A 55,966-nucleotide genomic window follows, 5' to 3' on the forward strand; every position below is an offset into this window, starting at 1 on the left:
TGGAACGGTAAGCAGCACTGGAAATAGACGGCTACGACCCCGCCTCGGAACAGGCCTGGAGCGTAGTGGTGCGCGGCGAAACGGAGATCATCGAGGACCAGGGTGTGAAGGATGCAGTGGATGCACTCGGCCTGGAACCGTGGCAGCCGGGCGAAAAAGCCCACTACGTCCGGCTGAACGCCAAAGCCCTGACCGGACGCCGGTTCCGCGTAAACCGGCCGGACATCTGGAACACCCGCCTGCAGGACCGGCGCCGGGCATCCTTCGAATAGCGCCGCCCGGGTAATCCGGCCTCCACAAGGCCACGGAGCGTCAGGCGGCGGGGCCTGCAGCCTGCCGTGACAGCTGTGCTTCCAGCCCGGACAGCAGGATGCCAAGTCCCTGGTCAAGCTCCGCCTCGCCGTCGTACTCAGACAGGGCGGGAGCAAGGGCACGCAGCCTGGGGAACTCCTTGGTAAGCAGGCGGTGGAGCCCCAGGCGCAACAGCACCTCGTTCTCTTCCGGATCCACCACATACTCCTGCAATTCGTTCAGGATGTGCCCGTAGAGGAAGCCGTAGTAGGCGCGGTAGACGTGGAGCGCATCGGCCGGCGAGAATCCCGCCGCGCCCAGCAGGGACAGGATCTGTTCCAGGGGCCGCAGCGTGCCCAGGGGGCGAAGGCCCAGAGGCGTGGAAAGGGGCCGCGTCACCAACAGGGGAACCACATTGGGATGCTGCAGGGCAAGCGTCCGCAGGCTGTGGGCGATCTTCCGCAGCTGGGCTTTCCAGTCCGGGTCCTCCGGATGGATGCTGAGCTGGTTGAGTACCAGCTCCGTTATCCCGTCCAGCAAGGCGGCGCGGTTTTCGGCGTACCGGTAGAGGCTCATGGGATCCCGGCCGAGCTCCTGCCCCAAGCGGCGCATGGTCAGCGCCTCCAGGCTTTCGGCGTCCACCAGCTCCAGGGCCTTGGCCAGCACAATGTCCCTGCTCAGCCTCGTTTTGGCCTGCCCTGGCTGGGAACTGTTGGCGGAAGTCATCAAAAAGTCCTCACTGGCGGCCCTCGTCCCGAAGTAACTGGGACGGTTGCCTCATATCTGGTCTACAGGTAAAGTCTACATCGTAGACAAGATGAACTCTTGAGCTTTTCTGGACCTCTCAAGGAAAGCGACTACATAATCCTTTGCCACCTTGTGCAGGGCATCGAGGTTCGCCGCTGGAGCCTACCGGCGGCACCACGGCACCGAGCGAAGGGACGCCTCATGGCCAATTCGCAGTTTGATCTTTTCCTCCACGAAGCCACCTACGCAGACCACGCCTCCGACACCAACCTGGACCCCGACCGCCTCTACGGCCTGTACACCAGCTGGTGCTTCGTTAACGAACAGCCCACCGGCACCGAGTCCAGTTTCTGGGCTGCCATGAAACACAAAGTCTCGGCCCGCCACAACGGCCTGCGCATGAGAGGGCCTGCTGCTGCGGACTACATCCTCAGCAGCTACCCGCGACTCGTCTAGGCTGTTTCCGGGCCTCCAACGGACCCCAGGACAACCAGCGGCGAACGATGACATGCTGCGGCACTTTTGTGCCGCAGCATTTTCATGTCCGGACGCCCCACCCGCAACCGGAGTCCGCGCCTGGGAGATCCCTAGGTGGGGATGATCCGGAAAAGGAACCTGGTGCGGACCATCACCCACAGCAGGCCCAGGACCACGGCGTAGGCCGCGGTGTTGAGGAAAATGCTCTGCTGCTGGAGCGCCGGGATGTTTGTGACGACGGCGATCAGCACCACATGCATGATGAACACATAGAGCGTGGCGCGGCCCAGCGGAATCAGGAACCAGCCCAGGGCCCGCTCCACCGGTTTCCAGTAAGCGCTGAGGAACGCGTAGGCGGCCACCACCAGGACCAGGACGTTGAACAGGCGGCCGGGCGCCAGGTAGGTCCGGCCGAAGAGTGCGTCATACATGGCCCGGTAGGAGGCGTCCGGCATGAGCGCCAGGCGGACGTCGTAGTTGTTGGCCAGGTAAGGATTCCCCCAGGACAGGAAGGCCAGGGCAAACGCTGCCACAGTGCAGGCCGCCACCACCCAGGTGTGGGCCGACAGCCAGGCAACGATGCTGCGGCGGTAGTAGCCAACCACCAGCCCGAGCACAAAAAGCACCTGCCAGACCAGCAGGGGGAACGAGTCCTCAAACTGGGACGGCAGGATCCTGAACCGGGTCACCGCGCCCACGGCGTACACGGCGAGCGTCGCCAGCAAGACCCAGACGGCCTTGCCGCGGTTCAGCGCCGCAAGGATCAGCGGGCTGGCCAGCAGGAGCACCACGTACAGGCCCATGACGTTGAACTGCCAAGGCCCGAACTGCAGCAGCACGATAGTAAGCAGCACCTGCGGCGGCACGGGGAACTGGAACAGCGATGACATGCCGGCATAGAGGTCGTAGGTCCGGTAAGCACCACCGTGTCCCGCCCCGCCGGTCCCCTGGTCCACGAACGTGGTCAGGGCCTCGGTGTGGAAGAACGGGAGCAGGGAAAGAAGGAAGACGCCGATCAGCACGGCCAGCGCAGTCACGTACAGCTTCCCGGCACGGCGGGATGTCAGGTCCACCACCCGGCCGAAGTCCTGCTTGGCTTTGGGCCCGTACACCATGCCGACCACCAGGCCGGAGAACAGCACGAAGAGCTCCGCGCCTGACACGAAGCCCACCGCCTCCTGGGTGAGCAACTGGAACAGTGAGGCCATGCCCAGGTGGTTGACCACAACGAAGACTATGGCCAGACCGCGCAGCAGATCCACCCTCGAATCCCTGGTGGAAGGGTCCTGGTAGCTCCAGGACGTGGCGGTGTTGATCCGGCGGGGAATCTGCCACAGGGCCACCAGGAGGATGACCATGGCGGCAGCAAGGGTCCACGGGACGGCACCGGAGAGCGTATTGGCCCGCACGTAGGTGCCTGTGGACGCCACATCCGTGACAGGGCCGGTGACCATCGGTGATGCCTTCAGCCTGTCGAGCGCGGACTTGGCAACATCCGGGCTTCCCGTGAGCAGCCAGCTGATGCTTGCCACGCCGGTGTCCCGCGTGCTGGTCCGCTCGTCCCACACCACGGCGGCCGTCCCGCCGAAAGCGGGCGATGTGGCAGTGGCCACCACCTGGTCCCACCAGCCCGTCTTGATGTCCGCCTCGGGTGCCCCACCGGACGCAGGGCTGTAGAAGGCCGAGGTCTGCAGGAGGAATGGCTTTTTGCGTCCCTCGGCGTAGGTGCCGTAGAAGTTTTCGCTGCCGGATGCCGTCAGCATCTCCTGGAGTTCACCGGGACGCGGCGTGGTGTTGACGGCGGCCCCGCCGGAAGTGTCGTCGTGATAGGCGGTCAGGCCCACCCAGTCCACGGCGTCATCGCCGGGGTAATAGGGAGCATAGGCGCTGTCGCTTCCGTTCCAGGCCCCGTCCCCATTCGTATCCAGGAGGGAGAACCCCTCGCTTCCCGGCTCCGGGGCATTCCGGTTCCGTTCAAAGGGGTAGTCCTTGCCCAGGTAGGGCGCCCACACCATGGCGGCCCGGCCGCCGTCGTACTTCTTGAAGGCTGCCGCCACGGCCTGGAAGGTTTGCCGGTACGTGGCCGGCTGCTGGCCCCATGCCACCCAGCCGGTATTCATATCGGGGGCGAACCGGACCAGCAGTTGGCCTTTGAACCCCGACGCCAGGTCGCGCACTTGTGCTGCGAACGCTTCCGCCTCGGCCGTGCCGAGCTGGTCCAGGGGCACCGACGGCTTCACCGTGAGCAGGGCGTGGGCGCCTTTGGCAGCAGTCTGCTGCAGGAAGCCGTCCATGTCGTTCCGCTCCGATTCGCGGTAGGGAATGGTGATGTCATGGCCGAAGACGGCAGGGCTGGCGCCCAGCCGGTCACTGAAGCCCGCAGCCGTATCCTCACCCCACTCGAGGACCGCCCCCAGCCAGGGCTTGCCCTTGTCCGGTGCAGCAGGCGCGGCGTGCGCCGGTCCGGCCGGGACCACCAGGGCCAGGAGGGCGATGATGGCCGCGGCGAAAAAGGCTGCGATGGAACGCGGACGGTTCCGCCGGATGGCGGCGTGGTGGTGCGATACGTGTGCCCGCATGCTGACAAGGACCCCCCGGTACTCATTGCTCTGGATACGGGGCGGCGCCCCCCGGTAAGAACTTTATCGGCCCGCGGGCATTACCCGTGCCGTGTCGCGGACGGCTCAATTACGGAACATGACGACGGCGGCGATGCGGCGGGGCGCGGCAGGTGTTACGTTTTTGGGGAGTAATGAGTACCGGTGCAAAGCCCTGACTTGCCGGTCGGCAACCCTCCCTTTCGCGGCGGGGTGCCTCAGGTGAATACTCGGCATATCGACCGATTCGAGCTGCAAGCGTGAAAGAAGGAGATCCGTCGTGTCCGACGCACCCGCCCCTGACGAAAAACTGTCCTACCGCCTGATTACCGGCGCGGACAACCGTGAATTCTGTGAGCGGATCTCCGCTGCACTCGCCGACGGCTATGTCCTGCACGGCAGCCCGGCGGCAACCTTCAACGGCACCACCGTCATCGTTGCGCAGGCAATCGTCCTTCCGGCCGCCATCGCCTCAGCCGATGCCGCCGTGGCGACCGCCGTGGACCAGCTCGATGCCGAATTTGAGGGCGAGTTCGACGGCGAGGGTCACGCATGAGCTACGCCGGAGACCTGACGCCGCAGGAAGCCTGGGCCAAGCTGGAGCAGGGCGCCATCCTGGTGGACGTCCGCACCGAGGGCGAATGGGCCCACATCGGCATCCCGGACACCAAAGCCACGGACAACGATCCCCTGTTCATCCAGTGGACCTTTCCCGGCGGTATCCCCAACCCCGACTTCGTCAAGGACCTGCAGGAGCAGGCGCCGGAGGATCCCCACGCGGAACTGCTGTTCCTGTGCCGTTCCGGCCAGCGGTCCATCGCGGCCGCAACTGCCGCCACCCAGGCCGGCTTCACCGCGTACAGCGTGCTGGAGGGCTTCGAAGGCGAGCCCGACCGCTACGGCGAGCGGACCGTCAATGGCTGGAAGAACCGCGGCCTCCCCACCAACCTCGGAAAGAACTAAGTGGCCTTCAACCCAGACGCCCCCGGCTGGAACCCCGACACCCAGGCAGTCCGCGGAGGCCTGGACCGCTCCAACTTCCAGGAAACATCCGAGGCCATCTTCCTGAACTCCGGGTTCGTCTACGAATCAGCCGCGGCAGCTGAACGCGCCTTCACCGGCGAGGACGAGCGCTTTGTCTACTCCCGCTACGGCAACCCGTCCGTGGCCACCTTCCAGGAACGGCTCAGGCTGCTGGAAGGCGCCGAAGCATGCTTCGCGACGGCGTCGGGCATGTCCGCCGTGTTCACCGCGCTGGGTGCCCTGCTGGCTGCCGGTGACCGGGTGGTGGCCGCCCGGTCACTGTTCGGTTCGTGCTTTGTGATCCTGAATGAGATCCTGCCCCGTTGGGGCGTGGAAACGGTCTTCGTGGACGGGCCGGACCTGGACCAGTGGCGCGAAGCCCTGTCCAAGCCCACCACCGCCGTCTTCTTCGAGTCCCCGTCGAACCCCATGCAGGAGATCGTGGACATCGCAGCCGTCAGTGAACTGGCGCATGCGGCCGGGGCCACCGTGGTGGCGGACAACGTCTTTGCCACTCCCCTGCTGCAGCGCTGCGGGGACCTCGGCGCCGACGTGATCGTCTACTCCGGCACCAAGCACATCGACGGGCAGGGCAGGGTGATGGGTGGTGCCATCCTGGGCACCAAGGAATTCATCGACGGACCGGTGAAGCAGCTGATGCGGCACACCGGCCCCGCGCTTTCCGCTTTCAACGCCTGGGTTCTGACCAAGGGCCTGGAGACCATGGGCCTGCGCGTCAACCACTCCTCGGCGACCGCCCTTCGGCTCGCAGAATGGCTGGAGGAACAGCCGGCGGTGGGCTGGGTGAAGTACCCGCTCCTGAAGTCGCACCCGCAGTACGGGCTGGCGGCAAAGCAGATGAGTGCCGGTGGCACGGTCCTTACCTTCGAGCTCGCTCCTTCCGGCGGACGCACGGGCAAGGAAGCGGCGTTTGCGCTGCTGGACGGGCTGCGGATCATCGATATCTCCAACAACCTCGGTGATGCAAAGTCCCTGATCACGCACCCCGCCACCACTACCCACCGGGCGATGGGCCCGGAGGGGCGGGCCGCCATCGGCCTGAGTGACGGCGTGGTCCGGCTCTCGGTGGGGCTCGAGGACCCGGAGGACCTCCTCCGCGACCTGGAGCAGGCGCTGAAGCAGATCTAGCGGCGGCTGGTCCTGCCTGAGTTTCCAGCAGTATGTGGACCCTCTGGCCGGGGGAAATGCGGTATCAAAGTTCAGCTTCGAAGGCGTACGACGGCGTCACGCGCCGGAGTGTGTCACGGTCGCCCCACAGTTGCATGGGTTCCTTGCACCTGAAGTTCCCGAGCTTACCGCAGGAGGCTCATGCCACCAATACCGTAATCCGTGGCGGCCAAATACGATGTCAGTGCCTCGTTGGATGATGTCGGTATGGGAATCAGCGGTGGTGTCGGGGTGGTGCTGGCGTCAATCGATGCCTCTGTTGCCGCCCTCGATTCGCTGAACAGTGAGGACTCTTTCCTTGCTGCCGGGGCCGGTGCTTGTGCCGGTGTGGATGTGTTGCAGCGGCGGTATGAGATCCGTCTGGAACGACTGGAGCTTTTGGCTCGGCTGGAGGCGCAGCTCGCTGCGGTGAAGGCACGGGACGTCGCTGAGGGAGTGGAGTTCCAGCAAGCCGTGACCCCGCCGGACGCCTCCGTGCAGGACCGCACGTACGCGGACATGTCGGTGGTCGAGGAGATCGCCGGAGTCCTGACCATCAGCTCCGGCGCAGCAGGGGCATTGGTGGAGCAGTCACGGCGGATCTGCTCCCTGCCGCCCGTCATGAACGCCTTGGCCGCGGGCGCGATGTCGTGGCAGCACGCCCGCATCATTGCTGACGAAACCGAAGGCCTCACCTCCGGGGGCGCGGCGTCCCTGGTGACGCACTTCTTCGACCCGGCTGCGCCGAACCCGGCCCGGGGTGCCGCCCCCGGCGAACTCGTCCCGTCACGGTTCCGGGCCAAGGTCCGCGGGTGGCGGGAACGCCACCATCCGGAATCGATCGAGAAGCGCCATGCAAAGGGTGTGGCGGGTCGGCGGATGGAATACACCCCCGACCGGGATGGCATGGCCTGGATCTCCCTCTACATGCCCGGGGACACCGCGCGCACCATCTGGAACCGGACCACCGCCACCGCCCGCGGACTCCAAGGCCCCGACGAAGAGCGCACCCTCACCCAGCTCCGCCCCGACATCGCAGCATCCCTGCTGCTGGGGGCTGGAACTGCCACTGAACTCAGCGAAGTCCCTACCCCGCGGGCCGACGTCCTGGTCACCGTGCCCGTGTTCGCCCTCCTCGGAGTGACCGACGAACCCGCCGTACTGGACGGCTTCGGACCAATCCCGGCGTCCATGGCCCGCAAACTCGTCGCCGGTGGGGCGGACTCCTTCTACCGGGTCCTCGTCGACCCCCGCGACGGGGCACCACTGGAAATCGGCCGCAAAAACTACCGGCTCACCGCAGCCATCAAACGCTGGATCAGGATGCGCGACACCAAATGCACCTTCCCCGGCTGCACCAACCGCACCCCCGACAACGACACCGACCACCTGCAAGCGTGGGAACACAGCGGCACCACTGGAACCAGTAACTTGGCACAGCTCTGCCCTAAGCACCACCGGCTCAAACACCACAGCAGATGGACACCGGACCGGGCCAACAAGAATGAACCACCCGGCTGGACCTCACCCACGGGACGGCACTACAACGCCGAACACCAGGACTCAGAACCAACCCACTGGCCCCCGGGCATCCTGCCGGCACAACGAAGCCCGCTGGAACAGGTCCTTCTACAGCGCCTCGCTACCTAGCACCCGCTTCGCTGCGGCGTCTCTACGCCTGCCGTTCTACAAGTCTGCGCGCCTGGCGGCTCTTGACCCGTCAGGCCTGCCGCACGCGCAGCAGCTCAGGCGTGGCCTCAACGTCCGCAAGGTCCAGGGCATCACGCATGGTCAGGTGGACGGCCTGCCGTACCACGGCGCCGAACCCCATATCCTCCGGCGGCTGGCCCGCCATGGCCTTGTCGCGGGCGCGGCGCTGTTCAGCGGACCCTGTCCCGCGGGCGATGATGTCCTCCACCCCCTGGCGGGCCAATGCGAGCTCGCCCTGTTCGTCAAGGACGGGGGCCAGGTAATCCACCAGGGAACGCACCACATCCGCAGCCGGCGCGGGCCGGAAGTTGCCAAAGTCCAGCAGTTCGCCGCTCAACCCGGCACTGCTGGCCTGCCAGGACGCCATGCGCAGCAGGACAGTGGGGACCGGCGCAGGGTCCACATCGTCCCGCCACTCCCGGCTGGCGGATTCCACGAGTGCCCGGACCAGCACGGCGATGAGTGCGGCGTCCCCGGCACGGAGGCATACGTCCGCAACCCGCACCTCCACCGTGGGGTGGTTGCGGGAGAGCCGGGCGTCGAAATAGAGCATGCCCTCGTCGAGCATGACGCCGCTGTCCAGCAGCCGGGTTACCACCCGGCGGTAGGCAGGGTACGTTCCGTAGATGCCGGCCGGGCCGGCTGTAGGCCAGCGGTTCCAGGCCTGGGTCCGGTAGCTTTCGAAGCCGGTGGGGACGCCGTTCCAGAACGGCGAGTTCGCGCTCAGCGCCGTGAGTACCGCCAGTTTGTCGCGGATACGGTCAAGGACCGCCACCCCTTCCTCCGGCGATTCGATGAAGGTGTGGACGTGGAAACCGCAGGTGAGCTGTTCCTGGGCAGTGAGGCCAAAGCGCTCCAGCATCCTGGCATAGCGCGGGTCAGGCGTGGTGTGGCTGGGCGATGCCACCGGTGAGGTGGCCAGCGCCGCCACCCTGGCACCGTGCTTCCGGGCTGCCTGGTCGGCCAGCGCCCGGCCCGCACGGATCTGTTCCAGCAGGCCGCCGTACTCCCGGCACGGCCGGGTCTGCGTCTCGATCTGCTCAAGCTTGAGCTCGGCACTCAAGCCCATCTCGTCGTCGTAATCCGCCTGGTTGCCGGCATGGCGGCCATCCAGGCCGACGGGAAGGTCGTCTGCTGCCACGCGGTGGCTGGCGAGGAGGGCGTCGGCGAGGGCAAGCGGCTCCCCGGACTCCGGATCAACGATCAGGAGTTCTTCCTCTACGCCGAATGTACGCATACGAATATTCTGCGACAGCAGACGGGCATTGGAACCGTGGCCCGCCGTTCATGACGAAGCGTGAATGGGTCAGTCCTGGAAGTACTCCACCTTGGCGCCGATGGTGTTCAGCCGCTCCGCCAGGTCCTCGTAACCACGCTCGATCACATAGATGTTCCGCAGCTCGGACACACCCCGCGCTGCGAGCATGGCCAGCAGGAGGCAGGCGGCAGGCCGGAGCGCGGGCGGGCAGCCCACCTCCGCGGCACGCCACTTGGTGGGCCCGTTGACGTAGATCCGGTGCGGGTCCAGCAGCTGCACCTGCGCGCCGAGCCGGTTCAGCTCCGTCAGGTAGATGGCGCGGTTCTCGTACACCCAGTCGTGGATCATGGTCTGGCCGTGGGCATTCGCAGCGATGACGGCGAAGAACGGCAGGTTGTCGATGTTCAGCCCGGGGAACGGCATGGGATGGATCTTGTCCTCGGGGGCGCGCAGCTCGGACGGCTTGGTGGTCACGTCCACCAGGCGGGTGCGGCCGTTGCGCGCCATGTACTCGCCCGAAACCTCCAGCTTCTGTCCCATCTGGCCCAGCGTGGCCAGTTCGATCTCCATGAATTCGATGGGCACCCGCCGCACGGTGACCTCGGAGTTGGTCACGATGCCGGCCGTGATGAGGCTCATGGCCTCGATGGGGTCCTCGGAGGGGAAGTATTCAATCTCGGCGTCAATTTCCGGCTGCCCGGTGATCTTCAACGTGGTGGTGCCCACGCCCTCAATGGTGACGCCCAGCATCTGCAGGTAGAAGCACAGGTCCTGCACCATGTAGTTGGGGCTGGCGTTGCGGATCACGGTCGTTCCGGCGCGGTGCGCGGCGGCCATGATCGCATTTTCGGTGACGGTGTCCCCGCGTTCGGTGAGGACGAAGGAGCGGTCCCGGGTATCGGCAGGCGGCGCCTGCACGGTGTAGAACCCTGCCGTGGCCTCCACTGACAGGTCGAACTCGCGCAGTGCCTGCATGTGCGGCTCCACGGTCCGGGTGCCCAGGTCGCAGCCGCCGGCGTAGGGAAGCCGGTACTCCCGGGACTCATCCAGCAGGGGGCCCAGCAGCATGATGACGCTGCGGGTCCGGCGTGCCGCGTCCACGTCCATGGCATCCAGGTCCAGGACGGCAGGGCGGCGCAGGCGGAGATCCGTGTCATTGAGCCAGGTGCACTCGACGCCAATGCTGGTCAGCACCTCGACGATGCGGTTGACTTCCTCGATCCGGGCCAGGCGGCGCAGCACGGTGGTGCCCCTGTTGATCAGGCTGGCGCACAGCAGGGCCACGCCGGCGTTTTTGCTGCTGTTGACGTCGACGGCCCCTGACAGGGTGCGGCCGCCTTCCACCCGCAGGTGCGTCATCTGCGGCTTGGCCACGTTCACGATGCTGCGGTCAAAGATGTTTTCCAGCCGCTGGATCATTTTCAGGCTCAAGTTCTGCTTGCCCTGTTCCATCCGGGCCACGGCGCTCTGGCTGGTGCCGAGTTCGGCGGCCAGTTGCCCCTGGGTCCACCCCTTCTCGCTCCGGGCGTCCCTCAGCATGGCGGCAACGTGTTCAGCGGTTTCCTGGGTCATACGGCGAATATATCATAAATGAGTTATCCGGGATCCATCGCAGCTACCTACCGGCCCGGAAGGGGATCCCAGGAGGGCGGTACCCATTCGGTGCGATAGGGAGCCCTGCCTGGCCCCCGACCGCATGGCTTAACTCCCCAGCCACACCATATTCCAGGTACCGGCGGTAACAGCTGCGAAAAGGGCGAGCCCGGCCACCAGGACGCCGCCTGCCACCACCCAAAGGTCCAGCGGGCTGAAGGTGGACACCCGGGCCCAGGTCCGCGGGCCGCCGCCAAAACCCCTCGCCTCCATGGTCACCGCGAGCCTCGATGCACGGCGGATGGCCTGGACCAGCAGCCCGAAACTTTGCCCCAGCGTGGCCTTCACCCGCTGGCCCAGGCTGCCGCGGGCACCCACGCCGCGGGCACGCCGCGCCATCCCGATGGTCTGCCATTCCTCGGCCATGAGCCCCACCAAACGCATCGCTGCGAGGGTTCCCAGGACGAACCGGTGCGGCAGGCGTGCCTTCTGCGCGAGCGCGTCGGCGAGGTCGGTCGGATCGGTGCAGCTCATCAGGAGCACTGCCGGGAGGGCGATCGCAAAACCGCGCAACAGGAATCCGATGCCCAGCTGGAGGGACCCCTCGCTCATGGTCCAGATGCCGGCATCGAGCAGGATCCTGCCGCTGTCCGGCGCCAGGATGGAGGTGCTCCAGCCTCCCACGGCAGCGGCGAGGATCAGCGGCCAGCCGCGCTGCCACAGCAGGGACAAGGTGAGTCCGGCCAGGGGAAACAGCAGAAGTTCGAACACCAGGGCAACGGACGCCGACACCCAGTCGATGGACAGCGCCAGGACGGCCGTGATGAGCAGGACCGCCGCGAACTTGCTCAAAGGGTTAGCGCGGGCAAGGAGGGCGTGGTTGCCGCTCAAGGTGAGTTGCTGCCTCATGGCGCCACCACTTCGGCCGCGGCCATCCGCAGTTCCGCACCGCCCAGCGCCTCCGTGAATTCGGCATCATGGGTCACGGCAACCACTGCAGTGCCCGCATCAAGGAGCTCGGACAGGAACGATGCCAGTTCGGCCCAGGTATTGGCATCCTGGCCGAACGTGGGCTCGTCCAGGATCAGCACCTGGGGGCTGGCGGCCAGGACGGTGGCAACGGACAAGCGCCGCTTCTCACCGCCGGAGAGCGTATAGGGGTTGGCATCCACCAGCTGGGTAAGCCGCAGCCGCTCCAGCAGTTCCTCAACCCGGTCCTCGCCGTGCCCCAGGTGCCGGGGGCCGAAGAGCAGCTCGTCGAGCACCTTTCCGGTGACGAACTGGTGCTCCGGCTCCTGGAATACCGTGCCCACCCGCGAAATCAGCTGCTCGGCCTTCCACTTGTAGGGATCGATGCCGGCACCGCGGCTGAGGTCCAGCGTCGCGGACACTTTTCCGGACACCGGCTCAAGCAGCCCGCCGAGGGTCAGCGCGAACGTGGACTTGCCGGCGCCGTTGGCGCCGGTGATGGCAAGGGCCTGCCCGGCGCGGACCTGCGCGGCCACGCCTTCCTGGACCGGGACAGGCAGGATCTTCCGGAAGCCTTTGCGGCGGGGGCGTTCGCGGGAGACGCCCAGCTGCTCTGCGGCCAGCAGGAGGCTGCCTGCGCCGGGAGCCGGGACGGCGGCGCGGGCACGTGTGGCCGGCACGTACCCGGGTACCCAGACGCCCGCTGCGGCGAGCATGCTCCGCGCCTCCGTAAGTACTCGGTCCGGCGGCCCGTCCAGGAGCACTGCAGGATCGGCGGCGGAGCCCGGCTGCAGGACCACGATCCGGTCCACCAGGTCCTTCCAGACGGACACCCGGTGCTCCACCACCACCAGCGTCGCCCCGGTTTTGTCCAGGGAGCGGGCCACGGCGTCGCGGACCTCCAGCACGCCGTCCGGGTCCAGGTTGGCGGTGGGCTCGTCCAGCAGGATCAGTCCGGGACGCATCGCCAGGATGCCCGCCAGCGCCAGGCGCTGCTTTTGGCCGCCGGACAGGGCCGACGTCGGGTGGTCCAGCGGGAGGTGGGCGAGCCCGACGTCGGCAAGTGCCTCGTGAACGCGCGGCCAGATGGCGTCGCGGGGCACCGCAAGGTTTTCGGCGCCGAAGGCGACGTCGTCCCCCACCCGCGACAGGACCACCTGGGTCTCCGGGTCCTGCTGCATGAGACCGGCACGGCCGCGCCGTGCCCGGGGCGGGGCTCCGTCCACCAGCAGCGAACCGGACTCGTCGGCGTCGCCTGCCTCGCCGTCGTCGTTGATGTCTCCCAGGACGCCGGCCAGGGCGTGCAGCAGGGTGGACTTCCCGGCGCCGGAAGGCCCCAGCAGGAGCACCCGCTCCCCGGGGGCGATGTCCAGGTCAAGGCCGTGGACGGCGGGCTTGGCCCTTCCGGCGTGCCGCCAGCCCCATCCGCGGGCGGCGATGGCGGCAGGCCGGACCGTGCCGGAGGCGTCCTGGGAGGATGCCATCAGGAGAAGACGGGCTCCGTGGCAGCCTTGCGGGACGCGAAGGAGCCCAGCACGCCGGTGCGGGCCAGGCCGCGGGTGGCAAGCCAGGACAAAGCGCCAGCCAGGATGGCCCCGGAAAGGGTGGTCAGCACGATGTAGGCGAGCTTGTCCGCGCCGGAGTAGGCAATGTTCCAGCCCCACGGCGCAAACGAGTCATTCAGTCCGCAGAAGAACCCTGCCGCGGCGCTTACCAGCAGCGATACGGGCAGGTTGAACTTGCGGTAGACGAAGATCGCGAAAATGATTTCCGCGCCCAGGCCCTGGATGAAACCCGAGAACAGGACCGAGGCGCCGTACTGGGAACCCATCAGCAGTTCGCCGGTTGCGGCTACAGTCTCGCAGAACAGGGCGGCTCCGGGCTTGCGGATGATGAGCATGCCCAGCACCCCGGGAATCATCCAGCCGCCGGCGAGCAGTCCGGTCAGGGGCGGGTAGGCGGCGTTCATGGGGGCGGACAGTGCGGCGGCACCCTGGTCCCATGCCCAGAAGATGACGCCGCCCGCGATGGCCACCAGCGCGGCGACGACGATGTCCACGACGCGCCAGGACTTACTGGTGGTCTTCTTGATTGCTGCAGTGCTCATGTGATCCTCCTGGGAAACAGGAGGGGAAAGTGGACCCGGGTGCAGGCCTGTGGCCGTGCATCCGCGACACTTTGAGAACTCGACTCCCTTGCGCCGGTACTAACCGGATCAGGTTCGAGGGTCTGCGGCTGTCCGCACTCTCAGCGCCCACCTGCGGTGCCCGGCCTGTGCCAGGATGCCCGACGGCGGCGCTCCCCTGTCGTTTTTAGTGTTGCTTGTGGTTGGGTAACGCTGTCTATTTTGCCCAGTTGGGCGTGGTCAAGTTTACACCTGGCAGGAGTAGATTGAGGGCCATGACCGCCAATCCACCGGATGTAACCGGGTTCGATCCTGATTCCAGCGACGCCCAGCCGGAGGGCTCACTGGAGGCGCAGATTGCCCGCATCGAGGCAGAGGTCCGTGAGCTCCAGTTCCCCGGCTTCTCGCTGGATGATTCGTTGAACCTGGGCCTGCTCCTCGTTGAACTGGGCAAGGAGCGGTCATTGCCCATCGCCATCGACATCGCCAAGGGTGACCAGGTGCTGTTCCATGTCGCACTTCCGGGCGCCACGCCCGACAACGGCCACTGGATCCGGGCCAAGCAGCGCACTGCCCTGCGGTACGAGGTGCCCTCCCTCCTGGTGGGACTGCGCGGCCGGCTGGGCGGCGGCCGGATCGAGGACAACGCCTGGTTCGACCAGTCCCGCTATGCGGCACACGGGGGCGCGTTTCCGATCCAGGTCACGGGCGTTGGTGTGGTGGCTTCCGTGGCGGTGTCCGGCTTGCCGCAGCTTCAGGACCACGAACTGGCGGTGGAGGCACTGCGCGACATCCTGGGTTCGGCTCTGGACGAGTAGCGCCGGTTGACCCGGCGCAGCGGGACACGCACCGGTACTTGCCAAGCGGCCCCGGGCTGCTTAGCTTTTATTAGTAATCATGCTTACTATGTTGTCCCCCGGGGTACGACCACCACAGGGAATGGGAGCACCATCGGCGGCCGTTCCCCGAACCGGCGCGGCAACCAAGGAGCACCATGAGAATCCCGGACACCAGAGGTCCCATCAGCAGCGCCCTCTTTGCGGCCCTGTCCAAGGCCCCTGATGCTGCCACTCCGGAGCTGGACGGGCTGTACCGGCTGGTGGCGGCGCAGGTGGCGGGTACCGGTGACATCATTGCCGACGAAGACATCCAGCTGTCACTCTTTTGCCTGTACGAACTGCACTACTCGGGCCTGGACGGGGTCAGCGACGCTTGGGAGTGGGAACCGGCCCTGATCAGGGTCCGGCGACTGATCGAAGAACCCTTTGAAGCCGCCCTTCGCGCCGCCGCACGCCAAACCGCCGGTAATGTCGAACTGCCCGCCGGGATTGCCATGACCAGCGATGCCGTGGCCGACGTCCTTTTCGGCCTCGCCGCTATGGACACCGGCCCGAGCGTTTCCCGCTTCGTGGCACGGAAGGCAAGCCTGGAGCAGCTCAAAGAGTTCCTGATCCACAAATCCGTGTACCAGTTGAAGGAAGCGGATCCGCACACCTGGGCCATTCCGCGGCTATCCGGCCGGGCCAAGGCTGCCCTCGTGGAAATCCAGGCCGACGAATACGGCGGCGGCAGGCCGGAGCGGATGCACAGTGCGCTGTTTGCCCGGACCATGCGCGGGCTGGGCCTGGACGACAGGTACGGCGCCTACATCGATACCATCCCCGCCGTCTCCCTCGCGTCCGTGAACCTCATGTCGCTGTGCGGCCTGAACCGGCGGCTGCGCGGGGCCATCACCGGCCACCTGGCCATGTACGAAATGACCTCTTCCCAGCCCAACCGTTTCTACGGCAACGGATTCCGCCGGCATGGTTTCGCCGCAGACGTCACCCACTATTTCGATGAGCACGTGGAAGCCGACGCGGTGCATGAACAGATTGCCGGGCGGGACCTTGCCGGCGGCCTGGTTGAGGCTGAGCCTGGCCTCCTTGAGGACGTCCTGTTCGGTGCCACGGCCGTTATGGCCATCGACAGCCGCGTCTCCGGCCACTTGATGTCCTCCTGGGAAGCCGGGCAAACCTCGCTTCGGGCGGCCGTGCCGGCGGCAGCGTGACAGGCTGGTCCCCCGCGGAGGCGTCCCCGGGTTTTGTGGCACACGACGCGGAATACGTCCTTCCCCTGCGCTGGACCGGGGACTCGGGCCTCGCCGAGTTGTCGGGTTACCTTCACCGCTTGGTGGGCTGGATGCCCGTCATAGTAGTGGACGGGTCCGAGGAAAACCTCTTCGACCGCCACCGTGCCGCGTTTCCCGGCGGGGTCCGCCACATCCGCCCGGACCTGGTAAGCCGCACCGGCACCGGCAACGGCAAGGTGGCAGGGGTGATGACCGGTGCCAGCACCTCACGTGCGGAGTTCCTCGTCATCGCCGACGACGACGTCCGCTACACGCGCGAGTCCCTCGCCGCCGTCGTGCACTATCTCAAGTCCGCGGACGTGGTGCGGCCGCAAAACTACTTCGCTCCCCTTCCCTGGCACGCCCGCTGGGATACGGCCAGGACGCTGCTCAACCGCGCCTGGTCTGCCGACTACCCGGGGACGCTCGGGGTACGCCGGAGCGCCCTACTGGCCACCGGGGGCTACGCAGGCGTGCTGTTTGAAAACCTGGAGCTCATCCGGACCATCAAGGCGGCCGGCGGAAGCGAGCGGATCCTTCCGGACCTGTTCGTGGCACGCCGGCCGCCAACTGCCCGGCACTTCCTGCGCCAGCGTGTGCGGCAGGCCTACGACGACTTGGCCCAGCCGCGGCGGCTGGCCGCGGAGCTTGCCCTGCTGCCTGCAGCCGCCGGCGCCGCCCTCCTCCCTGCAAGGGCACGGCGGGCGGCCATCGCGTTGCTCGCCGGAGCAGCTGTGGCCTGCGCAGAAATCGGACGACGACGGCACAACGGGAGCGCCGTCTTTCCCGCCTCGGCAGCATGGTTTGCGCCCTTCTGGGCAGCTGAGCGGGCGGTCTGCGTGTGGCTTGCGCTTGCTTTCAGGTGGAGCGGCGGCATGCCGTATGCAGGCAGAAAGCTCAGGACCGCGGCGCACTCCGAGGCAAAGCTCCTGCTGCTCCACGGCGGCAAGCTCCCACACAACCCAGCAGGCCAGGAAGCCAGAAAGCCGGAAACAACGATGAATGCGGTGCAGGCATGAACCCCGAACAGCATGGAACACGAACAGACGCGGACCAGGAATCCGCCGCCAGCTCGATCGTGGTGTGCCCGGATGGTCCCCTCATTGTCAGGGGTGAGTTCGAGATCGTTACCCCTTCCGGCGACGCCGTGCCCAGGGAGCGCAGGACCGTCGCCTTGTGCCGGTGCGGGGCCTCCGCCATCAAGCCCTATTGCGACGGCACGCACAAGATGATCAAGTTCCGCTCCGAACCCCCGGCCGGGAAGCCCCCTGCCTGATCCCCAAAGCCGGCCGCCGGCCACGCCCTGCCCGGACCAGCCCGGGTGTGAGGCTAGGCTGGGGGCAGTCCGTTTTCCGCCCGCAAGGAGTACCAGCAATGAACCTTCTCATCAAACTGCTCGGGACCGCCGTGAGCCTCGGCGCAGGCCTGGCCGGCACCAAGCTGGTTAACACCATCTGGGAAAAGACCACGGGGCAGAAAGCACCCACCGGCAAGAACGAGGACGTCCCCACCAGCCTCCGCTCTGCTTTGACCTTCGCGCTGATCTCAGCGTCTGTGAGTGCCATCATCCAGGTCCTGGCAAACCGCGGCACCCAGCGCGCCATCACCCGGTTCGCCAAGAGCCAGGACATCGTCTAGCTGCCCCGGGCGCCGCTTAGCGCTGCCTGCCGTCGTCGGGACTGTCCTTCAGGGCAGTCTCGGCGGCGGCTTTTTGCACCACGGCTTCCAGCTCGTCGGCTGTGAGCAGCTCCCGGTGCAGGTGCTTGGTGCGGTAGCCGGCCCGGCCCACCATGTGGGCGGACACGGGCACCGTGAGCAGCTGGAAGATCCACGCCACCACCAGGACCGGCCACACCCACCAGGTCCGCATCTGCAGCCCGATGGCGGCCAGCAGCAGGAACAGGCCCAGGACCTGGGGTTTGGTGGCGGCATGCATCCGGCTCAGCAGGTCCGGGAAGCGCAGCAGGCCAATCGCCGCGCCCAGGGACATGAGCGCCCCCACCACCATGAACACGGCGGAGACAGTGTCGATCCAGGCGTCCGGCCCGGAGAAGTCAGGATTCATTGGGCTTCACCCTCCGGTCCGCCACGAACCGGGCCACCGTCACGGACCCGATGAACCCGATGATGGAGATGGCCACCACCAGCATCAGGTTGTTCAGGTGCCGGTTGACGGCCATGTCGATGCACAGCGCCCCGCCCAGGATGGCGAGCAGCACGTCGGTGGCCAGCACCCGGTCCAGCAGCGAGGGGCCACGGGCAATTCGGATGATGGCGCCGGCCGCTGCCAGCGAGAAAATGACGGCTGTAACGGCAAGGACAACGTTCATCATGTGGTGGCCTCCATTTGCACTTCTTCGAGTTCCTCGCGGCTGCCCATGATGCGGATCAGGCCGGCTTCAATGGAGCGGACTTCGTTCCGCAGGCCCTCCACGTCCTGTTTGGAGGTGATGTTGAGGGCGTGCAGGTACAGGGTGGACGTGGAGCGGTCCACCTCCACCACCAGCGAGCCCGGGATCAGGGAGATCACATGTCCGGTGGCGGTGACGATCAGGTCCTGGCGGCTCCTCAGCTTCACTGCGACGACGGCGTTGGTCACCTTGGGTCCACGGGCCGTCGCCAGGTACAGCACCTGGGCGCTGGCCACCACCACTTTGACCACGAAGGCCAGCGCGAAGGGCACGGCGTAAAGGATGTTGAAACGGCCGCTGAGTTCCACCGGCGGCAGGTAGAAGAGCCGGGCCACGCCCACGGCCAGGAGGGCACCGAACAACAGGTTGCCGGGGCTGAAATCCTGCCACAGGGCGCCCCAGATGATCACCAGCCAGACCAGCAGGGGCAATTCCTGGCGCAGCGAAATGCGCTTGCGGCTCATCGCCCTCCTCCCCCGGCAGTTGCGCCCGGGACCGGCGTACCGTCGCCCAGCACCGCCTCAATGTACGGCGCCCGGTCCAGCATGTCCCGGGCGGCCCGGTCCGACAGGCCGAACAGCGGTCCGGCAAAGACGGTCAGGGCAACGCCGAGCACCACCAGGCCCGCTGTTGGGCCCACCATGGTGCGCGGCAGGAGCGTCACGGTGTTGTTGACCTTGGCGCCTGGACCGGAAACCCTCGCTGCAGGGGGGGCAAGGAGCACCGGATCCGGATGCTCGGCGTCGCTGGGGCGGCGCCAGAAGGCGCGGTTCCATACCCGGGCGATGGCCAGCAGGGTCAGGAGGCTGGTCACCACCCCGCCAATCACCAGCGCGTAGGCCAGTGGTGTGCCCAGCTGGACGCCGGCCTGCAGCAGCCCCACCTTGCCAAGGAACCCGGAGAACGGCGGGATGCCGGCCAGGTTCATGCCGGGAATGAAGAACAGCAGGGCCAGCATGGGCGAGAGCTTTGCGAGGCCGCCCAGCCGGTCCACGGACGAGCTGCCGCCGCGGCGCTCGATCAGGCCGGTCACCATGAAGAGGCTGGTCTGAATGGTGATGTGGTGCGCCACGTAGAAGACCGCCGCTGCCAGTCCCACCGCGGAGGACATGGCCAGCCCGAACACCATGTAGCCGATGTGGCTGACCAGGGTGAACGAGAGGAGCCTCTTGATGTCGCTTTGGGCCAGGGCACCCAGGATGCCCACCACCATGGTCAGCAGCGCCACCACCATCAGGGGCGTGTTCAACGTGTCGCCGGGGAACAGCAGCGTCTCGGTCCGGACCATCGCGTAGACGCCCACCTTGGTCAGCAGGCCGGCGAACACGGCGGTGACCGGCGCGGGCGCCGTTGGGTAGGAGTCGGGGAGCCAGAAGGACAGGGGAAAAACGGCGGCCTTGATGCCGAAGGCCACCAGGAGCATCACATGCAGCAGGGTTCTGGTGTCCTGGTCCAGTTCGCCCAGCTTGATGGCCAGGTCCGCCATGTTCACCGTTCCGGTGGCTCCGTAGACCATGGCGATGGCGATCAGGAACAGCACGGAGGACACCACGGACACCACCACGTAAGTGACGCCGGCGCGGATGCGCGGCCCGGTGCCGCCCAGGGTCATCAACACGTAGCTTGCGGTCAGCAGGATCTCGAAGCCGACGTAGAGGTTGAACAGGTCACCGGACAGGAACGCGTTGGACACCCCTGCCACCAGGATCAGGTACGTGGGGTGGAAGATCGAGACCGGTGCGTCGTGGTCGCCGTCGGCCATGCCCTGCCCTGTGGCGTAGACCAGCACGGCCAGGCTCACGGCGGAGGACACCACCAGCATCAGGGAGGAAAACTGGTCCACCACCATGACGATGCCAAACGGAGGGATCCAGCCTCCGATGGTCACCGCGGCGGTGCCGCCGTTCCACGCGGAGGCCAGCAGGAGGCATTCGAGCGCCAGGGTCAGCGACAGCAGGCCGATGCTCACCGCGCGCTGCGCCCTGGAGTGCCGGATCAGCAGGAAGGTCAGGGCGGCGCCCAGGATGGGAAGTACGACGGCGAGCGGGGCAAAGCTTGCGATGTTCACTTTCCGCCTCCTTCCGGGCTGGGGTCAACGTCGAGTGAGCCGGGCTTTTCCTCCGCGGCAGCGTGTTCTGCGGGCATCTCCCGGCCGCCGGCCACCAGCGTGGCCACCGGCTGGTCAGTTTCCTGGCCGGCGTCCGCTCCGGACGGTCCGTGGTCTGACACATTCCGGCCGTCGGAACCGAGCATGGTGAGCGGGAATTCGGACGTTTCCGCCGGGACTTCAGCGTCGTCCTCCGCATCGAAGCTGGGGGTCTCCGCCACCCTGAGGTCCTCCACGTCATCCTGGATGTCGTCCTGGCGTGCCAGCACCCACGTGCGGTAGATGATGCCCAGCATGAATGCCGTGACGGCGAAGGAAATCACGATCGACGTCAGGATCAGGGCCTGCGGCAGTGGATCGTTGTAGTCCTGGGCGGGTGTGTCCTTGGTGAACAGCGGCGCCAGCCCTGCATATCCCCCGGTGGCCAGGATCAGCAGGTTGGTGGCGTTGGCCAGCAGCATCAGCCCCAGCAGCACCCGCGTCAGGCTGCGTTCCAGGATCAGGTAGATGCCACAGGCGTACAGCGCTCCCATGACAATCAGCAGGGTCAGGTTGACGCTCATGCGTGGCCCTTTGCGGTGGTCTCTGCAGGAACCCCGTCCGGTTCCTGGTCCAGGCGGGGTCCTTGGTCTTCCCCAACCCGGTCCGGCTCCCGGCCCTTGCCGTGGTCCGGTTCCTGCTCCTGGCCCGGTTCCTGGTCCTCGCTGCCGGGCGCGGACTGGTCCTCCAGGTGTTCATCGATCTCGGCTCCGAGGCTGCGCAGCACGTCAAGCACCAGGCCCACCACCACGATGTAGACGCCGATATCAAAGATGGTGGAGGTGACGAACTTGATGTCCCCAAACACCGGCAGCCACACCTGGATGATGGCGGACTGGAAGACCTGGCCGCCCAGCAGCAGGGGCATCACTCCGGAGGCGGCCGCCAGGGCCAGGCCAATGCCCAGCAGCGCGCCGGCACTCAGGGGCGCCGCCTCCCGCAGCTCGAACCGGCCACCCGCCAGGTAGCGGATGGTCAGGGCCAGGCCCGCGGTGAGGCCGCCGGCGAATCCTCCGCCCGGCAGGTTGTGGCCGGTCAGCAACAGGTACAGCGAGAAGATGATCATGGAGTGGAAGATCAGCCTGGTGACCACCTCGAAGATGATGGAGCGGCGCTCCGGAGCCAACGTCCGCCCTGCCACGATCCAGGGGTCCCGGGTGGAGGCTGCGAACTTCCGGCTGATGGCCAGCGCCGCCGCGTCCCGGGAGCCGGGGTCAACACCGGGGTGGCGTCCCACCGTGCCTGCTGCAACGGTGGCGGACGCCTGCAGCCTGTCGCCCCGGCCGCGGACGAAGATCAGGCTTGCCACGCCGGTGGCGGCCAGCGCCAGGACGCTGATCTCGCCGAACGTGTCCCAGGCGCGGATGTCCACCAGGGTCACGTTGACCACGTTCAGGCCGCCGCCGCCTTCATAGGCGAGCTGCGGAAACTGCAGGGACACGGGGATGGCGGTCCGGGCGCCCATGGCGAAAATCGCGGCGAACACCATGGTCACGCCGAAGCCCAAGCCGATGATCACCCGCAGGACCCGGTATTTTCCGCCGGTGCGGTCCCGCAGTTCGGGCGGCAGCCTGCGCATGGCCAGGACAAAGGCCACCAGGATGATGGTTTCCACCAGCATCTGGGTCAGGGCCAGATCCGGGGCACCCTGCAGGGCGAATAGCAGCGCGATGCCGTACCCGGTGACGGACACCATGAGCACGGCAAGGAAACGTTTGTTGGCCTTGACGGCAGCCAGGGCGCCGATGACGATGCCCACCCCGGCCACCAGCTGCAACGGCGAATTGGGGTCCACAAGGTAGATGTCCTGCGGCAGGGCGTTGCCGCCAAGCAGGATCGCGGCCAGCGGCAGGACGAACGCCACGCTCAGGATGACCGCGAGGTAGAAGTACAGTGAACCGCGCTGGGTCCGGCCGGTAATCCAGACGGCCGCGTCGTCCAGCGCGCCGATGGTCAGCTGGTAGGCGCGGTCGGCGTCCACCCAGGCCGGGACCAGGGACTGGGCCCGGGCCACTGCGTTGCGGCCAAAGTACATGGCAAGGCCCAGGGCGAAGGTGACGGCCGTCAGCCCCAGTGCGGGGGTGACGCCATGCCACAGCGCAAGGTGGCCCGCCTGCGCTGCCGCGGTGCCGGCGTCGGGCGCTGTGGAAGCGAACAGCGCGGCGTACGGCTGGATCCAGGCGTCCACCGGAACCGGCCAAAGCCCATAGGCGATGGTCAGGAGGCTGAGGACCGCGGGGGCGGCCAGGAAGGAAGGCCTGATGGCCTTGAACGGGGTGGGGTCCACGCCGGGCTTGACCGCGAATGCGCCCCACATGAAGCGGGCACTGTAGGCGAAAGTGAGGATCGAGCCCACCACTATTCCCACCAGGACCAGCACGCCCCACGGCCCGGCGTGCGGGCCCGTGGCGTGGTGCACGAATGCCTCCAGCACCGATTCCTTGGCCACAAAGCCTGCCAGCAGCGGAACGCCCGCCATGGACGCAGCCCCGATGCCGGCCACAATGCCAAGGGCCCGGGAAGAGCGGAAGACGCCGGACAGTTTACGCACGTCGCGGGTCCCGGACTGGTGGTCGATGATGCCCACCACCAGGAACAGCGTGGCCTTGAACAGGCCGTGTGCCAGCAGCATAGCCAGGCCCGCCAGCGCGGCGTCGGGCGTTCCCAGGCCCACCACCATGGTCAGGAAGCCCAGCTGGCTGACGGTGCCGTAGGCCAGGATCAGCTTGATGTCGGTTTGCCGCAGCGCCCGGTAGCCGCCCACCAGCATGGTGGCCAGGCCCAGCCCCAGGACCACGGGCTGCCAGAACGCCGTCTCCGAGAATCCGGGGGCAAGCCGCGCCACCAGGTAGATGCCTGCCTTCACCATCGCCGCCGCGTGCAGGTAGGCGCTGACGGGGGTGGGGGCCGCCATGGCGCCGGGGAGCCAGAAGTGGAAGGGGACCAGCGCTGATTTGGTGATGGCACCCACCAGGATGAGGACGACGGCGGCGCTCACCATGGTGCCCGCCGTCCCGCCGGCCAGCGCCGGGGCCTGCTCCAGGATGGCGGAGATGCTGTAGGTGCCGGCGGCATTGCCCAGCATGATCAGGCCCACCAGCATGGCAAGGCCGCCGGCGGTGGTGACCATCAACGCCTGAAGGGCGGAGCGGCGGGCCGCAAGCCGGGTCCGGGCAAAGCCGATCAGCAGGTAGGACAGGATGGTGGTCAGTTCCCAGAAGATGAACAGCAGCAGGAGGTCATCCGCGGTGACCAGGCCGAACATGGCACCGGCGAACGCCAGCAGCTGGGCACCAAAGGCGCCCAGGTCCTGGTCCTTCCGCTTGAAGTAGCGCGCGCAGTAGACCAGCACCAGCGAACCCACGCCGAGCACCAGCAGGGACATCACCCAGGCCAGGGCGTCCATACGGAACGCCAGCGCCAGGTGGAGGCTGGGGACCCATTCAAAGACCTCAGTGACGGCACCCGGTCCGGAGTAGATGGGATTGTGCTGGAACATCAGCCAGCCAAAGGAAACCGCCGGGACTGCAGCCAACGCGTAGAAGGCGTTGCGGCCCCAGACCCTGAAGAGGAAGGGCGCGAGGACAGCCACCGAAAAGTGCACGGCAAGGACTGTGATCACTGTATTCTCCGCAACGTCAGGGATTCGATTGTCAAAAGTTGGAGCAGGCGGCAAAAAGTAAGGTTCGGGAGGGTTCAGTTTACCAAGGCCGGTCCGGTAACCTTGGCGGTTTTGCCTACACCTGAAGCCTGAATCCCCGGCGACAAGGGCCCTCGCTCCCGGGGGTGTTCGCCACGGGCGGATACGATGCATCCTATGAACAGCGCCAGCGCTCCCGGGGCGATGCAGCCCGCCTCGGATCTTGTTGCCGGAACCGGGTCCTCCACCAGGGGACAGGTCCTGGCCTGGGCCTCCTGGGACTGGGGCTCTGCGGCGTTCAACGCCGTCATGACCACGTTCGTCTTCACCGTCTACCTCACCTCCAACGCCTTTGGCGGCGAGGACAGTGCCTCCGCAGTGCTGGGCGGCGCCTTGGCGGTAGCCGGGTTCGCCATCGCGCTGCTGGCACCGGTCACCGGCCAGCGCTCCGACGCAGGGGGGCGGCGCAAGCTGTGGCTGGGCGTCAACTCGGCCGCCGTCGCCATCCTCACCGCCCTGTGCTTTTTCGTGTTCCCGCACCCGGAATTCCTGCTCCTCGGCGTGTCCCTGATCGCGCTGGGCAACGTCTTCTTCGAATTCGCCGGCGTCAACTACAACGCCATGCTCGCGCAGGTGTCCACCCCACGGAACATCGGAAAGGTCAGCGGTTTCGGCTGGGGCGCCGGCTACCTGGGCGGCATCGTGGCACTCCTGATCGTCCTGCAACTGTTCGTCCAGCCGGCCTTCGAATGGTTCGGCGCCTCCACGCAGGACAGCCTCAACATCAGGCTGGTGGCCGTTTTCTCCGCCCTGTGGTTCTTTGTCTTCGCGCTCCCCGTCCTGTTCGCCGTCCCTGAACTGCCCCGCTCCGGGCAGGCCGCGCGGCTGGGGTTCCTGGCCAGCTACGGACTGCTGTTCCGGCGGATCAAGGCCATCTACGCCACCAGCCCGCATACGATCTACTTCCTCCTGGCCAGCGCCGTGTTCCGGGACGGCCTCGCCGCCGTCTTCACGTTCGGCGGCATCATCGCTGCCGGCACCTTCGGCTTTGCCCTCTCCCAGGTCATCTTCTTCGCCATCTTCGGGAACGTCGTGGCAGCCGTCGGTGCGATGATCGGCGGGTTCCTGGACGACAAGGTGGGGCCCAAGGCCGTCATCACCGGCTCCCTGGTGGGCCTCCTGGTTGCCGGGAGCGCAATCCTGGTCCTGGGAAACGGCAACTATTCCGTCTTCGGCATGGAGTGGGCGGGCAGCACCACGTTCTGGGTCTTCGGGCTCTTCCTCTGCCTGTTCGTCGGTCCCGCCCAGTCCTCCTCCCGCGCCTACCTTGCCCGCCTCGCACCGCACGGCGAATCCGGTGAGCTGTTCGGCCTCTACGCCACCACCGGCCGGGCCGTCAGCTTCCTGGCGCCTGCTCTCTTCACGCTTTGCATCACCGTGGCCACCCCGCTGGTGCCCGCCGGGCAGGCACAGCGGTGGGGCATCCTGGGCATCATGGTGGTCCTGCTCGCCGGGCTCCTGGTGCTGCTGCCCGTGAAGGCGCCGGAACGGGCCCCCATTGCCGTGGTCCCCGCCAACTGAAACCACCTTCCTGCCCTGTTCCAGGCCCCGGCGGGATGTTGCCAGGCAGACTAGGCTGGAGTCATGAACGTGGACGAAACGAACCTCCCCGGACTGGGCCGCCGGAAGGATTTCATGACCGCCTCCGGACGCCGCATCGGCGTCGTGGAGCTCCGGGAAGGCCAGACGGAACTAATCGTTTCCACCTGGGACGACCCCGACACCTGCCAGGCTTCGATTCCGCTCACCAGCGATGAAGCAGCCACCCTGGGCAACCTCCTGGGCGGCATGCACCTGGCCATGAAGCTCGCAGAGGAGCACAAGGACGTCCCGGGCATCGTCACCCGGCAGTTCTCCATTGCAGCGGACTCACCGTTCCAGAACCAGCCCATGGGGAAGGCGTCCATCCGCACCCGGTGCGGCGTGTCGATCGTGGCCATCATGCGCGAGGGCGAGGTGCTGCCTTCGCCGGGACCCGACGTCGTCCTCCACCCCGGCGACCTGCTGGTGGCAGTGGGCACCCAGGAAGGCCTCGACTCAGCGGCCGACATCCTGCGCCACGGCTAGTTCCCATGGACCCGTTGGCCCAGACCCTCGTTGAACTGGGGGCCGTTGTATTCTGCCTCGGCCTCCTGGCCAGGCTGGCCGGACGGATCGGCATGTCCCCCATCCCCTTCTACCTGCTCGGAGGGCTGGCTTTCGGGGCCGGCGGCATCATCAAGCTTGAAGGCATGCACGAGTTCGCACATCTCTCCGGGGAGATCGGCGTCATCCTCCTGCTGCTTATGCTCGGGCTGGAATATACGGCCGCAGAGCTCTTCACCGGCCTGCGCCGCTCCTGGCAGGCAGGCGTCCTCGACCTCGTCCTGAACTTCCTGCCCGGCGCCGCGCTTGCCCTGCTCCTGGGGTGGGGCGGGGTGGGGGCCATGGTCATGGGCGGCGTCACTTACATATCCTCGTCAGGCATCGCCGCCAAGGTCATCACGGACCTTGGCCGGCTGGGCAACCGGGAAACCCCCGTGGTGTTGTCCATCCTGGTGTTCGAGGACCTGGCCATGGCCGTGTACCTGCCCATCCTCACGGCCACGCTCGCGGGCGTCAGTTTCCTCGGCGGCCTCACCACGGTGGGGATCGCCCTGGCCGTGGTCAGCATGGTCCTCATGGTCGCCCTGCGGCACGGGCACCATGTTTCCAAGGCGGTGCACAGCGAGAACTCCGAGGTCTTCCTGCTGAATGTCCTCGGGGCAGCCCTGCTGGTGGCGGGCGCAGCGTCCGCCATGCAGGTTTCCGCCGCGGTTGGTGCCTTCATGCTGGGGATCGCCATCTCAGGTTCCACCGCCCACAACGCCACCCGCATCCTCGAACCGCTGCGGGACCTGTTCGCAGCCATCTTCTTCGTGGCGTTCGGGCTCAACACGGACCCCTCATCCATCCCGCCGGTCCTGGGCTGGGCCCTGGTCCTGGCCGTGGCCACCGCGGCAACCAAGATGCTGACCGGAATCTGGGCGGCCAAGCAGGCCGGGATTGCCCGGCCCGGGCGCTTCCGCGCCGGCGCCGCCCTGGTGGCCCGCGGCGAATTCTCCATCGTGATCGCGGGCCTGGCTGTCGCTTCGGGAGCGGTCCCGCATCAGCTCGCGGCCCTCGCCACCGCCTACGTGCTGCTGATGGCGGTGATGGGGCCGCTGGCCGCACGCTACGTGGAACCGCTGGCCAAGCCGTTCATCCGGAGGCCGGCGGTCGCACCCCAGCTCTAGCGTTCCCGGCCCGACTGGTGGCCGGCGGCCGGTCACAGGTGCTGCTAGATACTGGTGCGGTGGAAATTCAGGTGGCTGCGGCTGGCGGTGGGACCGCGCTGGCCCTGGTACCGGTTGCCGTACTCCCCCTGGCCGTACGGGAACTCCGCGGCCGAGCTTAGCCGGAAGAAGCAGAGCTGGCCGATCTTCATACCGGGCCACAGCTTGATGGGCAGGGTGGCCATGTTGGACAGTTCGAGGGTGACGTGGCCGGAAAAACCGGGGTCGATGAAGCCTGCGGTGGAGTGCGTCAGCAGGCCAAGCCGGCCCAGGGATGACTTGCCTTCCAGCCGGGCCGCAATGTCATCGGGCAGCGTCACGGTCTCGTAGGTCGACCCCAGGACGAACTCGCCCGGGTGCAGGATAAAGGCCTCGTCCTGCTCCACTTCCACCAGCCGGGTCAGCTCGGGCTGCTCCTGCGCGGGATCGATGTGCGCGTACTTGTGGTTGTCGAACAACCGGAAGAATTTGTCGATCCGGACATCCACGGACGACGGCTGGACCATCGCCGGATCAAACGGTTCCAGCACGATCCGCTGGGAATCAATTTCGGCACGAATGTCGCGGTCAGAGATCAGCACCGTCCCAAATTACCGTATCGGTTATCCACAAGAGCACTTTCCCGTTGTTGCTGTGGCCTCGTGGGGCTAATGTTGCGAATGAAAGCCGCCGGAATGGTCTCCCGGATGGCATAACAGAGCTGGGGATGTTGTGAATAAATTAGTGGCACCGTCTTTTCTTGGCGTGCTCTGTGCGTTGGCGCTGGTCTCGTCGTCCGCGTCCGCACCTCCTGTGCCCGCGCCCCTCAACCACGCGGGAGCAGCGAGCATCTCGCTGGCAGCGCCCCTGGTGCGCGGCGCCGGCATGACCAGTAAGGACGACGGCTCCGCCGGCAGCCTCACCCCTGCCGTCGACCCGGATATCCGGGCGGCGTCGCCCGCGCCGGAGGCCACCCCTGCACCCGCCCCCACGTCCACGCCCGCGGCAGCTCCTTCCACAGTGGCGGTCCAACCCGCAACGGAAACGGCACTACCACCGGCCCCGGCTTTACCATCCACCGAAGCCGCACCCCAGACCGTTTCCATCCCGCCGCTCTGGGCACCGGACCAGGAACTGGCATCGCCGTCCGCCCCATCCGCGGCTGCCGACCCTGCCGCCACACGTACGTCCACGCAAGCCCTGGTCCCGGACAGCAACTCCTCCGCCATCCTTACCCTCTTCACCAAAATCAACGAGTACCGCGTGGCCAACGGCCTGAACAAGGTGAAGTACCACCCCACCGTGGCCGGGTTGTCGCAGGAGTGGTCGGACAACATTGCCACCCGTGAGGTGATCGAGCACCGGGCCAGTTTCTGGACCGACCCCCGCGCGATGAGCCCCAACAACGGCGCCGGTGAGATCATCGCCATCCGCACCGACCGGGACGCAGCCCAGCTCGTGGAATGGTGGAAGGGATCACCCGGCCACAACGCCATGCTCCTGGACCCGCGCTTCAACGTGATGGGCGCAGGGGTCTCCTACACCAACTCCACCTACCAGATCTGGGGTGTGGTGAACTTCTTCGGCTACACCACACTGCCGGCGGGCACCCTCGATTCACCCGGCGGTGCTTCATCGGGAGGATCGCTCCCGGCACCGCCGCCAAGCCTGTGCGACGCACCCGTCAAGCACATGCCGCCCACCCTCAACCTCGCCGCTGCGGCAATCACCGGTCCGGCCGACCTCGTGTCTGTCGACTCCGCGGGACAGCTGCTGGACCGCGCCTCCACCGGGCCCCGCACCTACGCCGCGGCCAGGGTAATCGGCGCAGGCTTTAGCGGAGCCAAGGAAGTCTTCGTCACCGACTGGGACCGCGATGGCACTTTCGACGTCCTGACCCAGTGGGCCAGTGGCAACCTGACCCTGCACCGGGGCATCGCGAGTGGTGGGTTCCAGGCGCCCATCACCCTTGGCGTGGGCGGTTGGGACACCTTGACCCTGGCGGTGGGAGGCTGGTGCGTCCACAACCGGATGCCGCAGATCCTGGCCCTGGACGGTGCCGGAAACCTGTACCTATACGGCAACAAGGGCACCGGGGATATTGCTGAGCGCGTCACGGTTGCCACGGGTGTCTACGCATCCAGGCTGTCCATGGTGGACTACGACGGTGACGGCTTCCAGGACATCCTGGGGCTGAGGGCCGACGGCACCGTGCAGCTCTACCGCGGACTGGGCAGCACCGCGCTCCGCGCAGAAACGCGGGCCACCGTCGCCACCGGCTGGACGGACGTCACGGGAATCCGGGCGCTGCTGAACGCCACCGGACTGAACTCCAGGGGTGTTGCGATCCGCCGGGCCAACGACACCGTGCAGTACTGGGACCTGGGCTCCGGAAGCCTCGCGACGCCGTCGACCATTGCCGGACCATGGACCGGGCAGCGGCTGGCACAGTGATCCCGGATTGAGTCAGAGGGCCGGCTGGAGCTCCAGCACGTTCTTCAGCCGGTCCAGCTGGGCCACGTCGGAACTGACCCGGCGCTGGAGCATCCCGTTAAAGAAGGTCCACCGGCTGAGGAACCCGAACCGTCCCTCGCGTTTGGCTTCCATGGCAAACCGGACCCTGGTGCCGGCGTCTTCGCTGCTGAGGTAGTAGCCGCCCCAGCGGGTGGCAGGGCCGGAAACCACGTGGAACTGGATTTCGGCTCCGGGCCGCACATTGGTGATCTCCAGGTCCGCGGGGATGCTCAGCCCGGAGCGTCCGGCGACCATCTTCCGGTACACCGCGCCCTTGGCTTCGGCCGGGCCCTGCACGAGCTTCACGCTGCGGACGTCGCTGCGCCAGGCGGGAAGATTGGTGGCATCAACGAGGTACTGGTACACGGCCATGGCGTCGCGTTCTATGAGGACCTCGTGCTCTGCGATTGCCATGAAGAAATTCCTGTGGTTGACGTCGGCTGCCGCAATAGCTGCCTCCCCCAAAGCGGCCGCTACCCGGATCAGGTTAGCCACCGCCCAGCACCCAGACCTAGCCGGCACCGCCGACGTTATTGAAGAGTTACTGGATGACGTCCAGTGTTGCAGGACACGGCAGCGGCCGCCGGTCCGGGTTGGCGGGAAGCCCGCAGATCTGCGCTAAGCTAAGGTCTGCCCCGCGCGAGCGCCGGCACTGCGGCTGTAGCTCAATGGTAGAGCGCTAGCTTCCCAAGCTTGATACGCGGGTTCGATTCCCGTCAGCCGCTCTTTCCGCTCCTCCAGCTGAACACGCCCGGAGGCATCCCCCAAGGTGTATGGTCTGCAGTAAGGAACCTTTTGCGGTTCCGCTACAGGAGCAATCATGGCTGATAAGTCACCGCGTCAAACGGCATCAAAAAAGTCCGGAAAGTCCATCAAGGAAAAGCGCGCCGACAAGAGGGCCGCATCCGCCCCTGCCGGTTCCTTGGACGTCACGCCCACCAAAGCGGCGAAGAAGAAGTAAACCAGCACCAGGAACCTGCTGGGCCCAAGTACAAGACCCCGTCATCGAGACCGATGGCGGGGTCTTGTTTCGCGCCTGGGAGGAGCCCAGCGGGCACGCTCCCTAGGCTCCTGCCTGCCGGTTGACGATTCTCAACGGCAGGCGGTCCTTCATGTCCATCCTGACCGTCAGGCCACCCTTCCGCGCCAGGATGGCGGCTACGGTCAGGGCGGCCAGTGCAGGGACACCGCCGGATACCAGCAGGGCCACATGCGGATCGGCGTGTTCGGCAATCCACCCCAGCATGGGCCCGCCCAGCGCCTGGCCGCCGATGAGCACCATGATGTACAGGCTCATCACCCGCCCGCGGATCCCCATGTTGGAGCTGACCTGCACCAGCTGGTTGGAGCCGGTGAGGAACATGAGGCACCAGAAGCCGGACAGCACCATGACCACCCCAAACCAGACCATGGAGGGTGCGAGGACGGCCAGGCAGAGCATCAGGCCATACATTCCGGCGCAGAACACCACTGACCGCAGGCGCAGTTGCCGGCGGCGGGTGGAGGCCACGGCGCCGGACAGCGCGCCGAGTGCCACCAGCGCGTTGAGGAGCCCGTAGCCGCCGGCGCCTATCTTGAATACGTGGTCCGCGAAGGCAGCAAGGAGCACCGGCAGGCTCATGGCAAAAACAGAGATGAAGCTTACCATCAGCCACGGCCAATAGATGGTGGGCTTGCTCAAGGCATAGCGGAGCCCCTCCCGGAGCATTCCCTTGGTCTTGGGGGTGGGAGCGTTGACGTACAGCTGGTCCTTCCGGAGGATCAGCAGCATCACCACCGTGGAGCAGCAGGCAACGGCGTTGGCCGCGAAAGCCCAGCCGGCACCGACCGCCGTCAGGAGCAGGCCGGCAATGGCGGGACCGATCAGGCCGCCCAACTGGAACGTCGTGGAGTTCACGCTGATGGCGTTCCGCAGGTACCGGGGACCAACCAGCTCGTTGACGAACACCTGGCGCGCGGGCTGGTCAAGGACCGTCACCAGGCCCAGGACCAGGGCGATGGCGTAGACGTGCCACACCATGATGACGCCGGTGAGGGCAAGCGTGGCCAGCGTTGCAGCCAGCACGGCAGCCATGCTTTGGCACAGGATGAGGATCTTCCGCTTGGCGAACCTGTCGGCGATCATGCCGCCCCAGGGACCCAGCAGCAGGGACGGCAGGAACTGCAGTGCCACGGTCACGCCGACAGCCGTCACGGAACCGGAGAGCTGCAGCACCAGCCAGTCCTGCGCAATCCGCTGCATCCAGATGGCGATGACGGCGATGAAGTGTCCGGCGGCGAAGATCCGGAAGTTGGGCACCTTCAGCGAGATGAAGGTGTGCTTCCAGGGAAGCCGCTCCGCCACGACGGGGAGCGGCTGGGTCTGGTTGTCGGGCGGCGCTGAACCGGCCGCGTCGATGACTGGCTGGGAGACGGAAGCCGACGAAGGCGGAGGCGGTGCCACAGGAGTGTCCTCAAAATTGCGGGCGGTCTGGGATGTCCTTAACGCTAGGCTGGCCGAGGCGATTATGGAGGGGTATGGTCCCTATAACTCGTATTGCAAAACGCAATAGACAACCCAGCCGGAAGGACACCGGGGACCGTTATGTTCGAACCAGCACAGTTGCGCTCCTTCCTGGCGGTAGCGGACACCCTGAGCTTCACCAAGGCTGCTGAACGCCTGGGCCTGGCCCAGCCCACCATCAGCCAGCACATCCGCAAACTTGAAGCAGCCGCCAAGCGCACCCTGATCACCAGGGACACCCGCGACGTCAGGCTCACGGACAACGGCGATGCGATGGCCGGTTTCGCCCGGAACATTCTGTCCGCGCACGACGCCGCCGCCCGCTATTTCTCGGGGTCGGCCATGCGCGGCCGGCTGCGGTTCGGAACCGCTGACGACCTCGCGATCACCGGGCTGCCCCGGATCCTGCGCGAGTTCCGGCAGATCTACCCGCAGATCAACCTCGAACTCACAGTGGGCCAAAGCGACCAGCTGTACCGAAAGCTCAACGCCGGCCAACTGGACCTCGTCTTCGTGAAGTGGGTGGCCGGGGCCAAAGACGGCACCGTGGTCCAGCACGATTCGTTTTCCTGGGTGGGCCTGGAACAAACGGTGATGGAACCGGGAACTCCCGTACCCCTGATTGCCTATCCCGCCCCCAGCCTCAGCCGAAAATTGGCCATCGATGCACTGGAGGCCAACGGCAGGACGTGGCGGATCACGTGCACCACCCGGCAGATCAGCGGGGTCCTGGCAGCGGTCAGGGCGGGCATCGGCGTGGCCGTCATGCCCACGTCGCTGGTGCCCGAAGACCTGAAGATCATCACCCGGCGCTTCGATCTTCCCGCTGTGGGGGACGTTGACTTCACCCTGATCCGCAATCCGCTGGCCAATGCTGAGGTGATCGACGCCCTGACCCAGTCGATTGTCGGCAGGACCATTAACCGCCAAACTTAACTCTCCCGCGGCTCAATTTCCAGCATTTAGGGGAGTTAGGGGGCCCGTGTCCATTGATAGGGGAAGTGGCATCACCTATGCTGGTTTTCCAAGGTCAAGCAGCAGGCCAGTTCACCGAAACAAGCGCGTATCCGCATGCCGGAAACCATCGCTTGGGACAGGCAGCCAATGACGACAGCCAGGAACATCCACCCAGGATCTGCGCACGCACGCCCGTACTCCACCGTACGGCCGTCCACCCGCCAGAGCACGCTCGGAACCGGACACGCCTCCGTAGATTCCGGATACGTGGGGAAACCCACCTGCGACAAATGCCGTACGGACGAGTTCGTCTACCTCGAGTCGTACATTCCGCCCACCTACCGGCGTGACGGAACGGTGGCCACCCTTGGCGAGGTGGCCTACACCTGCACCCGCTGCGAGGATTTCTCAGCCCACAGCGTCCCTGCCACCTGGACGCCGCCCGGCTGGTACCTGGGCTAGCGGACATACAAAAGGTCCGGCGGTTGGGCTTGTGGAAGCAAGCTCAACCGCCGGACCTTTTTGTGCCCGCAGGCGCTAGATCAGCGCGTCCGACAGATGGTTCGGGGTACCGAACCGGTGGGCGGTGATGCTGACAGCCTGCTCATGCAGGAACGGCAGCAGCTCCACGCGGCCGGCCTCCGTGACGGGGTGGGCGTAGATGGCCAGGTCGGGCCTGCCGCCGGTGGCTTCGGCCAGAGCGGAGGCATTGCCCCCGATCAGGCGGATGCGGGCGCCTGAAAGCTTGCCCGCGGCGGCGAGGTGTCCGGCGGAAGCCAGCCAGCCGGCGTCGGACTCCACCGTCACGTCGATGTCCAGTGCGGTGAGCACGGAGCGCAGCTGGGCAGGAAGTTCGACGGCGGTGGACACCGTGACGGCCGACCCCGCCAGCACTCCAGCCGCCACAGTCCGGACCAGGTGCGCCAGCGGCGCGCCTTCGGAGAGGCGGATGGTGACCGGCAGGCTGCGGTAGCGGAAGATGTTGCGCTCCGCGCCCAGCCCGGAGACGTCCTTGGCAGTGCCGAACTCGTCAGCCCACGCCTCGGCATCGGATGCCAGGGCCCGCTGGACGGACTCAAGGCCTGCCGGCTCCAGGGCGGGACCTGCCGCGTTGAGGATGCGGCGGACGGCCGCGTTGGCTACCGGAGCCTTGGCGGATGCCTCCGCGGGGAGCCAGTCGCCCAGGCCGGCCAGGTAGTTGGGGCCACCGGCCTTCGTGCCGGCGCCGACGGCCGACTTCTTCCAGCCGCCGAATGGCTGGCGCTGGACGATGGCACCGGTGATGCCGCGGTTGATGTAGAGGTTGCCGGCCTGGATGGTGTCCAGCCAAATGCCCAGTTCCTCGGAGTTGAGGGAGTGCAGGCCTGCCGTGAGGCCGTATTCGATCTGGTTCTGGATGGCGATGGCCTCTTCCAGGGTGTCAGCGGTCATCACGCCCAGGACCGGGCCGAAGAATTCGGTCAGGTGGAAGTAGGAGCCGCGCTTGACGCCGTAGCGCACGCCCGGGCTCCACAGCCGGCCGGTCCCGTCCAGCTTCGCCGGTTCCACAGCCCAGCTCTCACCCTCACCCAGCGTGGTGAGGGCGTTAAGGAGCTTGCCGTTGGCGGGTTCGATGATGGGGCCCATCTGGCTGGTGGGGTCCTGCGGGTAGCCCACCTTCAGGGACGTGACGGCGTCGATCAGCTGGTTGTGGAACCGCTTGGACGTCGCCACGGAGCCCACCAGGATCACCAGCGAGGCAGCGGAGCACTTCTGGCCGGCGTGGCCGAACGCGGAGTAGGCCACATCCTTGGCCGCCAGGTCCAGGTCTGCGCTGGGCGTGACGATGATGGCGTTCTTGCCGCTCGTTTCAGCAAGGAGCGGCAGGTCCTTGCGGAAGGACCGGAACAGCTCCGCAGTTTCGTAGCCGCCGGTGAGGATCACTCGGTCCACGGCAGGGTGGCTGATCAGCTGCCGGCCCAGTTCCCGCTCCCCCAGCTGGACCATGGTCAGCACGCCCTTGGGCACACCGGCCTCCCACAGGGCCTCCACCATGACGGCGCCGCTGCGGGCGGCCTGCTTGGCAGGCTTGATCACGACGGCGGATCCGGCGGCGAGTGCCGCAAGCGTGGACCCTGCCGGGATGGCGACCGGGAAGTTCCAGGGCGGCGTGACAACAGTGAGCTTGGCTGGGACGAATGTGGCGCCGTCGACCGTGTCCAGCTTGCGCGCGGATTCGGCGTAGTAGTGGGCGAAGTCCACGGCCTCGCTGACCTCGGGGTCGCCCTGGTCGATTGTCTTGCCGGTCTCGCTGGCCATGACCTCGAGGAGGTCGGCGCGGCGGGCTTCCAGGATCTCACCGGCGCGGTGCAGGATTTCTGCGCGCTCGCTGCCGGAGAGCCCGCCCCAGGCCTTGCCCTTCTCCACGGCGTTGGCAATGGCCGAGTTCAGCGTTTCCTCGTCATTGATGAACGCGGCCTTGACGGAGGCGTTGCCCAGCGTGGAGGACGGGACGCGGCCAAGGATGGCCCGGCCCCAGATGCGGTTGGTAAGCAGCGCGGGGTCGGTGTCCGGGGTGTTGCGGAAACCGGTGTGCGGCATCGCCGCGGGGGGAAGGCTGCGGTCCTGCCGGCGGTTGGGCAGCGGAACGGTGTTGTCCAGGGCCTCCAGCGAGGAGAGGAAGCGCTGCTTCTCGCGCTCGAACAGCCCTTCGTTTTCGCTGAGCTCGAAGACCGCTGACATGAAGTTTTCCTGGCTGGCGCCCTCTTCCAGGCGGCGGATCAGGTAGGCGATGGCGACGTCGAACTCGGACGGGTGCACCACCGGGGTGTAAAGCAGCAGCGAGCCGACGTCCTTCTTGACGGCCTCGGCCTGGCCCTGCGCCATGCCCAGCAGCATCTCGAATTCGATGCCGGACTCCACACCGCGCTGCTTGGCCAGGAGCCAGGCGAAGGCAATGTCGAACAGGTTATGGCCTGCGACGCCGATGCGGATGTTCTTGATGCGTTCGGGGTGCAGCGCGTAGTTGATGACGCTCTTGTAGCTGGTGTCGGAGTCCTGCTTGGAACCCCAGGTGGCCAGCGGCCAGTCGTGCAGCGAAGCTTCCACCTGTTCCATGGGCAGGTTGGCGCCCTTGACCACGCGGACCTTGATGCCGGCGCCACCGTTGGCACGGCGTTCGGCAGCCCAGTCCTGCAGCCGGATCATGGCGGACAGGGCGTCCGGGAGGTAGGCCTGGAGCACGATGCCGGCCTCAAGGTTCTTGAACTCGGGCTTGTCCAGGATCCGGGTGAACACCGCGATGGTCATGTCCAGGTCCTTGTATTCCTCCATGTCCAGGTTGATGAACTTGGCCTTGGGGAAGGAGGCGGCGCGCTGGAAGAGCGGCGTGAGCTTTTCGACGACGTGTTCCACGGCTTCGTCGAAGGCCCAGGCGGAGTGCGGGGCCACGGTGGAGGAGACCTTGATGGAGACGTAGTCGACGTCCGGGCGGCCCAGCAGCGTGTGCGTGCCTTCGAGGCGGCGGGATGCCTCGTGCTCGCCGAGGACTGCCTCGCCCAGGAGGTTGACGTTGAGCTTGATGCCGTCCTTCTTGATCTTGGCGATGGCCGGGCCCAGCTTGGCGTCGGTGGCATCAACGATCAGGTGGCCCACCATTTCGCGCAGGACCTTGCGGGCCACGGGGATGACCACCTGCGGCAGGACGGGAGCCATGGTGCCGCCCAGTGCCACGGCGCTGCGCATGTACCAGGGCAGGAAGGCGGGAACCTTGGGGGCCAGTTTCGCGAGGTTGCGGGCGGCGACGTTGAGGTCCTCGGGACGGACCACGCCGTCCACGAAGCCCACCGTGAAGTCCAGGCCGTTGGGGTCCTTCAGGACGCCGGCCAGCTGCTCCGCGGAAGCGTCCACCGGAACCTTGGCGGCCTCGGTGAGCCAGCGCCGGACCAGGGCGACCGCTTCATTGGCGAGGGCCTTTGCCTGGGGGACGTCGACGTCGACGGTCTGCGGGGTGGCCGCCTTGGCGACTGCCGGTTCCATTGCAACGTGGGTCATTGTTTTTCCCGATCTTTCTGGTGTTCTGGGAGGTCTTTCCACCAGTATGAGCTTCAACTCACATAAGATAAAGCGATCTTTCCCAACCAGTACAGGTTAGGAAAACCAATGTTTTATTCACCTCCCACGCCCCATCACCTGATGCCCCAAAACCGCCAACGCCGCATCACATTCCGCCCCCAAGCCGCCGGCGCCCCATCACCTTCCGCCCAAAGCAACGAACCCTCCCCCACGGAATGTGGGGGAGGGTTCGGCTGGACGCCGCATTATCTGATGGGGCGTTGGGGAAAAACGGGCAGAAGGTGATGGCGCGTCCGGGGAGAGGTCAGGAAAGCGGGCGGTGCAGCTCTGCGAGTTCCTCGTGGCGGGGGCTGTTGGGGTTCATCAGCGAGTGCTTGCGGCCGTAGCCGAAGTAGATGACCAGACCGATGATCAGCCACACCACGAACCGCAGCCAGGTTTCCCAGTGCAGCTGCAGCATCAGGAAGGCGGAGGCCAGGACACCGAACGCCGGGATGACGGGCATCAGGGGCAGGCGGAACGTACGGGGAGCATCAGGGCGCTTGTAACGGAAGATGATCACGGACAGGCAAACGACGACGAACGCGGCCAGGATGCCGATGTTGGTGAGGTCCGCGACTGCCTTGATGGGGAAGACGCCGGCGAGGAAGGCGGAGGCGATGCCGCCGATCCAGGTGACGCGCTGCGGGGTGCCGTGCCGGTCGGTCTTGGCAAACCAGCCGGGGAGCAGGCCGTCACGGCTCATGGAGAACCAGACGCGTGTGACGCCGAGCAGGAAGGTGAGCATCACGGTGAGGATGGACAGGACCGCGAACACCGAAATGATGGTGGCGATGACGGGCAGGCCCACGGAAGTGAAGGCGGAGGCGAAGCCTGCCTTGGGGTCGATGTCCTTGTAGTTCTGCATGCCGGTGAGGACCAGGGTGGCGGCAACATAAAGGAGCATGGCGATGATGAGCGAGAGCACGATGGCCTTGGGCATGTGCTTCTTGCCGTCCTTGGCTTCCTCGGCTGCGGTACTCATGGCGTCGTAGCCGAACACGGCGAAGAAGACGGTGGCGGAGCCTGCCACCACGGGACCGAACCCACTCGGCATGAACGGGTTGTAGTTGTTGGTGTCGATGTAGAAGACGCCGAGCCCGATGATGAACAGGATCAGGATGACCTTGATGGCCACGGCGATTAGTTCGAACCGGCCGAACGCCTTGGTGCCACGGGAGAGGATCCAGGTGACCAGGAGGCAGACGAGGATGGCCGGGATATTGACGATCCCGCCCTTGCCTTCGTCAAAGGTGGAGGTCATCCAGGTGGGCAGGTGGATGCCGATGCCGGTCAGGAAGGCGTCCAGGTAACCGGAGATGCCGATGGCCACCACGGCGACGATGGCGATGTATTCCAGCAGCAGGTCCCAGCCGATGAACCAGCCGATCACCTCGCCAAGGGCCACGTAGCCGTAGGTGTAGGCGGAGCCCGCGCGCGGGATCATGCCGGCGAACTCTGCGTAGGAGAGGGCGGCGGCCGCGGAGGCGAGGCCTGCAATCAGGAAGGAAATCAGCACCGCGGGCCCCACCCCGGGTGTGCCTTCACTGCCGGCGGCCACCAGCCCCGCGAGGGAGAAGATGCCGACGCCGATAATCCCGCCAACGCCAATGGCGGTGAGCTGCCACAGCCCGAGGGACTTGAACAGTCCGCTGTGCTTGCTCTCTTCTTCGATGTCATCGATGGGCTTTCGCCGCATGATCGATTGGCTCAAATCTTTGCTGCTCATCAGGAACTCCTGGTTGGGGTGCGACCCCGCCGCGGCACGCCAAGAAACCTGGCTGTGACGGGGGTAACTCAGTTTCAACAGTATGCGTGCGCAATTGCGTTAGATAAAGTGGCTACTTCTAACCTATATTCGTTAGTTTCAGTTAGGAATCCATCATGCTTGATGTGCGCAGGCTGCGGCTGCTCCGTGAATTAAGCATCCGTGGGACGCTGGCGGAGGTGGCCGAGGCGCTTCAGTACAGCCCGTCGTCGGTATCGCAGCAGCTGGCCCTCCTGGAGAAGGAAGTGGGCGTCGAGCTGCTCCGGAAGACGGGCCGGCGGGTGCAGCTGACGCCCCAGGCGGAAGTGCTGGTGGCACACACCGCGCAGCTGCTGGAAACCATGGAGCAGGCAGAAGCGGACCTGGCTGCATCCCTGACCACGGTCACGGGGACGGTGCGGATCGCGGTGTTCCAGTCCGCGGCGCTCGCCCTGATGCCGGACACCCTGACGCGCATGGCCGCGACGTACCCCGAGGTGCGGATCGAGATGATCCAGCGTGAGCCCGAGACGGCGCTGCATGAAACGTGGGCGCGGGACTTCGACCTGGTGATTGCCGAGCAGTATCCGGGACACGCGGCGCCGCGCTACCCCGAGTTGGACAAGGTGAAGCTGACCACCGACGCCATCCGGCTGGCCGTTCCGCCCGCGTCCGGCGGCGGCCCCGCGATCCGTTCCCTGGAGGACACGGCAGACCTGGCCTGGGTCATGGAACCGCGCGGCGCCGCATCGCGGCACTGGGCAGAACAGGCGTGCCGCAGTGCAGGATTCGAGCCCGATGTCCGGTTTGAAACCGCCGACCTGCAGGCGCAGGCCCGCCTGATCGAGTCCGGCAATGCCGTGGCCCTGATGCCGGACCTGGTGTGGACGGGCCGCGGCACCACCGCGCAGCTCCTGGAGCTGCCGGGCAAGCCGCACCGCACCATTTTCACCTCGGTGCGCCGCTCCAGCACCCAGCGCCCGGCCATCCTGGCAGCCAGGGAAACCCTGGCTGCGGCTGCGGCGGCGGTGGCAACGGACGACGCCGGGTGACCGGCCGCCGTCGTCCGCGTCCTTCCGTGCGTAGCCAGGCCGCCCGTGGCTGCGCAGGTGCGTCCCCTGAGCCTTGAGCACCCGTGTCACCGCGCGGGCCCGTATGTTTCGTGCGTCACTGCGGGTAAAGGGCCGCAGGACTAGACTGGACCCGTTATGAATCGAACAATGTTCAAGTCCAAAATCCACAGGGCCACCGTCACGCACGCCGACCTGCACTACGTCGGCTCGGTCACCGTTGACCTCGACCTGCTCGAAGCCGCCGACATCCTGCCCGGCGAGCTGGTGTCCATTGTGGACGTCACCAACGGCGCGCGGCTTGAAACCTACACGATCGCCGGCGAGCGCGGTTCCGGCGTCATCGGCATCAACGGTGCAGCGGCGCACCTCATGCACGAGAACGACATCGTCATCCTCATTACCTACGCGGAAATGACCACCGAAGAGGCCAGGGCCTACGAGCCCAAGGTGGTCCACGTGGACCGGGACAACCGGATCATCCAGCTGGGCAACGACCCCGCCGAAAGCCTCACCCCCGGCATGATGCGCCCCCCTTTCGCGCTTAACAACGCCACCCTGTAACCGGAGCGTGCGACCCGGTCCCTGCCTCCGCCGTGCCCGAACGGCTGATCCTTGCTAGGGGTGCTGGCAGGGTTCTTCGTGGTCTGGTGCATCATCCTGGTGGGATGGTTCGTGGGCCGGCAGCGGATCCTCGGCGATAACGCCCGCCCCGTACTGAGCGGCCTGACGTTCTTCGTGGCCAGCCCGGCGCTCCTTTTCGAAACCCTGAGCAAGGCCCGCCTGCAGGAAGTCTTCGCCGAGCCGCTGCTGGTCACGGCGGTGGCGGCGATTACCACTGCCGCCATCTTCTTCGCCCTGGCCAGGTTCTGGCTGAAGCGGGCCCTCCCGGAATCGCTGATGTCCGCCATGTCCGCGTCCCTTGCGAACTCGGCGAACCTGGGTATTCCCATCGCGGTATATGTCCTGGGCGATGCCAGCTACGTGGCGCCGCTGCTGATCTTCCAGCTGGCCTTCTTCACCCCGATGTTCCTGATGATCCTGGACTCGAGCACCAGCACGCACCGGACCACGGTCCTGGGATTCTTCCTGATGATCCTGCGCAATCCCATGATCGTGGGCTCAGGCCTGGGGCTGCTGGTGGCAGGCACCGGTTTCCAGGTTCCGGCGCTGGTCATGGAGCCGATCCACCTGATTGGCGGGGCCGCGATTCCCGCCATGCTGATGGCGTTCGGGGTGAGCCTGAACGGCACGCGGCCCCTGCAGGCTTCGTCCGGACGCCGGGTGGATACCCTGCTGGCAAGTGGCTTCAAGCTCGCTGTCCAGCCGGCCTTGGCTTATGTTTTTGCCCGCTTCGCGCTTGGCATGGACGGCCATGCGCTGTTTGCGGTGGTGGTGACGTCCTCCCTGCCCACCGCGCAGAATGTGTTTGTGGCCGCCAGCCGTTACCAAACCGGGCTTACCGTCGCCAAGGACACCGTGCTGATCACCACCGTGGTGGCAGTGCCCGCCATGATCGGTGTCGCGCTGCTGCTGGCGTGAGCCCTGGCCACGAGTCGTAACTGCAGCTTGGAGGGCTGATGAATACTGTGCTGGATACCGTAGTGATCGGTGGTGGCGCCATGGGCTCGGCCGCCGCGTGGGCACTGTCCCGCCGCGGCCGGCAGGTGACGCTCGTGGAGCAGTTCGGCCCCGGGCACAAGATCGGCGCGTCCCACGGCGCCACCCGAAACCTCAACCCGGGCTACCACCAGCCGGACTACGTGGCCATGCTGGCCGAGGGGCTGGCCCTATGGGACGAGCTGGAGCAGGACAGCGGCGTGCAGCTGCTGGCGCGCACCGGCGTCGTCACCCATGGTCCTGGCGGCGACCTCCCGAAAGTCGCCGCAGCCCTCACCGAGGCCGGCATCAGCGCCGAATTCCTGTCCCCCGGTGAGGCCGGCGAACGCTGGCGCGGCATCCGGTTCGACCAGCAGGTCCTGCTTATGCCCGACGGCGGCCAGCTCAACCCCGAGGCGGCGCTGCCCGCCTTCCAGCGTCTCGCCTCCGCCCTGGGCGCCGAGATCCGGCACCATACCAAGGTGGTGGACTTCGAGGTGTTCGACGACGGCGTGCGGCTGGTGCTGGAATCGGCTGCGGGCACGGAGGTGGTCACCGCAGCCCAGGCCGTGGTGACGGCGGGCGGCTGGACGGAGAAGCTGCTGGCCAAGGTGGTGGGCACGGCTGGCGCAGCGTTGCGGATCCCGAAGCTCAGGGTGACCCAGGAGCAGCCGGCGCATTTCCGCGTGGCGGACCCCGGCGCGGTGTGGCCCGGCTTCAACCACTACCCGGGCCCGGATTACCAGGGCTGGTACTCCCCCGTGTACGGAATGCAGACCCCCGGCGAAGGCATCAAGGCCGGCTGGCACGGGGTGGGCCCGGTGGTGGACCCGGACCTGCGGGACTTTCTGCCGGAACCAACGCAGCTGGCAGCGCTGCAGGAGTACGCACGGCAGTGGCTGCCCGGCGTTGACCCCGATTCGTTCGAGGCCATCAGCTGCACGTACACCACCACCCCGGACGAGGACTTTGTCCTGGACCGCATCGGGCCCGTGGTGATCGGTGCGGGCTTCTCCGGCCATGGCTTCAAGTTCACCCCGGTGGTGGGGCGGATCCTGGCCGACCTTGCCACCGGGACCCGGCCCGCGCCGTCGATCTTCCGCGCGTCCCGCTAGGGGCCTCGACCTAGAGAAAGAGAACCAGTGATGACAATCCCAGAAGAAGTCGACACTCCAGAGATCCTGGTCGACCGGGATGTGCTCCAGCGGAACATCGACCGCATGGCCGCTGCCGTCCACGCGAAAGGCTTGAACCTCCGACCCCACGTGAAAACCCACAAGGTGCCCGAAATCGCGCAACTGCAGCTGGCGGCCGGTGCAGTCGGCATCACTGTCGCGACCCTCGGGGAGGCTGAAGTCTTTGCAGGACACGGAGCTACCGACATCTTCATCGCTTACCCCATCTGGGTCGGTCCTCGTCAAGCCGAACGCCTGCGCCGACTTGCTGCCACCATAAAGATCTCAGTAGGACTGGATTCACGGGAGGCCGCCCAAGCCATGGGAGCGTCCTTGGATGACGCAGCCAGCGACTTTGACGTGCTGCTGGAAATCGACAGCGGCCATCACCGAAGCGGAATCGCTCCAGGTGCGGTCGTTGACGTGGCCCGCGCCGCGGCGCGCGCCGGTCTGAGGGTCAGAGGCGTCTTCACCTTCCCGGGCCACAGCTATGCCCCCGGGATGCCCCTGAAAGCAACCGAAGAAGAACGGTTGGCCCTCAGACAGGCCTCGGACCTGCTTACGCAAGCAGGATTTGAAATCCTGCATCGCAGCGGCGGTTCAACTCCCACCGCCACTCTCACCGGTGATTCCGTAGCCACCGAGGTCCGGCCTGGAGTTTATGTCTTCAATGACGCCCAGCAACTGGAACTGGAACGATGCGCCCCTGAAGACATCGCGCTGACCGTCGCCGCAACAGTGGTAAGCCGGCATGAGGGCGACGACGTCATACCGCGAAGGATCGTCCTGGACTCCGGCAGCAAAATCCTGGGCGGCGACCGACCTGCGTGGGCCACCGGCTTTGGACGGCTGCTCGACTATCCCGAAGCACGCATCACCGCGCTCTCGGAACATCACGCGACCGTGGTCTGGCCAGCAGATGCAGAGCTCCCGCCTCTCGGAGAGCGGTTACGGGTAATACCGAACCACGTATGCGTGGCCGTGAATCTCGTTGACGACATCACTGTCGTCGCCAGCGGCAAAATCGTGGACCGCTGGCGCGTAGCCGCACGCGGAAAAAACAAATAGCGGGGAAGTAAACACACATTCGCCCTTAGGGCTTGTCTGCAGGAACATCTCCGCCGGCGGCAGCCTGGCTGGAGCTGCCGTCCGCCTGGGTGGGCACGGGCTCCGCATCGGAATTGCCGCTGTCTTCGGCCTTCACCGCGGGCATCGCCAGCACCGCTGCCACCGTGAGCAGGCCGGCCACGAGCGCGGCCAGGAACACGGCACCGGACGCGCTGATCACTGTGGCGGGATCGGCGTCGCCGCCGCTGCTGCCGCCGTAGATGGAGTTGGCCACGGCACCGAACACGGCCACGCCCAGGGCGCTGCCGATGGACCGGGCGAACATGTTGGTGCTGGTCACCACGCCGCGTTCCTGCCAGGGAACGCTGGACTGGGCAGAAATCAGGGTGGGGGTGGCCAGCAGGCCCAGGCCAAGCCCGACGACGAAGCAGCTGATGGCGATCAGGGCCACGTTGGGCGAGGAAGCAGTCAGTGACAGGATCAGCAGGCCCGCCACGGCGATGGCAATGCCGATCAGGGCGGTGGACTTGAACCCGATCCGCAGGTAGAACTTCCCGGCCTGCGAGGCGCTGAGCGGCCAGCCGAGGGTGAGGGCTGCGAGCGCCAGGCCGGCGACCAGCGGCGAGGAGGACAGCGCGCCTTCCAGGAAGGTGGGAACGTAGGAGGTGAGCCCGATCATCATCGCGCCGACGCCGAAGGACACCAGCGCGGTGGTGGCCAGCAGGCGGCGGGACACCACCCAGGACGGGAGGATGGGCTCCGCTGCCCGCCGCTCCACCAGCAGGAACGCAACGAGCAGCACGGCCCCGACAGCAAAGACGCCAATGCTGATGGGCGAGTTCCATGCCCACGCCTGGCCACCCTGAAGGGCACCAAGGATGAGCAGGCCCAGCGATCCGGCCAGGAGGACGGCGCCGGCGTAGTCCACCTTGTGCGTGGCCCGTTCCACGTTTTCGTGGAGGGTGCGGATCAGCATCCAGCCGGCCAGCAGGCAGAGCGGTACGTTGACCAGGAAGATGCCGCGCCAGATGCCGAGGGCGGAGAAGATGCCGCCCAGGCTGGGGCCCACCACGGAGGAGATGGCCCAGACGCTGGCCAGGTAGCCCTGGACCTTGGCACGCTCCTGCAGGTTGTAGATGTCGCCGGCGATGGTGACGGCGACCGGCAGTACCGCGCCGGCGCCGAGCCCCTGCAGGGCCCGGAAGGCGATCAGAGAGGGCATGCTCCAGGCGACGCCGCAGAGCACCGATCCGAGGAGGAACAGGCCAATCCCGATCAGGATGATGGGCTTGCGCCCTGCCATGTCGGAGAGTTTGCCGTAGATGGGCACCGACACTGCCTGCGCCAGCAGGTAGGCGGAGAAGAGCCAGGGGAAGGATGAGAAACCGCCCACGTCACGGACGATCGACGGCACCGCCGTGGCCACGATGGTGGAATCGATGGCCACAAGTCCCGTGGACAGCATCAGGGCAATGAGGATGGGCCCGCGTTCGGACCGGAACCCTACGCCGTCTTTTACGTCCGCCATGTCAGACCCGCACCAGCCCGGCGGCCTCCGCCAGCAGTTCGATGGACCGCAGCCGGTCCCGGGTGCCGGGGCTCTGGTGCGCCACGATGAGTTCGTCAGCGTCGGCGTGCTGGCCGAAGCTGTCCAGGTAGTCAAGGACGACGTCGGGTGTCCCCACGGCGGAGTACGTCATCATTTGTGCCATGTGCCGTCCTTGCGGCGAGTCCAGGATCATGTCCGCCTCATCGTCGGAGAATTCGCGGGTGCCGCCGCCGAAGAACAGGGAGACGCGGGCACGCTTGGTGGCCTGGAACATGGCCTGGGCTTCGGACGCAGAGTCGGCGGCGATCACGTTGACGCCCGCAATCACGTGCGGGGCCTCCAGCTGGGCGGACGGCTTGAACTCGCTCCGGTAGATGGCCACCGCGTCCTGCAGGGCAGCCGGGGCGAAGTGCGAGGCGAAGGCATACGGAAGGCCAAGCTGGGCGGCCAGGCGGGCGCCGAACAGGGACGAGCCCAGGATGTACAGCGGAACGTTGGTGCCCTTGCCGGGAGTGGCCTCCACGCCCTGGATGCGGGTGGGTCCGGTGAGGTATCCCTGCAGTTCCAGGACGTCCTGCGGAAAGCTGTCCGCGGACATCGGGTCGCGGCGCAGCGCCCGCATGGTGTTCTGGTCGCTGCCCGGGGCACGGCCAAGGCCCAGGTCGATCCGGCCCGGGTGAAGGGTTTCCAGGGTGCCGAACTGTTCGGCGATGGTCAGCGGGGAGTGGTTGGGCAGCATGATGCCGCCGGCGCCCAGCCGGATGCTTTCGGTGTGCGCGGCCACATGGGCGATCAGCACGCTGGTGGCGGAGGAGGCAATGGAGGACATGTTGTGGTGCTCGGCGTACCAGACGCGCCGGTAGCCCAGCTTCTCGGCGCTTTGCGCCATGGCCACGCTGCCCGCCAGGCTCTCCGCCGCCGTCTGGCCTTTGCCGATGGTTGCCAGGTCAAGGATGGAGAGGGGAAGAGTCACGTCAGGTGCGGCCTTTCAGGAACGTTTCGTAAGAGTCGCCGGTCGGATCGCGGCGGGCACTTGATGCATAACCACGGCGGGGCCGGGGTTATTTCGTGTTTTCCGGAATACTCAGCACACTGATGAGGTTGCCGCCCCTATGAGCCATGATTCAACGAACCAGCTGGAACTGTCCGCGACGATCGACCTCAAGGATCTGGGAACCGTGCACCGGCTCGGCTTCGGTGCCATGCGCATCGTGGGTGACGGCGTCTGGGGCGAGCCCGCAGACCGCCAGGCCGCCGTGGCTGTGCTGCGCCGCGCCGTCGAACTCGGTGTGGACTTCATCGACACCGCCGATTCCTACGGACCCAACATCAGCGAAGAAATCATCGCCGAGGCCCTGCACCCGTACAAGGAGGGGCTGAAGATCGCCACCAAGGTGGGCTTCACCCGGACCGGGCCCAACAAGTGGATTCCCGTTGGCCGTCCCGAATACCTGCGCCAGCAGACCGAGCTGAGCCTGCGCAAGCTGAAGGTGGACACCCTGGACCTGCTGCAGCTGCACCGGATCGATCCCAAGGTGGACGCCGAGGAGCAGTTCGGCGTGCTGCGCGAACTCCAGGACGAAGGAAAGGTCCGCGCCCTGGGCCTGTCCCAGGTCAGCGTCGAGGAGCTGGAGGCGGCTGGGAAGCACTTTACGGTGTCCACGGTCCAGAACCGCTACAACCTGACCGACCGCAGCTCCGAGGACGTGCTCCGCTACTCCGAGGAGAACGGCATCGGCTTCATCCCCTGGGCACCGATTTCCGCCGGCGAACTCGCCCAGCCGGGCGGCCCGCTGGATGAGGCGGCCAAGCGCCTGGGCGCCACCACCTCCCAGGTGGCCCTGGCCTGGCTGCTGCGCCGCTCCCCCGTGATGATGCCGATCCCCGGCACGGGCTCGGTGCAGCACCTCGAAGAGAACATGGCCGCCGCCGGCATCACGCTCGACGACGCCACGTACGCTGAGCTTGAAGCAGCAGGCAAGTAGCAAGCGGCTTCCAGCCACTCACGTCAGCTAAGACAGGAGAAACACCATGGCAAACATTTTGATGGTCGTATCGGCCGCAGATTCCCTCACCATGAAGGACGGCAGCGAGCACCCCACCGGCTACTGGGCAGAGGAACTGGTGGTGTCACACCAGACCCATACCGACGCCGACAACACGGTCCACATCGCCACCCCCGGCGGCAGGAAGCCCACCGTGGACCAGGTAAGCCTGGCTCCCGAGTCGGCCGGCGGCGAGGAACGCGCCCAGGGCTTCCGGGACTACATCGCGAAGATCGACGGCGAGCTGGCGCACCCGCTGGTCCTCGCCGACGTCGACCTTGCCGGCTATGACGCCGTGGTGATGCCGGGCGGCCACGGCCCCATGGCCGATCTTTACAAGGACGCCGATCTGGGCCGCCTGCTGGTGGCAGCGAACAAGGACGGCAAGATCATTGCACCGTTCTGCCACGGTCCCGCGGGGCTGCTGAGCGCAACGGACGACGACGGCGGGTTCACTTTCAAGGGCCGCCGCCTGACGGTCTTCACCAACGAGGAAGAACTCGGCGGCGGAACCGGGGAGAACACCCCCTGGCTGGTGGAGGACGCGCTCAAGGAGAAGGGTGCCGTCGTCGAAAACGGCGCGGCCTGGTCCTCCAACGTGGTGCGCGACGGAAACCTCATCACCGGGCAGAACCCGCAGTCCAGCGAGGACGTGGCAAAGGAAGTCCTCGCGGCGCTGTCGTAATCAGCCGGCGCTGACCGTCACGACGTAAAAGAGGGGACCAGCTCATTGAGCTGGTCCCCTCTTTTCTGTCCGGGCTTCATATGCTGTGGATGGAATATGACCGCCGCGGTCCTCCGGTTAACTGCGGTTACTCCCTGTATCCCAGGGTGTCGCAGGCCTTTGATTCCACCTCCGGGGCTGCCGGATAGTGGCTGCAACGCGCACACTCCGTTGCATCTTCCGCCCCCTTTCCCAGGAGGAACCATGGCCATCACCACCAAGCCGGCCGCCGTCGTGGCCCTGACCCTCTCAGCGCTGCTGGGACTGGCTGCCTGCTCCGATCCCGGCGCTTCGGCGGCGCCGGCACCGTCGTCGTCCGCCACCAACTCCGCCGGCAAGACCTTCAACCCGTCCCCGGAACAGGACCGCTTCAACGTCGCGGCCGACCCCGCCGCGGCTGCACTGGTGCCGGAGGCCATCAAGGCCGACGGCAAGCTCACCGTGGTGACCACGGGCGGGGCGGCGCCGCTCAGCCTGTTCGCCACGGACAACAAGACCCTGATCGGCAGCGAGGTGGACATCGCGTACGCCGTGGGCGAGTCGCTCGGCCTGCAGGTCGAGGTCCTGCCCGTGGCGTGGGCTGACTGGCCGCTGGGCATCGAATCGTCCAAGTACGAGGCCGTGCTCTCCAACGTCACCGTCACCGAGGCACGCAAGGAAAAGTTCGACTTCGCCACCTACCGCAACGACCTCCTGGGCTTCTACGCCAAGAGTGATTCGGGCATCGGCGAGATCAAGGAAGCCAAGGACGTGGCAGGCAAGAGGATCATCGTGGGCTCCGGCACCAACCAGGAAGCCATCCTGGTGCGGTGGGACGAGGAGAACAAGGAGAACGGCCTGGCGCCGGTCCAGTTCCAGTATTACGACGACGACTCGGCCTCGAGCCTTGCACTTCAGTCAGGCCGGGCGGACCTGACGTTCGGACCCAACGCCGCCGCCGCGTACAAGGCGGCACAGGACGGGAAGACGAAGCAGGTGGGCACGCTGAACGGCGGCTGGCCGCTGACCGCGCAGATCGCCTTCACCACGAAGAAAGGCAACGGGCTGGCGGTCGCCGCGCAGGCTGCGCTGAACCACCTGATTGACGACGGTACCTACGCCAGGATCCTGGACCGCTGGGGCCTCTCCTCCGAGGCCATCCAGAAGTCCGAACTGAACCCGGCGGGCCTGCCGAAGAAGTAGGCGTCCCGCCGACGAAGGAATCCCCGCCGGGTTCGCCAGCAATTCGCTGGTGCCCCGGCGGGGATTCTTCTTTGGCTTTACCAGGCCGGCAGCACGGGCACCGGGCCTGCCGCCTCAACATCTTCGGCGTCGCCACGTGCCAGCCATTTCAGGAGGCCCTCCCGGTCCGACTCAACCCGCAGGCCGCCGTCACCGATGACCCACTTGTCGCGTTCCTCGGTAACCAGCGTCATCCCGGGCGCCCCCTTGGCACGCATGGCGCGAACCACGGCTTCGATGGCGTTCAACAGCGAATCGGGGTCGGCCTCCTCGATGGTCCAGGCGGTGTCCAGGTCATGGTGGTGCACCACCACCTCGGCAATCCGCAGCGCCACAATGGAGGTTGCCGGCAGCTCCCGGCCACCCACCTTTACTTCCGGCGCCGCAAGCGCCCCGGTCAACCGCCGGGCTTCATCGGCGAAAGCGGTGGCCGAGTCCCGCACTTCAGCCAGGAGCTCCTCCCGCGGCAGGGCCGCCAGTGCGGCAATGGCCTGCGATCGCGCTTCAGGGGACGCGTACAGCTGGCGTTCCTCCCCGGACGTGGCCCAGTCGATCAGCCCAACCAGGGCCCGTCCGCTGGATGCGACGTGCGCGATGACGTGGGCACGGGTCCACCCTTCACACAGCGACGGAGCCGCCATCTCTTCATCGGACAAGGAGGAGACCGTGGCAAGGAACATGTCCGTCTCCCGGCCCAGGCGGGACAGGTCTGAGTGCAGCCGTGCTGGATTGATCATTCCGCCAGCCTAACCGCGTCGCCGTGACCCCGGCCATGGTTACGGGCCGCCTGGTTCATACCGGCCGCGTATGGACTGATACCGACCCTCCCGCCGCCGCCGGGATGCCCCTGCTGCCGGGTGCATTTGGCCTGTTCCCGCTGGATCCATCGCAAAAACAGTCCCTTTGATATGCGGAAACGGCACAATCCATCCCCGGCGGGAAACCGGGCATTCCCCTCATATGCCGTGCGTCACATTGCCTGTCAGGCTGGGTTGCCGAGGCCCGGCGCGGATCCATCCGAATCCCCCGACGCCTGCCCACCCGCCCCCTGAAAGGACATGCGCCATGACGCTGCCGCACCCCCAATCCACGATCTCCGGAAACCCGGGAAAGGAGACCCGGACAGCCAACTGGGTGGCTTTCGTCATCTGCGCTGCCCTCCTGTTTGATGGCTACGACCTGGTGGTCTACGGCACCGTCCTTCCGGGCCTGCTCGCGGACGCGGGCCAGATCGGTCATTTTGATGCTGCCACCGCCGGGCTCCTGGGATCCTGGGCCCTGATCGGCGTGCTGGTGGGGTCGCTGGCATGCGGGGCGGTCGGTGACTTCTTCGGCCGCCGCCGGCTGATGCTCGCTGGCATCGCCTGGTTCTCCCTGGGCATGTTCGCCACTGCCCTGGCCACGGACGTCACCGCCTTCGGCGCCCTCCGGTTTGCCACCGGGCTGGGCCTGGGCGTCGTCATCGCGAGCGCCGGCGCCACGATGGCCGAGTTCGCGCCCGCGGGCCGCCGGCAGTTCTACAATGCGATCGTCTACTCCGGGGTCCCCGCGGGCGGCGTGCTGGCGTCCGTCCTGGGCATCGCCTTCCTGGACAGCATCGGCTGGCGCGGTCTCTTCATCATTGGATCCCTGCCCCTCCTGGTCATCCTGCCCATTGCCTGGCGGAAGCTTCCGGAATCCCCGCGGTGGCTGCTGGCCCGGGGCCGGGAAGAGGAAGCGCTGGCCGCCGCATGGCGCACCGGCGTGCCGCTCGCCGAAGAGCAGGTGATCCGGGAGGCCGGCACCGCACCACGGAAGTCAGGGTTCGCCGCCGTCTTTTCCCGCCAGTTCGCCGTGGCATCCATCCTGCTGGGCCTGATGTCCTTCTGCGGGCTCCTGCTGACCTATGGGCTCAACACCTGGCTTCCAAAGATCATGGAGGGCTACGGCTACGGCCGGACCTACGCTCTGTTCTTCCCGCTGGCCCTGAACCTCGGCGCCGTGGTGGGCGGACTGGTCGCTTCCCGGATGGCCGACCGGAACGGACCACAGCGGGTTATCGCTGCCACGTTTGCCCTCGCCACCATTTCCCTGGGATTGATGACGTTCAGCTTTCCCCTGCCGCTGCTCTTCACCTTCATCGCCACCGCAGGGGTGGGAACCCTGGGCACCCAGGTGCTGGTCTACGGTTTTCAGTCCAACTACTTCACCACCAATGCCCGGGCCGCCGGCGTCGCCTGGTGCGCCAGCGTGGGCCGGCTGGGCGGGGTCCTGGGCCCGATCATCGGCGGCTGGCTGGCAGGGGCGGGGATCGGCGGGGCAACAGCCTTCTACATATACGGCGCGGTGGCCCTGCTCGGCGGCGCCGTCACCGTCCTGGTACCGCGCCAGCACAAGGTGGAGGAAGCCTTGCCCGTAGTTGAAGAGAAGCAAGATTACGTCGAAAAAGTATCTAAGTAAGGCTCTTTATGGTTACTCTATGAATCAATGAGGCCACGCGCGCCTCCCCCGACCCGTTGGAAAGGTGGCACCGGATGGAAATCCGCCAGCTGAACTACTTCATCGCGGTCGCAGAGGAACGGCACTTCGGCAGGGCGGCCAAGCGCCTGCACATGGCCCAGCCGCCCCTGTCCCAGCAGATCCGCCAGCTGGAAGACCAGCTGGGCGTCCAGCTCCTCAACCGCACCACCCGGCGGGTGGACCTGACGGCCGCGGGCCAGCTCCTGCTGGACCGCGGCCGCCAGATCGTCAACGACGTCGAGACGCTCCGGGCGGATGTCTACCAGGTGGGCAAGGGCGCCACCGGCGTCCTTCGGGTGGGGTTCTCCGGGTCGGCTACCTACGGAGTCATGCCACGGATCGCACGGCTCACCAAGCAGGTCCTTCCCGGCCTGTCGCTGGCGCTGAACGGAGAGATGCTGACGCCGTCGATGGAAGCGGGACTGCGGAACGGGACCCTGGACGCGGCGCTGCTGCGTCCCCCCGTTGCGTCCGAGGAGATCGACTACCGCGTGGTCACCCAGGAGCCACTCGTCGTCGCGCTTCCCTCCTTCAGCGCCCTGGCGATGGACCGGCCCGTGGCCATGCATGAACTGCAGGACCAGGACTTCATCGCCTACGCTCCGGAGTCCGTGCTGAACCGCATTACTTCGGACCTCTGCCGCCAGGCAGGCTTCCAGCCGCGGATTACGCAAGTGGTTGGTGAGACCTCCACAATGCTGGCGTTCGTAGCCGCGGGCGGCGGGATCGCCGTCATGCCGTCCAGCGTTCGTGCCTTCCAGCTCGAAGGCGTCGCGTACCGGGAGATCGACAATGCTCCGCCGGTGGAACTGGCCGTCGCCTGGCTGCGCGGCCACCGGTCCGCCCTCCTGCAAAACTTCCTGGACGTTGTGGCCACGGCAACCGCTGACGCCTCCGCCCCTGCCGGCACCCCCGCTCCCCACCCGGCTCCTGCTGATGAAAGGCACCTCCCATCATGAAGATCGCAGCCATCGAGGCGATCCCCTACTCGATCCCGTACCGCCACCCGCTCCATTTCGCCTCCGGCTCCGTGCACGAGGCCGACCATGTCCTGGTCCGCGTCCACACAGATGACGGCGTGGTGGGGACCGCAGACACCCCTCCCCGCCCGTACACCTACGGTGAGACGCAGAAGTCCATCGTCGCGGTGATGCAGGATGTCTTCGCCCCGCAGTTGGTGGGCATTGACGTCTTTGACCGGGAAAAGATCCAGGCCGTCCTGGCCAGGACCATCCACAACCAGACGGCCAAGGGCGCGGTGGACATCGCCGTGTGGGACGTCATCGGCAAGACCCTGGGGCAGCCCGTGACCAAGCTGCTGGGCGGCTACACCGACTCGCTGCGCGTCTCCCACATGCTTGGCTTCAAACCCGCCGAGGAACTCCTGGCGCTGGCCCTGGAGTTCCGGGAAACGTACGGCATCAACACTTTCAAGCTGAAGACAGGCCGCCGTCCGCTGAACCTGGACATCGAGGCCGCCAGGGTGCTGCGGGAAGGTCTGGGCGAGGACGCCGAGCTGTACATGGACGCCAACCGCGGCTGGACAGCCAACGAGGCCGCCGAGGTGCTGCGCCGCACCGCCAACCTCGGCCTGCAGTTCCTTGAGGAGCCGGACGATGCCCGCGAAGTCCTGGGCCGCCGCCGCCTGGTCACCAACTCCCCCATCCCCATTGCCGCGGACGAATCCGCCGCCAACCTGGGGGAGGCTGCCCGCGAGATCCTCACCGGCGGGGCCAACCTCCTGTCCGTCAAGACCGCCCGGTCCGGCTTCACCGAAGCCGCCAAGATCGTTGGCATGGCCGAGGGCATGGGCATCGACGTCTACATCGGCAACCAGATCGACACGCAGGTGGGCACGGTGGCCTCGGTGGTGTTCGGCGCAGCCTTCGCCCACACCGCCAAGCGCGCGGCGGAGCTGTCCAACTACCTCGACATGACCGATGACCTGCTGGCCCGGCCGCTGGCGATCACCGGCGGCCGGATCCGCGTTCCTGAAGGTGCCGGTGCGGGCACTGACGTGGATGACGACAAGCTCGCCCACTACCGCACAGACTGACACCCACCCCTAGCACCGAGAGGTCATCAATGAAGTACCTGGTCCATATGGACGTCAACCTGCCCGCCGGCATGCCTCCCGAAGAAGCCGCCGCAATCAAGGCCACGGAGAAGGCATACTCCCAGGAACTGCAGCGCTCAGGGAAGTGGCCCGAGATCTGGCGCGTGGTGGGCGAATACGCCAACTACTCCATCTTCGACGTCGAATCGAACGACGAGCTCCACGGGATCCTGCAGGGCCTTCCCCTGTTCCCGTACATGGACATCAGTGTGGTCCCGCTGGCCAAGCACCCCTCGGACGTCAAGTAGCCACCGGTTAGTGCTGCGGCGTTCCGGGTCAGTCCTTGGCCCGGAACGCGGCCGCGAGTTCGCTGCGTGACCGGATTCCCATCTTCCGGTACAGCCGCGTCAGGTGGTACTGCACCGTCTTTTCGGCCAGGAACAGGGCCCGGGCCGCCTCCTTGTTGGTTGCCCCCGCAGCCACCAGCTCGGCCACGGCCTGTTCCTGGGCCGTGAGCTGTTGATGGTGGCCGCCCACCGAAGAAAGCACCGGGTCCGCCGGGTCCGGCAGGTTCCCCACGTCCAGGCCCGTGGCTTTCAGCTCACGGTCGCACCGTTCCACGTACGTTGCCGCGCCGAGGGTGTCATACAGGTCCCGGGCCGCCCGCAGCACTGAGGACGCCAGGCGGCGCTTTCCGGCCCGGCGCATGCTTTGCCCGAACGCGAAACTGATCCGTGCCCGCAGATAGGGGCGGTTGAGTCCGCGAAGGTGCCCCAGCGCCGCCTCGAAGTACTCCCTTGCCGTGTCCGGGTCCCCCTGCGCGGCCAGCAGCCGGCCCCGTGCCCACGCCACGCGGGCCAGGTCAGAGGGGACTTCCCGCTCGCGGTGCACTCCCTCGAACGCGGTAAGGAACGTCTCTGCGGCGTCGAGTTTGTCGGTCATGACCAGCGCGTTGACGTAGGTGTCCTGCCAGGGCCAGAAGGACACCCGTTGATCGGTCCAGGGGTCCAGTTCGGCCAGCGGCTGCAGGGCAGCCAGGGCGCTTTCGTAGTCCGCCCGTGCCTCGTGGAAGCGGGCGCGGGCCAGGCTGGCCGGGACCTGCATGGCCCGGTAGGTTCCCGGCTGCACCGCGGCCTGTGACACGTAGTAGCGTGCCCGGTCCCAGTCGCCCCGCATGGACCACAGCTCGGCGGCCGTCCAGTACAGCAGCGGCCGGATCAGCGGCATCCGCGAGGTCTCCAGCCGGACGCTTGCCCGGGAGATGGTGGCGGCGGCCGCGTCCCAGTTGCCCAGCACAAGGTGGGTGCGGGCCAGCCAGGCCTCGGCCCACAGGGAGATCCGCAGCGATCCCCCGCGGTACTCGGTAGGGGCGGCCGACTCGAAATTCACCAGCGCGGACTCGGCGTTGTCCAGGCGCAGGGCCAGCCAGCCGGCGCCCATCTGCACCCGCTGCTTCTGGGCATTCTCGGCCGCCTGGGCAGAGGCCCGCTGGTAGGAGGCCTCAGCGTCCGCTATCCGGCCCTGGGCATAGAGGCCCAGTCCGTAGATGGC

At 66.7% G+C, this 55,966-nt stretch carries 51 protein-coding genes, 1 tRNA gene, 1 pseudogene and 2 riboswitches (2 of these 55 cut by a window edge); of the genes and pseudogenes, 31 read left to right on the top strand and 22 right to left on the bottom strand.

The annotated features are described in order from the left end of the window. Window positions 1-272: pseudogene (locus NMQ03_RS19250) on the top strand (pyridoxamine 5'-phosphate oxidase family protein) (it extends 193 nt beyond the left edge of the window). Window positions 273-312: 40 nt separating this feature from the next. Here the strand turns inward: NMQ03_RS19250 and NMQ03_RS19255 are convergent. Beyond that, the gene (locus NMQ03_RS19255; RefSeq protein ID WP_255173535.1) at window positions 313-1,017 is read right to left on the bottom strand and encodes a TetR/AcrR family transcriptional regulator C-terminal domain-containing protein; all 705 of its coding nucleotides are present in this window, start codon (window positions 1,015-1,017) and stop codon (window positions 313-315) included. A 222-nt stretch (window positions 1,018-1,239) separates the two neighbouring features. On the opposite strand from NMQ03_RS19255, the gene NMQ03_RS19260 reads away from it, so the two are divergent. Further along, window positions 1,240-1,494, top strand: coding sequence for a hypothetical protein (locus NMQ03_RS19260; RefSeq protein ID WP_255173536.1), 255 nt, complete (start codon window positions 1,240-1,242; stop codon window positions 1,492-1,494). Between the two features lie 131 nt (window positions 1,495-1,625). Here the strand turns inward: NMQ03_RS19260 and opgC are convergent, their stop codons facing one another. Further along, a complete protein-coding gene (gene opgC, locus NMQ03_RS19265) occupies window positions 1,626-4,094 on the bottom strand; it encodes an OpgC domain-containing protein (protein ID WP_255173537.1) in 2,469 nt (822 codons plus the stop codon). A gap of 169 nt (window positions 4,095-4,263) precedes the next feature. Further along, window positions 4,264-4,379: riboswitch (SAM riboswitch) on the top strand. A 13-nt stretch (window positions 4,380-4,392) separates the two neighbouring features. Between opgC and NMQ03_RS19270 the strand changes: the two genes are divergently transcribed. The 4 genes from NMQ03_RS19270 to NMQ03_RS19285 all read left to right on the top strand — a co-directional run bounded on the left by NMQ03_RS19270 (window position 4,393) and on the right by NMQ03_RS19285 (window position 7,952). Beyond that, window positions 4,393-4,668 (top strand): DUF1737 domain-containing protein, encoded by a 276-nt coding sequence (locus tag NMQ03_RS19270; RefSeq protein ID WP_255173538.1) that lies wholly within the window; start codon window positions 4,393-4,395, stop codon window positions 4,666-4,668. Further along, entirely contained in the window at window positions 4,665-5,075 is a 411-nt protein-coding gene (locus NMQ03_RS19275) for a rhodanese-like domain-containing protein (RefSeq protein WP_224023473.1), read from the top strand. The genes NMQ03_RS19270 and NMQ03_RS19275 overlap by 4 nt, the downstream gene beginning before the upstream one ends. Beyond that, window positions 5,076-6,284, top strand: a complete 1,209-nt coding sequence (locus tag NMQ03_RS19280) for an O-succinylhomoserine sulfhydrylase (RefSeq protein WP_255173539.1) — start codon at window positions 5,076-5,078, stop codon at window positions 6,282-6,284. It begins immediately after the preceding gene. Window positions 6,285-6,530: 246 nt separating this feature from the next. Further along, window positions 6,531-7,952 (top strand): HNH endonuclease signature motif containing protein, encoded by a 1,422-nt coding sequence (locus NMQ03_RS19285; protein WP_255173540.1) that lies wholly within the window; start codon window positions 6,531-6,533, stop codon window positions 7,950-7,952. 70 nt (window positions 7,953-8,022) lie between these two features. Here NMQ03_RS19285 and NMQ03_RS19290 read toward each other — a convergent pair whose 3' ends face one another. From NMQ03_RS19290 to NMQ03_RS19310, 5 genes are all read right to left on the bottom strand, one after another. Continuing rightward, entirely contained in the window at window positions 8,023-9,249 is a 1,227-nt protein-coding gene (locus tag NMQ03_RS19290; RefSeq protein WP_255173541.1) for a glutamate--cysteine ligase, read from the bottom strand. Between the two features lie 69 nt (window positions 9,250-9,318). Then, a complete protein-coding gene (locus NMQ03_RS19295) occupies window positions 9,319-10,842 on the bottom strand; it encodes a UDP-N-acetylglucosamine 1-carboxyvinyltransferase (protein WP_255173542.1) in 1,524 nt (507 codons plus the stop codon). 129 nt (window positions 10,843-10,971) lie between these two features. Further along, on the bottom strand, window positions 10,972-11,772 hold the full coding sequence (locus tag NMQ03_RS19300) for an energy-coupling factor transporter transmembrane protein EcfT (protein WP_255173543.1): 801 nt from the start codon (window positions 11,770-11,772) through the stop codon (window positions 10,972-10,974). After that, window positions 11,769-13,316, bottom strand: a complete 1,548-nt coding sequence (locus NMQ03_RS19305) for an ABC transporter ATP-binding protein (RefSeq protein WP_255173544.1) — start codon at window positions 13,314-13,316, stop codon at window positions 11,769-11,771. The genes NMQ03_RS19300 and NMQ03_RS19305 overlap by 4 nt, the downstream gene beginning before the upstream one ends. Then, window positions 13,316-13,939 (bottom strand): ECF transporter S component, encoded by a 624-nt coding sequence (locus tag NMQ03_RS19310; protein WP_255173545.1) that lies wholly within the window; start codon window positions 13,937-13,939, stop codon window positions 13,316-13,318. Before NMQ03_RS19310 ends, NMQ03_RS19305 begins: the two co-directional genes overlap by 1 nt. A 67-nt stretch (window positions 13,940-14,006) precedes the next feature. Further along, a riboswitch (TPP riboswitch) is annotated at window positions 14,007-14,147 on the bottom strand. A gap of 85 nt (window positions 14,148-14,232) precedes the next feature. Between NMQ03_RS19310 and NMQ03_RS19315 the strand changes: the two genes are divergently transcribed. The 5 genes from NMQ03_RS19315 to NMQ03_RS19335 all read left to right on the top strand — a co-directional run bounded on the left by NMQ03_RS19315 (window position 14,233) and on the right by NMQ03_RS19335 (window position 17,705). Beyond that, entirely contained in the window at window positions 14,233-14,775 is a 543-nt protein-coding gene (locus NMQ03_RS19315) for a heme-degrading domain-containing protein (protein WP_255173546.1), read from the top strand. Window positions 14,776-14,951: 176 nt separating this feature from the next. After that, window positions 14,952-16,007, top strand: a complete 1,056-nt coding sequence (locus NMQ03_RS19320; RefSeq protein WP_255173547.1) for an iron-containing redox enzyme family protein — start codon at window positions 14,952-14,954, stop codon at window positions 16,005-16,007. Between the two features lie 35 nt (window positions 16,008-16,042). Then, window positions 16,043-17,086, top strand: coding sequence for a glycosyltransferase family 2 protein (locus NMQ03_RS19325; RefSeq protein WP_255173548.1), 1,044 nt, complete (start codon window positions 16,043-16,045; stop codon window positions 17,084-17,086). Further along, window positions 17,083-17,343, top strand: coding sequence for a CDGSH iron-sulfur domain-containing protein (locus NMQ03_RS19330; protein WP_255173549.1), 261 nt, complete (start codon window positions 17,083-17,085; stop codon window positions 17,341-17,343). The genes NMQ03_RS19325 and NMQ03_RS19330 overlap by 4 nt, the downstream gene beginning before the upstream one ends. A gap of 98 nt (window positions 17,344-17,441) precedes the next feature. Further along, the gene (locus NMQ03_RS19335; RefSeq protein ID WP_255173550.1) at window positions 17,442-17,705 is read left to right on the top strand and encodes a DUF4235 domain-containing protein; all 264 of its coding nucleotides are present in this window, start codon (window positions 17,442-17,444) and stop codon (window positions 17,703-17,705) included. 16 nt (window positions 17,706-17,721) lie between these two features. Here the strand turns inward: NMQ03_RS19335 and mnhG are convergent, their stop codons facing one another. Genes mnhG through NMQ03_RS19365 form a run of 6 tightly spaced genes read right to left on the bottom strand, consistent with a single transcriptional unit; the run spans window position 17,722 to window position 24,246 of the window. Continuing rightward, the gene (mnhG, locus tag NMQ03_RS19340) at window positions 17,722-18,132 is read right to left on the bottom strand and encodes a monovalent cation/H(+) antiporter subunit G (RefSeq protein WP_255173551.1); all 411 of its coding nucleotides are present in this window, start codon (window positions 18,130-18,132) and stop codon (window positions 17,722-17,724) included. After that, window positions 18,122-18,400 (bottom strand): monovalent cation/H+ antiporter complex subunit F, encoded by a 279-nt coding sequence (locus NMQ03_RS19345; protein ID WP_255173552.1) that lies wholly within the window; start codon window positions 18,398-18,400, stop codon window positions 18,122-18,124. Before NMQ03_RS19345 ends, mnhG begins: the two co-directional genes overlap by 11 nt. Next, window positions 18,397-18,942: a Na+/H+ antiporter subunit E gene (locus tag NMQ03_RS19350; protein WP_255173553.1), complete on the bottom strand. Its 546-nt coding sequence runs from the start codon at window positions 18,940-18,942 to the stop codon at window positions 18,397-18,399. The genes NMQ03_RS19345 and NMQ03_RS19350 overlap by 4 nt, the downstream gene beginning before the upstream one ends. After that, window positions 18,939-20,546: a Na+/H+ antiporter subunit D gene (locus NMQ03_RS19355; RefSeq protein ID WP_255173554.1), complete on the bottom strand. Its 1,608-nt coding sequence runs from the start codon at window positions 20,544-20,546 to the stop codon at window positions 18,939-18,941. Before NMQ03_RS19355 ends, NMQ03_RS19350 begins: the two co-directional genes overlap by 4 nt. Beyond that, window positions 20,543-21,148 (bottom strand): Na(+)/H(+) antiporter subunit C, encoded by a 606-nt coding sequence (locus tag NMQ03_RS19360; RefSeq protein ID WP_255173555.1) that lies wholly within the window; start codon window positions 21,146-21,148, stop codon window positions 20,543-20,545. The genes NMQ03_RS19355 and NMQ03_RS19360 overlap by 4 nt, the downstream gene beginning before the upstream one ends. Further along, window positions 21,145-24,246: a Na+/H+ antiporter subunit A gene (locus NMQ03_RS19365; RefSeq protein ID WP_255173556.1), complete on the bottom strand. Its 3,102-nt coding sequence runs from the start codon at window positions 24,244-24,246 to the stop codon at window positions 21,145-21,147. Before NMQ03_RS19365 ends, NMQ03_RS19360 begins: the two co-directional genes overlap by 4 nt. Before the next feature lie 195 nt (window positions 24,247-24,441). Here NMQ03_RS19365 and NMQ03_RS19370 point away from each other — a divergent pair, with 195 nt between their 5' ends. From NMQ03_RS19370 to NMQ03_RS19380, 3 genes are all read left to right on the top strand, one after another. Continuing rightward, window positions 24,442-25,845, top strand: a complete 1,404-nt coding sequence (locus NMQ03_RS19370; protein WP_255173557.1) for an MFS transporter — start codon at window positions 24,442-24,444, stop codon at window positions 25,843-25,845. Between the two features lie 63 nt (window positions 25,846-25,908). Then, complete coding sequence (locus NMQ03_RS19375) at window positions 25,909-26,391, top strand: cation:proton antiporter regulatory subunit (RefSeq protein WP_159630146.1); 483 nt, start codon at window positions 25,909-25,911, stop codon at window positions 26,389-26,391. 5 nt (window positions 26,392-26,396) lie between these two features. After that, window positions 26,397-27,578 (top strand): cation:proton antiporter, encoded by a 1,182-nt coding sequence (locus NMQ03_RS19380; protein WP_255173558.1) that lies wholly within the window; start codon window positions 26,397-26,399, stop codon window positions 27,576-27,578. A 44-nt stretch (window positions 27,579-27,622) separates the two neighbouring features. On the opposite strand, the gene dcd is transcribed toward NMQ03_RS19380, so the two are convergent. Beyond that, window positions 27,623-28,198 (bottom strand): dCTP deaminase, encoded by a 576-nt coding sequence (gene dcd, locus NMQ03_RS19385; protein ID WP_159630142.1) that lies wholly within the window; start codon window positions 28,196-28,198, stop codon window positions 27,623-27,625. A 142-nt stretch (window positions 28,199-28,340) separates the two neighbouring features. On the opposite strand from dcd, the gene NMQ03_RS19390 reads away from it, so the two are divergent. Continuing rightward, on the top strand, window positions 28,341-30,050 hold the full coding sequence (locus NMQ03_RS19390) for a CAP domain-containing protein (protein WP_255173559.1): 1,710 nt from the start codon (window positions 28,341-28,343) through the stop codon (window positions 30,048-30,050). A gap of 12 nt (window positions 30,051-30,062) precedes the next feature. On the opposite strand, the gene NMQ03_RS19395 is transcribed toward NMQ03_RS19390, so the two are convergent. Next, window positions 30,063-30,524 carry an SRPBCC family protein gene (locus tag NMQ03_RS19395; RefSeq protein ID WP_255173560.1) on the bottom strand — a complete coding sequence of 154 codons (462 nt, stop codon included), beginning with the start codon at window positions 30,522-30,524 and terminating at the stop codon, window positions 30,063-30,065. 240 nt (window positions 30,525-30,764) lie between these two features. Between NMQ03_RS19395 and NMQ03_RS19400 the strand changes: the two genes are divergently transcribed. Next, window positions 30,765-30,835 (top strand) — tRNA-Gly (locus NMQ03_RS19400). 95 nt (window positions 30,836-30,930) lie between these two features. Beyond that, window positions 30,931-31,071 (top strand): hypothetical protein, encoded by a 141-nt coding sequence (locus NMQ03_RS19405; protein WP_201302376.1) that lies wholly within the window; start codon window positions 30,931-30,933, stop codon window positions 31,069-31,071. Between the two features lie 102 nt (window positions 31,072-31,173). On the opposite strand, the gene NMQ03_RS19410 is transcribed toward NMQ03_RS19405, so the two are convergent. Next, window positions 31,174-32,553 (bottom strand): MFS transporter, encoded by a 1,380-nt coding sequence (locus NMQ03_RS19410; protein ID WP_255173561.1) that lies wholly within the window; start codon window positions 32,551-32,553, stop codon window positions 31,174-31,176. 141 nt (window positions 32,554-32,694) lie between these two features. Here NMQ03_RS19410 and NMQ03_RS19415 point away from each other — a divergent pair, with 141 nt between their 5' ends. After that, window positions 32,695-33,549 (top strand): LysR substrate-binding domain-containing protein, encoded by an 855-nt coding sequence (locus NMQ03_RS19415; RefSeq protein WP_255173562.1) that lies wholly within the window; start codon window positions 32,695-32,697, stop codon window positions 33,547-33,549. Between the two features lie 288 nt (window positions 33,550-33,837). Beyond that, a complete protein-coding gene (locus NMQ03_RS19420; RefSeq protein ID WP_255173563.1) occupies window positions 33,838-34,032 on the top strand; it encodes a hypothetical protein in 195 nt (64 codons plus the stop codon). Window positions 34,033-34,107: 75 nt separating this feature from the next. Here NMQ03_RS19420 and NMQ03_RS19425 read toward each other — a convergent pair whose 3' ends face one another. Together NMQ03_RS19425 and NMQ03_RS19430 are read right to left on the bottom strand one after the other, a co-directional pair. After that, window positions 34,108-37,602 (bottom strand): bifunctional proline dehydrogenase/L-glutamate gamma-semialdehyde dehydrogenase, encoded by a 3,495-nt coding sequence (locus NMQ03_RS19425; RefSeq protein ID WP_255173564.1) that lies wholly within the window; start codon window positions 37,600-37,602, stop codon window positions 34,108-34,110. Between the two features lie 325 nt (window positions 37,603-37,927). After that, window positions 37,928-39,391, bottom strand: a complete 1,464-nt coding sequence (locus NMQ03_RS19430; RefSeq protein ID WP_255173565.1) for an amino acid permease — start codon at window positions 39,389-39,391, stop codon at window positions 37,928-37,930. 155 nt (window positions 39,392-39,546) lie between these two features. Here NMQ03_RS19430 and NMQ03_RS19435 point away from each other — a divergent pair, with 155 nt between their 5' ends. The 5 genes from NMQ03_RS19435 (at window position 39,547) to NMQ03_RS19455 (ending at window position 44,321) form a co-directional block, all read left to right on the top strand. Beyond that, window positions 39,547-40,461 carry a LysR substrate-binding domain-containing protein gene (locus NMQ03_RS19435; RefSeq protein WP_255173566.1) on the top strand — a complete coding sequence of 305 codons (915 nt, stop codon included), beginning with the start codon at window positions 39,547-39,549 and terminating at the stop codon, window positions 40,459-40,461. 156 nt (window positions 40,462-40,617) lie between these two features. After that, window positions 40,618-41,043, top strand: a complete 426-nt coding sequence (gene panD / locus NMQ03_RS19440; protein WP_255173567.1) for an aspartate 1-decarboxylase — start codon at window positions 40,618-40,620, stop codon at window positions 41,041-41,043. A gap of 51 nt (window positions 41,044-41,094) precedes the next feature. After that, window positions 41,095-42,021 carry an AEC family transporter gene (locus NMQ03_RS19445; RefSeq protein ID WP_255173568.1) on the top strand — a complete coding sequence of 309 codons (927 nt, stop codon included), beginning with the start codon at window positions 41,095-41,097 and terminating at the stop codon, window positions 42,019-42,021. 38 nt (window positions 42,022-42,059) lie between these two features. After that, the gene (locus NMQ03_RS19450; RefSeq protein WP_255173569.1) at window positions 42,060-43,193 is read left to right on the top strand and encodes an FAD-dependent oxidoreductase; all 1,134 of its coding nucleotides are present in this window, start codon (window positions 42,060-42,062) and stop codon (window positions 43,191-43,193) included. Between the two features lie 27 nt (window positions 43,194-43,220). Continuing rightward, window positions 43,221-44,321, top strand: a complete 1,101-nt coding sequence (locus NMQ03_RS19455) for a D-TA family PLP-dependent enzyme (RefSeq protein ID WP_255173570.1) — start codon at window positions 43,221-43,223, stop codon at window positions 44,319-44,321. Window positions 44,322-44,346: 25 nt separating this feature from the next. Here the strand turns inward: NMQ03_RS19455 and NMQ03_RS19460 are convergent, their stop codons facing one another. Both NMQ03_RS19460 and NMQ03_RS19465 read right to left on the bottom strand, forming a co-directional pair. After that, a complete protein-coding gene (locus NMQ03_RS19460; RefSeq protein ID WP_255173571.1) occupies window positions 44,347-45,849 on the bottom strand; it encodes an MFS transporter in 1,503 nt (500 codons plus the stop codon). A 1-nt stretch (window position 45,850) separates the two neighbouring features. Further along, on the bottom strand, window positions 45,851-46,843 hold the full coding sequence (locus NMQ03_RS19465; protein WP_255173572.1) for an LLM class flavin-dependent oxidoreductase: 993 nt from the start codon (window positions 46,841-46,843) through the stop codon (window positions 45,851-45,853). Between the two features lie 139 nt (window positions 46,844-46,982). On the opposite strand from NMQ03_RS19465, the gene NMQ03_RS19470 reads away from it, so the two are divergent. From NMQ03_RS19470 to NMQ03_RS19480, 3 genes are all read left to right on the top strand, one after another. After that, entirely contained in the window at window positions 46,983-47,855 is an 873-nt protein-coding gene (locus NMQ03_RS19470; protein WP_255173573.1) for an aldo/keto reductase, read from the top strand. Window positions 47,856-47,901: 46 nt separating this feature from the next. Beyond that, a complete protein-coding gene (locus NMQ03_RS19475; RefSeq protein ID WP_255173574.1) occupies window positions 47,902-48,600 on the top strand; it encodes a type 1 glutamine amidotransferase domain-containing protein in 699 nt (232 codons plus the stop codon). Window positions 48,601-48,843: 243 nt separating this feature from the next. Continuing rightward, window positions 48,844-49,821: an ABC transporter substrate-binding protein gene (locus NMQ03_RS19480; RefSeq protein ID WP_255173575.1), complete on the top strand. Its 978-nt coding sequence runs from the start codon at window positions 48,844-48,846 to the stop codon at window positions 49,819-49,821. 77 nt (window positions 49,822-49,898) lie between these two features. On the opposite strand, the gene NMQ03_RS19485 is transcribed toward NMQ03_RS19480, so the two are convergent. Next, entirely contained in the window at window positions 49,899-50,597 is a 699-nt protein-coding gene (locus tag NMQ03_RS19485; protein WP_255173576.1) for a maleylpyruvate isomerase family mycothiol-dependent enzyme, read from the bottom strand. 328 nt (window positions 50,598-50,925) lie between these two features. Here NMQ03_RS19485 and NMQ03_RS19490 point away from each other — a divergent pair, with 328 nt between their 5' ends. The 4 genes from NMQ03_RS19490 to catC all read left to right on the top strand — a co-directional run bounded on the left by NMQ03_RS19490 (window position 50,926) and on the right by catC (window position 54,723). Beyond that, window positions 50,926-52,299: an aromatic acid/H+ symport family MFS transporter gene (locus NMQ03_RS19490; protein WP_255173577.1), complete on the top strand. Its 1,374-nt coding sequence runs from the start codon at window positions 50,926-50,928 to the stop codon at window positions 52,297-52,299. 74 nt (window positions 52,300-52,373) lie between these two features. Continuing rightward, window positions 52,374-53,318 carry a LysR substrate-binding domain-containing protein gene (locus NMQ03_RS19495; protein ID WP_255173578.1) on the top strand — a complete coding sequence of 315 codons (945 nt, stop codon included), beginning with the start codon at window positions 52,374-52,376 and terminating at the stop codon, window positions 53,316-53,318. Beyond that, on the top strand, window positions 53,315-54,415 hold the full coding sequence (locus NMQ03_RS19500) for a mandelate racemase/muconate lactonizing enzyme family protein (RefSeq protein WP_255173579.1): 1,101 nt from the start codon (window positions 53,315-53,317) through the stop codon (window positions 54,413-54,415). Before NMQ03_RS19495 ends, NMQ03_RS19500 begins: the two co-directional genes overlap by 4 nt. A gap of 29 nt (window positions 54,416-54,444) precedes the next feature. Further along, a complete protein-coding gene (gene catC, locus NMQ03_RS19505; protein ID WP_255173580.1) occupies window positions 54,445-54,723 on the top strand; it encodes a muconolactone Delta-isomerase in 279 nt (92 codons plus the stop codon). Window positions 54,724-54,751: 28 nt separating this feature from the next. Here catC and NMQ03_RS19510 read toward each other — a convergent pair whose 3' ends face one another. Continuing rightward, window positions 54,752-55,966, bottom strand: the 3' portion of a protein-coding gene (locus NMQ03_RS19510) for an AAA family ATPase (protein ID WP_255173581.1). 1,617 nt of this gene lie beyond the right edge of the window; only the last 1,215 of its 2,832 coding nucleotides appear in the window; its start codon lies beyond the right edge, outside the window — the gene reads right to left on this strand; it ends in the stop codon at window positions 54,752-54,754.

The sequence above is a fragment of the Arthrobacter sp. DNA4 genome, assembly GCF_024362385.1.
In the GTDB taxonomy this organism is placed as follows: domain Bacteria; phylum Actinomycetota; class Actinomycetes; order Actinomycetales; family Micrococcaceae; genus Arthrobacter.

What these genes read in the sequence shown, in the direction of transcription:
- NMQ03_RS19255 (WP_255173535.1), bottom strand. Translation starts at nt 1,017, where the DNA reads ATGACTTCCGCCAACAGTTCCCAGCCAGGGCAGGCCAAAACGAGGCTG.
- NMQ03_RS19260 (WP_255173536.1), top strand. Translation starts at nt 1,240, where the DNA reads ATGGCCAATTCGCAGTTTGATCTTTTCCTCCACGAAGCCACCTACGCA.
- opgC (WP_255173537.1), bottom strand. Translation starts at nt 4,094, where the DNA reads ATGCGGGCACACGTATCGCACCACCACGCCGCCATCCGGCGGAACCGT.
- NMQ03_RS19275 (WP_224023473.1), top strand. Translation starts at nt 4,665, where the DNA reads ATGAGCTACGCCGGAGACCTGACGCCGCAGGAAGCCTGGGCCAAGCTG.
- NMQ03_RS19285 (WP_255173540.1), top strand. Translation starts at nt 6,531, where the DNA reads ATGGGAATCAGCGGTGGTGTCGGGGTGGTGCTGGCGTCAATCGATGCC.
- NMQ03_RS19290 (WP_255173541.1), bottom strand. Translation starts at nt 9,249, where the DNA reads ATGCGTACATTCGGCGTAGAGGAAGAACTCCTGATCGTTGATCCGGAG.
- NMQ03_RS19295 (WP_255173542.1), bottom strand. Translation starts at nt 10,842, where the DNA reads ATGACCCAGGAAACCGCTGAACACGTTGCCGCCATGCTGAGGGACGCC.
- NMQ03_RS19300 (WP_255173543.1), bottom strand. Translation starts at nt 11,772, where the DNA reads ATGAGGCAGCAACTCACCTTGAGCGGCAACCACGCCCTCCTTGCCCGC.
- NMQ03_RS19305 (WP_255173544.1), bottom strand. Translation starts at nt 13,316, where the DNA reads ATGGCATCCTCCCAGGACGCCTCCGGCACGGTCCGGCCTGCCGCCATC.
- NMQ03_RS19310 (WP_255173545.1), bottom strand. Translation starts at nt 13,939, where the DNA reads ATGAGCACTGCAGCAATCAAGAAGACCACCAGTAAGTCCTGGCGCGTC.
- NMQ03_RS19315 (WP_255173546.1), top strand. Translation starts at nt 14,233, where the DNA reads ATGACCGCCAATCCACCGGATGTAACCGGGTTCGATCCTGATTCCAGC.
- NMQ03_RS19320 (WP_255173547.1), top strand. Translation starts at nt 14,952, where the DNA reads ATGAGAATCCCGGACACCAGAGGTCCCATCAGCAGCGCCCTCTTTGCG.
- NMQ03_RS19330 (WP_255173549.1), top strand. Translation starts at nt 17,083, where the DNA reads ATGAACCCCGAACAGCATGGAACACGAACAGACGCGGACCAGGAATCC.
- NMQ03_RS19335 (WP_255173550.1), top strand. Translation starts at nt 17,442, where the DNA reads ATGAACCTTCTCATCAAACTGCTCGGGACCGCCGTGAGCCTCGGCGCA.
- mnhG (WP_255173551.1), bottom strand. Translation starts at nt 18,132, where the DNA reads ATGAATCCTGACTTCTCCGGGCCGGACGCCTGGATCGACACTGTCTCC.
- NMQ03_RS19345 (WP_255173552.1), bottom strand. Translation starts at nt 18,400, where the DNA reads ATGATGAACGTTGTCCTTGCCGTTACAGCCGTCATTTTCTCGCTGGCA.
- NMQ03_RS19350 (WP_255173553.1), bottom strand. Translation starts at nt 18,942, where the DNA reads ATGAGCCGCAAGCGCATTTCGCTGCGCCAGGAATTGCCCCTGCTGGTC.
- NMQ03_RS19360 (WP_255173555.1), bottom strand. Translation starts at nt 21,148, where the DNA reads ATGAGCGTCAACCTGACCCTGCTGATTGTCATGGGAGCGCTGTACGCC.
- NMQ03_RS19370 (WP_255173557.1), top strand. Translation starts at nt 24,442, where the DNA reads ATGAACAGCGCCAGCGCTCCCGGGGCGATGCAGCCCGCCTCGGATCTT.
- NMQ03_RS19375 (WP_159630146.1), top strand. Translation starts at nt 25,909, where the DNA reads ATGAACGTGGACGAAACGAACCTCCCCGGACTGGGCCGCCGGAAGGAT.
- NMQ03_RS19380 (WP_255173558.1), top strand. Translation starts at nt 26,397, where the DNA reads ATGGACCCGTTGGCCCAGACCCTCGTTGAACTGGGGGCCGTTGTATTC.
- NMQ03_RS19395 (WP_255173560.1), bottom strand. Translation starts at nt 30,524, where the DNA reads ATGGCAATCGCAGAGCACGAGGTCCTCATAGAACGCGACGCCATGGCC.
- NMQ03_RS19405 (WP_201302376.1), top strand. Translation starts at nt 30,931, where the DNA reads ATGGCTGATAAGTCACCGCGTCAAACGGCATCAAAAAAGTCCGGAAAG.
- NMQ03_RS19415 (WP_255173562.1), top strand. Translation starts at nt 32,695, where the DNA reads ATGTTCGAACCAGCACAGTTGCGCTCCTTCCTGGCGGTAGCGGACACC.
- NMQ03_RS19425 (WP_255173564.1), bottom strand. Translation starts at nt 37,602, where the DNA reads ATGACCCACGTTGCAATGGAACCGGCAGTCGCCAAGGCGGCCACCCCG.
- NMQ03_RS19430 (WP_255173565.1), bottom strand. Translation starts at nt 39,391, where the DNA reads ATGAGCAGCAAAGATTTGAGCCAATCGATCATGCGGCGAAAGCCCATC.
- NMQ03_RS19435 (WP_255173566.1), top strand. Translation starts at nt 39,547, where the DNA reads ATGCTTGATGTGCGCAGGCTGCGGCTGCTCCGTGAATTAAGCATCCGT.
- panD (WP_255173567.1), top strand. Translation starts at nt 40,618, where the DNA reads ATGAATCGAACAATGTTCAAGTCCAAAATCCACAGGGCCACCGTCACG.
- NMQ03_RS19450 (WP_255173569.1), top strand. Translation starts at nt 42,060, where the DNA reads ATGAATACTGTGCTGGATACCGTAGTGATCGGTGGTGGCGCCATGGGC.
- NMQ03_RS19460 (WP_255173571.1), bottom strand. Translation starts at nt 45,849, where the DNA reads ATGGCGGACGTAAAAGACGGCGTAGGGTTCCGGTCCGAACGCGGGCCC.
- NMQ03_RS19470 (WP_255173573.1), top strand. Translation starts at nt 46,983, where the DNA reads ATGAGCCATGATTCAACGAACCAGCTGGAACTGTCCGCGACGATCGAC.
- NMQ03_RS19475 (WP_255173574.1), top strand. Translation starts at nt 47,902, where the DNA reads ATGGCAAACATTTTGATGGTCGTATCGGCCGCAGATTCCCTCACCATG.
- NMQ03_RS19480 (WP_255173575.1), top strand. Translation starts at nt 48,844, where the DNA reads ATGGCCATCACCACCAAGCCGGCCGCCGTCGTGGCCCTGACCCTCTCA.
- NMQ03_RS19485 (WP_255173576.1), bottom strand. Translation starts at nt 50,597, where the DNA reads ATGATCAATCCAGCACGGCTGCACTCAGACCTGTCCCGCCTGGGCCGG.
- NMQ03_RS19490 (WP_255173577.1), top strand. Translation starts at nt 50,926, where the DNA reads ATGACGCTGCCGCACCCCCAATCCACGATCTCCGGAAACCCGGGAAAG.
- NMQ03_RS19495 (WP_255173578.1), top strand. Translation starts at nt 52,374, where the DNA reads ATGGAAATCCGCCAGCTGAACTACTTCATCGCGGTCGCAGAGGAACGG.
- NMQ03_RS19500 (WP_255173579.1), top strand. Translation starts at nt 53,315, where the DNA reads ATGAAGATCGCAGCCATCGAGGCGATCCCCTACTCGATCCCGTACCGC.
- catC (WP_255173580.1), top strand. Translation starts at nt 54,445, where the DNA reads ATGAAGTACCTGGTCCATATGGACGTCAACCTGCCCGCCGGCATGCCT.